The following is a 57,671-nucleotide window of genomic DNA, read 5'->3' on the forward strand; positions in this document are numbered from 1 at the left end:
TAAATTGAAATATTAATTGCTTGGGGTCGGTCTTGTGAGTGTCGTGTCGGTATAACTAAATAAAAGCTATCCGATCTAAAGCATATCTCAGTAATGGTTAGCCATTAATTTAAAGACGTAATTAAAACTATGAAAAATTCCAAACATAATCATCATGAAAATAATCATACGAGGTCTAATCCTACCATGAGTAAAAAAATCACCTTAATTGCAATAATTACTTTATTTGCACTGACGATTTTATATTTTACCGGCGCTTTTAACAGCGATGCGGTTACTGCGCAGCGTTTTGTTAATTTACAACAAGGTGAGCAAGCCCATGCGGGTTTTCGTCGAGCCCATGCAAAAGGTATTTGTTTAGCGGGGTCGTTTGAGTCTACCGGTGAGCTTGCTAAATATTCGCAAGCCAAGGTATTTGATTTAGGCGCCACTCCTTTTGTTGGCCGTTTTTCTATTGCGGGCAATAACCCAACCGCGCCTGATTTAAAAGCACCGGTGCGCAGTTTAGCGTTTTCTATAACAACCGATGATAACCAAGAATGGCGCGTAGCAATGAACACGCCTCCAGTTATGGCTGTAGCGACGCCAGAAGCGTTTTTTAAACAGTTACAAGCGCTATCCCCTGATCCGGTAACTAAAAAACGCAGTCCTGAAAAAATTAAAGCCTTTTTTGCCGCACACCCTGAAAGTGCCGCATTTAATAACTGGAAAGCAAGTTATAAACCAACTAACAGTTTTGCCACTGAGCAATACCACAGCATTAATGCTTTTTATTTGGTTGATGAACACGGTAAAAAGCACGCCGTACGTTGGATAGCTAAACCACAATTAAGCGATGAAAACATTCAACCACTTAATAATGATTCAGCCGATGCATTGCAGCTACAACTTAAAGATCAAGTTGCTCAAGCCCCTGTTAAATTCGACATGCTGTTTAGCTTTGCAACCGCTGAAGATGATGAAAACAACCCAACTGTTTTATGGCCACAATCACGCAAAACAATTAACGCAGGCACATTAGTAATCTCAAGCCTTCAGGCGCAAGAAGGAGGCGTGTGTGCTGATATGAACTTTGATCCCTTGGTACTTCCTACAGGGATAGAGCCAAGCGCCGATCCTATATTACGTGCCCGTGGCGCGGCTTATGCTGAGTCATTTCGTCGTCGTGCTAAAGAAGTACTTTTAAATAATTAATAACAGGAAATATCGAATGAAAACAATTAATAAATACTCGGCGTCGAGTATGCTTATTCACTGGGCGATGGCGTTAATCATACTTTCTATGTTATTTCTTGGTTTGTCGATGGTGCAAAGTTTAGCGGTTTGGCAAGTAGAGGCCATTGCGCTGCATAAGTCATTTGGTATTTTAGCGTTGGTGTTAGTTGCTATTAGATTAATCAATAAAGTCGTCACCACTAGTCCTGCATTACCACCGAGTGTGCCTAAGGCTCAAGCACTAGCCGCGCATTTAACCCAAGTGGGTTTATATGCATCTATGATTTTAATGCCGATTTCTGGTTGGTTAATGCAAAACGCTGATGGCCGTCATGTGAGCTTTTTTGATTTATTTACTTTGCCTAGCTTAGTTAGTAAAGATATTGAAACGTATGCTTTTTTCCGTGAAGCACATGGTTTAATTGCTTATGCATTTTTATTGTTTATCTTTATGCATGTAAGCGCTGCGCTTTATCATGGTTTAATAAAGCAAGATGGCGTATTAGGCTCTATGTTACCTGGTAAGCATAAATAAACTAGTAGTTTTATACAAAAAAGGCACAGATGCGCTCGCACCTGTGCCTTTTTTAGAGCTATATTTTTAGCTTAATTTAAGCGCGTCTTCTACGCTAAAAGCACCGTCTAATAAAGACTTGCCTAAAATTACGCCGCCAACACCAAGTTCATTTAGCTTTTTAATATCATCTAATGAACTTACCCCACCTGAGGCTTGTACTTTAATATCTGCATTATGATTAATTAAATCTTCATAAAGCGCAAAAGAGGGGCCGGTCATGGTGCCGTCCTTACTGATGTCCGTACATAAAAAATCAATAATGCCCAGCTCTACATAAAAATCAATAAGTTCAAATAGCCCAAACTCAGATTCATTTAACCAACCATGGGTTGCTGGCGCCCAGCCGGACTCTGTTTTATTAACATCAAGGGCAATCACAAAGTGCTCAGCGCCAAATTGTTCAATCCAAGCTTTAACCTGTTCACGCTTTTCAACTGCCATAGAACCAATAACCACTTGGTTTGCACCGGCTTTTAACCAATCGCTCACATCTTGCTCTGAACGAATACCGCCACCCACTTGGTAGGGCACATCCAGTGCTTTTGTGGCTGCTTGAATATGTTGCCACTGCTTTTTACTTGGATCGCGTGCGCCTTCTAAATCAACTAGGTGCAGTTTACCCGCGCCGCTGTCAGCGTATTCTTTTAGGCGAGCGCCAAGTTCAAAGGGGTAAAACTGTGCGGTATCATATTTACCTTGATACAAACGTACAATTTGATTTTGTAATACGTCTAATGCTGGAATAATCACTGTGTATCTCTTTTATTATTTATGAACAGTCGCTTATAACTGCCAATCTAGAAAGTTTTGTAATAAACGGGTGCCTACTTTAGCACTTCGCTCTGGGTGAAATTGCATACCGGCATAATTATCTTTAGCAACAATGGCTGAAAAAGTTTGCCCGTATTCACTACTGACTAAAGTGGCATCGTTAACGGTGTGCGCAAAGCTGTGCACATAATAAACCTGATCGTCTTTATGCAGCCCTTTAGTTAGTGGGTGTGCTTGTTGGATAGATAAGTTATTCCACCCCATATGCGGTGACGTTAAACTACCTACATCCAGTGCTTTTACTTGGCCTGGTATTTTACCTAAGCATTGCACGTTACCTTCTTCGGTGCTTTCGCACAGCAGTTGCATCCCCAAGCAAATTCCCATTAGCGGGCGCTGATATTCGTTAATGGCTTGCTGCCAACCATTATCGACTAGGCGCTTCATAGCCACAGATGCATGGCCAACACCAGGTAAAATAGCGCGCTCATAGCCCACTAATTGTTCTGGCGAGGTAATAACGGTAGGGGTTTTACCTAAACGCTCAAATGCAAAGCGTACCGAGTTAATATTGGCACAACCGGTATTAATTATCGCTATCATAAACACCCCTTAGAGCTGGCTGTTTGTTGACTTGTATCTTGTGCAATTGCCATACGCAGTGCCCGTGAAAACGCTTTAAATAAGCCCTCTACTTGGTGATGACAGTTACCGTCACTTACCGACAAAATAAGGCTAATTGCAGCGTTATCACTTAAGCTTTTGAAAAAATGCTCTACCATTTGTACGTCTAAATCACCGGCTTTTTCGCGGCTAAAGTTTGCGTTTAACACAAACGAAGCACGTCCAGATAAATCTATTTGCGCTTCGGCTTTACATTCATCCATAGGCAATGCAAAACCATAACGCGCTATTTGTGATTTTGTGCCAAGTGCTTGTTTAAGAGCAACCCCTAAGGCAATACCAATGTCTTCAACAAGGTGATGCTCGTCTATGTGTAAATCGCCTTTGGCTTTAATGTTTAAGCCAATGTTTGCGTGGGTGCGTATTTGATCAAGCATGTGATCAAAAAAGCCAAGGCCGGTGTCTATGCTACCGTTTTTAGTTTGATCAAGATTAACCGCTACATCAATTTGTGTTTCTTTGGTATTGCGTGTAACACGGCCTTCACGGTTGGCTGTGGTCAGCTTAGTAACAATAGCAGGCCAGCTACCATCATATAAAATACCTTCACAACATAAGTTTTGCGCAAGGCCAATATCTGTTTGGCGGTCGCCAATTACAAAAGAGCGCGCTAAATCTACGTTTCCAGAGCGCATAAGCTCGGTCAGTAAGCCTGTTTTTGGCTTACGGCAATCGCAGTTTTGTTCATCAAAGTGTGGGCAAATGAGTACATCTTCAAAGTTAATCCCTTGGCTGTTGAGTATGTCCATCATTTTGTCTTGGGCTATGTCAAAATCCGCAGTAGGGAAACTGTCAGTGCCTAAACCATCTTGATTAGATACCATAACTAGGCGATAACCAGCGGCTTGTAGTTGTAATAATGCCGGAATAACACCAGGTAAAAAAGCCAACTTTTCAAGGCTATCTACCTGTTTGTCGGTGATTGGCTCTTCAATAATAGTGCCGTCACGGTCTATAAATAAATAGGGGTTACTCATGATACTTCCTGTTGTGATAGGGCTGTTGGGGTGGTTAAACCATCGAGCCAAATTTTTACTTGTTCTAATTCTTGTTCGCTACCAATTGAAATGCGTAGCCAGTCGTCTTCACCGTATAAGGTAAATGCCCGCATGACTAAGCCTTGTTCAAGGGCAACTTTAAAGCTGTTTTTATCGGCCAATTTTAAGGTAACAAAGTTGCCTTCACCAGTGAGAATTTTTAATACAGCAGGGGAGGCGTTTAACCACTCTATTAGCTTTAATTTTAAGCTGTTTAAAATGCTCACCTGGCGACGCATAGAGGTAATGGCATCAGGGGCAATGGCTTGCGCTGCAATACTCGCTACCACGCTCGATACCGGATACGGTGCAATGACTTTACGAATGGGCGCAAGTACACTGGCTTGAGCGAGGGTAAACCCGGTTCGCAGGCCTGCCAACGCAAATGCTTTTGACAGTGTACGTAGCACTACAATATTACTAAACTCGTTTATAAGTTGTGTTGCACTTTGCTCTGGGCAAAACTCAATATAGGCTTCATCAACAATCACCAATGCTTTACCAGTAAGTGCGGTGGCAATGGCTTTTACTTTATCTAGCGGCGTTAAACTACCTGTTGGGTTATTTGGATTACAAATAAACACCAGTTTTGAGCTACCGACCGCAGTGACAATATCATCAACATTGGCTGTTAATAATAACTCTTGAGTAAGCGCGTTAATAGCCACATTGTGCGTATCAGCAGTGACTTTATACATACCGTAGGTAGGCAAAAACAGCGCAATACTATCTTTAGCTGGCTGGCAATACGTGCGTATTAAAAGCTCAATGCCTTCATCTGCACCTCGCGTCATAAGGACACTGTCGCTTTGAAGCTCGGTATAAGCTGCATAGCGATCAATAACCAATTGTGGCTGAGGGTCGGGGTAGCGATTTAAATCTTCAATACTCAGCTCAAGGTTTTTAGCATATGGGCTTTCGTTGGCATTGAGCCACGTTGTGCCTGTTAACTTTTCACTTTTAGCCGAGCTGTAAGCAGCAAGCGCTTTAATATTATCGGGTAATAAGCTGGTTGCCTGGGCGCTCTCATTGCTCATTGTTTATTGCCTCTAAACGAATTGAAACCGCATTAGCGTGGGCATCAAGGCCTTCTGCGTCTGCCAGTGGTAAAATAGCTTTTGAAAGCTCAGTTAAGCCACTTTTACTAATAGTTTGTACTGTGTATGTGCGGAAAAAATCAAGTAAATTCAAGCTAGAATAAGTTGCACTGTAGCCATAAGTGGGTAATACGTGGTTAGTACCCGATGCATAATCGCCAGCCGATTCTGGTGTGTAGTCGCCAACAAATACTGAACCTGCATTTTTAACCGCATCAAGGTACGGGCTTGCATCTGCCAGCTGTAAAATTAAGTGCTCTGGCCCATATTGCGCTGATACATCAAATGCTTGCGCTATTGAATCCACTAAAATAAGTGACGAATTGGCCAACGCTTGTTCAGCGGTGTCTTTTCGGCTTAAGTTAGCTAATTGACGAGTAAGCGCGTCTTGTGTTTGTTTAATAATAGTTTCGCTGTTACACAATAAAATAACTTGCGAGTCGGCGCCATGCTCTGCTTGTGAGAGTAAATCGGCCGCAATAAACTCTGGATTTGCTCGTTCATCTGCTATCACTAATACTTCAGATGGACCTGCTGGCATATCAATCGCCATTCCTGGAATTGTTTGTGCAACTAACTGCTTTGCCATAGTCACAAAGCTATTACCTGGGCCAAAAATTTTATTCACTTTAGGTACTGATTCAGTGCCGTAGGCCATTGCAGCAATCGCGCCTGCACCACCGCTTTCAATAATAGTGGTGATACCACATAATTTAGCAGCATATAAAATAGCAGGATTTATTGCTTTATCGCCTTGTACGGGGGTAGTGAGTACCACGGTTTTTGCACCGCTTAACTGCGCCAATACGCCTTGCATTATAACTGACGATGGCAATGGCGCACTGCCACCAGGTACATAAATACCGACCGCTTCGATGGCTTGATATTTCAGTTCACATTCAACGCCCGGTTGAGTCGATAACTTAATATCTTTAGGCAGTTGCGCTTGGTGAAAACATTTTACATTTGCATAAGCGGTATCAATTGCATACTTAAGCTCAGGGCTTAGCATTTTCTCAGCGGCATTAATTTCATCAAGTGGAACACGTAAACGCGGCTCAGCTCGGTTATCAAACTCTTTTGCTAATGCTAGTAATGCTGCATCGCCTTGCGCATTTACTTTTGCCAAAATAGTTTGGCAAATACTTTCTACTTTTTCACTCGCTGATACAGCAGGGCGCATCAGCGCCGCTGCTTGAACCTGTGATGATTCTTCATTCCAACGAAGCATGGCTGTTACTCCATCATTTTTTCAATTGGCATAACTAAAATAGAATTCGCGCCGAGGGCTTTAAGTTGCTCCATGGTTTCCCAAAATAACGTTTCGCTACTTACCATGTGCAATGCTACATATTCGTCAGATCCTGCTAGTGCAAGTAATGTAGGTTGACCAGAACCAGGCAGGATTTCACAAATTTCATCCAGCTTGTCTTTTGGTGCGTGTAGCATGATGTATTTGCTTTCTTTGGCTTGCTTAACACCACGCAAACGCGGCATCAATTTATTGATAAGCGCGAGTTTGTCAACATCTTGCAGTTGGGTGTTTTGAATTAAACAAGCGTTTGACTCTAAAATGGTATCACCCTGCATCAAGCCATTGGCTTCAAGGGTTGCACCTGTTGAGACCAAATCACAAATGGCATCAGCAAGACCAGCACGCGGCGCCACTTCAACAGAGCCTGTGAGCATAACAGTGCTGGCGTTGATGCCTTCGCGTTTTAAATATTGGCTTAAAATTTCAGGGTAGGTGGTTGCAATACGTTTGCCTTCAAACCAGCTTTTGTCTTGCTTACCTAGTTCTTGTGGCCATGCAAGTGCAAGACGACAGTAACCAAAATCTAATTTTGATAATTTAGTTACTTCGCTTGGAACGCCTTGGCGCTCTCTTTCTGCTTGTACTTCAACTAAAACGTTTTCGCCAACAATACCTAAGTCACATACACCGTCCATAACTAAACCTGGGATATCGTCATCGCGTACACGTAAAACGTCAATTGGCATGTTGGTTGAGTGTGCTATAAGGCGCTGCTCGCGAAGGTTGAGTTTTACACCCAGTTGCTTAAGCAGATCTTGACAATCTTTAGATAGGCGGCCGCCTTTTTGGATGGCGATACGAAGACGATTACTATTATTCATTACTCATTTTCCTTTAATTTAAAAACTAAAAACCCCGAGGGAAACCTCAGGGCGAAAATGAATCTTGGTATGTTGATTCGCCAGAGGTTTCCTTTTAGGAACAACCTCTCAGCGAAAGACCTGACAGGTTATTCCGATGAATGATGGTGGTGATGTACTGCTGTCAGAGTGTTGCGCATTTTTTATCCTGTTTAGCTATTCGTTATTATGTTAACGCTTAGCTGCTGTTTGTTTAATAAATTTCGCATTTATAAAAACACATAAACCAATAGCATGGCAAGAAAAATTTTCTTAAATTAAAGAATACCTTATAACTGTCGATAATAACTAAAGGTTTGCTTTATTTATCAACAGTTTTATAGTGATTAAATTACATTCAATTCAATGGAGGCACGCATGGATATAATGATCCCTTATTTAGGGCCTATTACGCGTTTAACGCTTGAATCTAAAGGGGCTTTTCATATTGCTGGGGTTCAACAAAGTGCCAGTGCCAAAAAAGTCGAGTTAGAAGAGCGTAAAAAAAGAGAAGTAGAAAAGCAACATAAGCTGGCGTTTGACGAAAATAAATCGCGCAATAAAACCGCTGAAGAAGATGACGACAAACCCCATTTAGATACATGGGCTTAGTACAAGTGATTGGCGATACCGTTATTGCCTCAAGTTAAAATCGCCCTCAATAAAAGCAAATTTGTTTAAACATAGCAAATAGTGGTGCATGGCTATGAACTGCGTGTTTTTAAAACTATTCCCTACCCATTTAAAATAGATTACCCCTCTTTTAAAGCTCAACAGGTAAAGTATTTTCCTTTGCAACTACATGCTCATTGAGCAGTCGATTAGTGATTAACAATAAAGCGTGTGATTTTAAAATCTAATGCTTTTTGCTGGCTGTTTTATGTAAATATATGTATACGAAATGTTGTTTCTGGCCTTCATTAGTTAAAACAGTAGTTTTTAAATCATTGTAAAATAATAGATTAATTTTCGAGCTAATACTTTAATTGTAAATTAAATGTTTAATTTTCGTTATTTAAGTTTGTAACCTACTCTGATCCTCAATCGGGTACAAGGTGTGCCGGTTAATACAAATATATTAAAAACTTAAACTTTAACGGAGCGTAAACGTGAATTTATCTAAAATCACAATAGCAACTTTTGCTGCTTTAACTTTGGTTCAAGCAACAAATGCAGTAGCTGCGAATAAGAAATACCTAAATCAACAACCGACAATTAATAATATGGTGCAATCAAACTCTGCTTCCTTGTTATCAGTAAGTCCAAATCAGTTGATTGGGTTGAGTGTAGGGAACGAATTAGTTGTATTAAAAGAATTTACTAGCAATAACGGAGAAGTAACCCGCCGCTATCAACAAACGTATCAGGGCATTCCTGTCATTGGTGATACGGTCAGCTTAACATTTAATAATGGGATGCTTAAAAAAGCCCATGGTGCAGCTGTTTATAATATTGATGAAGATTTATCTGATGTATCGGCTAAATTGACAAAAAAAGATGCGATTTTAAAAGGGTCTAAAACGGGTATAGCTGCAAAATCAGTAGGCTTAAAAAAACATAATGAGCAATCCAGACTTGCTATCTGGGTTGACGATCAAAATAAGGCGCATTTAGTTTATGAAGTGTCTTATATTACTTATGGCAAGTCACCATCAAGGCCATACCTGATCATTGATGCTAATACCGGTGAGGTCTTGCTTAGTTACGATAACCTGCAACATGCCAATGCAACAGGCCCTGGCGGTAATCTAAAAACAGGCAAGTATTTATATGGAACTGATTTTGACAGCCTAGATATTAGTCAATCAGGTAATACTTGTAGCATGAATAACGCAAATGTTCGCACTATTAATTTAAATGGCGGAACAAGTGGCTCTTCTGCGTATTCATTTACATGTCCTGAAAATACATTCAAAGAAATAAACGGTGCTTATTCACCGCTAAACGATGCTCATTTTTTTGGTAACGTTATTTTTAATATGTATAACGATTGGTTAGGGACTGCGCCTTTGAGTTTTCAGTTACAAATGCGGGTTCATTACTCAAGTAACTATGAAAATGCGTTTTGGGATGGCAGCGCAATGACCTTTGGTGATGGGCAAAATACATTCTACCCGTTGGTCAGTTTAGATGTTTCTGCGCATGAAGTCAGCCATGGCTTTACTGAGCAAAATTCAGGCTTGATTTACAATGGTAAACCAGGCGGATTAAACGAAGCATTTTCGGATATGGCTGGTGAAGCCGCTGAATTTTATATGAAAGGTAGCAACGATTGGCTAGTCGGAAAGGATATTTTTAAAGGTAATGGTGCACTGCGTTACATGAATAACCCTACCCAAGATGGCCGCTCCATAGATAACCAAAGTAACTATTATTCAGGTATGGACGTGCATTATAGTTCAGGTGTTTATAACAAGGCATTTTATAATTTAGCAACCACGCCGGGTTGGGATACGCAAAAAGCCTTTATCGTAATGGCACGTGCTAACCAACTATATTGGAGTGCGGGTGTAGGCTGGGATTTAGCCGGTAACGGTGTGATGGATGCAGCCTGTGATTTAAATTATGACCCTAATGATGTAAAAGCCGCTTTGGCTGCGGTAGGTGTTAATTCAAATCTTAGTTCAGGTAGTGATTGTGCTACACCACCACCACCGACTGACGATGAAGCGTTAACCAATGGGGTAACCCGTACGGGTATTAGCGGCGCAGAAAAAGAGCAACTATTCTTTACTTTGGAAGTCCCTGACGGCGCAACAAATCTTCAATTTAATACAATGGGTGGCTCAGGTGATGCAGACCTATATGTTAAATTTGCTAGTAGACCAAGCTTAAATAACTATGATTGCAATAGCACAACATCTACCAGTACAGAAAGCTGCAACATAAGTAATGCACAAGCAGGAACTTACTATGTAATGGTTGAAGCATGGAGTGCTATAGCTGGCGTATCGCTAACGGGTAGCTACTCTGATGGGAATGGTGGTGTGACGCCAATTAATAGAACTGAGTCTAATATTAATGTGACTACTAATAACTGGAGCCGTTTTACTCAAGATTTATCAGAAGGGTATAGCACTTTAAATATTAGTATTGCCGGTGGTAATGGTGATGCTGATCTTTATGTAAACTTTGGCTCGCCTTCAAGTACGTCTTCATACTTATGTAGACCCTACAAAAATGGTAATAATGAAGAATGTACATTTGATAACCCACAAGCAGGTACTTGGTACATTGATTTAAGAGGTTACAGCTTAGCAAGCGGGGTAACACTCAACGTAACGGCTAATTAGGCATACATATCAAAAGGGGCTTTGCCCCTTTTTTAATGCTTAAAATAAAAGTGACAAGATAAGGAATATTTATGAACTACTTTAAACAGTTAGCAGTTATTACTACTTTAACCTTAAGTTTTAATTGCTTAGCAAATGAAAATCCAGACAATATTTGGGTCACCATTGACTCAACTGCAGCCCAGCATTATCAACATGAACAAGGTACATTTTTGCAAAAAATGCAATTTGCGCATAGAAAATCAAGTATTTTACCTGACGTTGATTTACTCAGTGTACCGCGTGACGCAGTAAACAATTTAAGTGAGTTTATGCACCAGAACTATAACCGTTGTGGTGGGTTTGTTGCGCATAGTTCGTTCGAAGAAGCGAATGATTACGCAAAACAATTAGCTGTTGTTCAAAATAGCCAAGCTACATCAGCCTTTAATTATTCAATTGATAATGCGCAAACAGTACAAAGTTTAATTAGTGCACAAAGCCCAATTAATTTACAAAGCACTGTAAATTCACTCACTAGTTTTAATAATCGTTATTATACTTCGCAAACCGGCGTTGATGCCTCACAGTGGCTGCAAAGTTATTGGCAACAAATTGCCAGCGTTCGAAGTGATATAACCATTGAGAGTTATCAGCATAGCTGGGCGCAATCATCAGTGATTGTAACCATTGCAGGTGCTGAAAATGCAGATGAAATTGTTATTATTGGGGGGCATTTAGACTCGATTAACCAAGCAAATCCAGCACAAGGGCGCTCTCCTGGCGCGGATGATAATGCATCGGGTATTGCAGTGTTAACGGAAGCGTTAAGAGCAATTGTTGATACAAATTATAAACCGCAAAAAACTATTCAAATAATGGCGTTTGCAGCAGAGGAGGTGGGGTTAAAAGGGTCTAAAGCTATAGCCAGTAGCTATCGTTCGCTGGGTAAGAATGTAGTTGGCATGGTGCAATTTGATATGACTGGTAATAACGGCAGTATCGAAGATATTATTATGATGACGGATTACACCACCAATGCTCAAAACCAGTTTTTAGCCCAGCTGATAGACACCTACTTACCACAAATTAGTTATGGCTTTGATCAATGTGGGTATGGTTGCTCCGATCATGCTTCGTGGTATCAACAAGGGTTTGCGGCCTCTATGCCTTTCGAATCAAAAATGAATGACATTAACCCACTGATACATACACAAAACGACAGTAATTTTGACGCTGATCATGCAATTAAATTTGCTAACTTAGCCGTTAGCTTTGTTGCAGAATTGGCAAAAAATGCCGGTGATGTCACTCCGCCAAATAATAATGAGTTAGTCAATGGTGAACCAATTTCTGGTATCAATGCCACTGCTAAAGAGCAGCTTATCTATACATTGAATGTACCAAAAGGAGCGCAAAACTTAAGCTTTGAAACCTCGGGTGATAATGGCGATGCCGATTTATACATTAAATATAATCAGGCGCCCACGTTAACTGATTACGACTGTAAAAGTACCTCTGCCACAAGTAATGAGCGTTGCGACATTCCAACCAGCAATGAAGGCACTTACTATGTCATGGTTGAGGCATACAGCGCAATTAATAATGTTTCTTTGACGGGCAGTTTTGAGCCAGCAGGCGCTTTAGAGCCCATTAATCGCGTAGAAGATAATGTTAGCGTAAATACAGGTGATTGGCAGCGTTATGAGCAACGTTTAGCCACGGGTTATGCCTCCCTGAACGTTGCTATTTCAGGCGGAAGCGGCGATGCTGATTTGTATTTAAATTTCGGTGCGCCATCTTCAAATACACAATTTGTGTGTAGGCCATATAAAAACGGCAACACAGAAAGTTGCACTATTTCTGCACCCCAGGCAGGCGTATGGCACATAGATGTTAAAGGCTATCGTAATGCAAGTGGCATTAAGTTAACTATAAATGCACAATAATTAATAGGGGCACAAGCCCCTTTAAAGGCCAAATTCTCACGCTATTTGGCTTGCCCTTCATCAATAGCTTACGTAGAATCCCGCTATTATTTTTTATAAAGTGATTGGTATTATCAAACAGCTGTTTAGTGCAACCGGGCCTTTGGCTTTATCAATAGATGGATACTCACCACGCCAACCTCAAATTGATATGGCCGTGGCTGTTGAGGATGCATTAAAAACAAGTTCCCAGCTTGTTGTTGAGGCCGGTACTGGCACAGGTAAAACCTTTGCTTATTTAGCGCCAGCCCTTAAATCTAAAGGCAAAACAATAATTTCAACCGGTTCTAAAGCACTGCAAGAACAGCTGTATCATCGTGATTTACCGGTGTTAGTAAAAGCCTTAGGCGCGGCTAAAAAAACGGCACTGTTAAAAGGGCGTGCCAATTATTTATGCACTTATCGGCTTACCCAACATGTTGCACACGTACCCACAGACGACCCTGATGTAATGCACCAACTTGCTATGGTTGCTAAATTTGCCAGTGAAACGCATACCGGTGATTTAGCCGACTGTATTGGTATTGAAGAAGATGCCAAAGTGTTGCCGTATGTCAGCTCTACTGCAGATAACTGTTTAGGTAAAGAGTGCCCTGACTTTCAAGAGTGCTACATTCGTAAAGCGCGTTTAAAAGCAGGGGATGCCGACGTTGTCGTAATTAACCATCATCTATTTTTTGCCGATATGGCGGTTAAAGAGTCTGGCTTTGCAGAGCTAATGCCCAACGCAGATGCCTATATATTTGATGAAGCCCACCAGTTAAGTGAAATTGCCAGCGACTATTTTGGCGAAACCATGAGTACTAAAAAGCTGGTGGATTTAATTAATGATTTACGCGCTATTTACCGCGCTGAAATTCCAGACATGCTGCAATTAGGAAAAAGTTTGAATAAACTGGAAACCAGTGTCGCCGATTTAAGATTGCAGTTTGGTGTGGACGGTAGCCGCGGGGATTGGCGTGAAAAGCTCAGTAATAAGCTTATTTGCTCTGCATTACACCGCGTTATTAGTGATTTAGAATTTGTGTATCAGGTTTTAAAACATTGCTTAGAACGAAGTGATAAAATTGAACACCCATTTGAGCGGGTGTTGGCATTTAAAGGCCAGTTAGAGCGCGTATTTGATACCGCCCAAACAGGCTTTAGTTATTGGTACGAAACCACGCGGCGCTATTTAACCATTAATATAACGCCACTGAATGTATCGGCTAAATTTGCTTTGATGATGAAAGAGTCTGGCGCAGGGTTTGTGTTTACCTCGGCCACGTTATCGGTCGACAACGAACTCACTCACTTTAATGCCAGCCTTGGGTTAAAACCAAAGCAAAGTATGATGGTAGACAGTCCGTTTGATTATGAAAATCAGGCGCTATTGTGCTTACCGCGCTATTTACCTGAAACCCACGCAGATAATATGCCGCATGCGATTGTAAAGTTAACTCTCGAACTCATAAAATCAGCAAAAGGGCGTTGTTTTGTGCTATTTACTAGTTACCGAATGATGCATTTGGTGGCTGAGGGCTTAACCACACAAATGGACTATCCGGTTTACATGCAAGGGCAAATGTCTAAACGCATTATATTAGAAAAATTTACCCGTCATGGTAATGCCGTGTTGCTCGGTACAGCCTCCTTTTGGGAAGGGGTTGATGTAAGAGGCAGTACTTTAAGCTGTGTTATTATCGACAAACTGCCGTTTGCAGCGCCCGATGATCCGCTTTTGCAGGCTAGAATGCAAGATTGCCAAATGCAAGGAAAAGACCCGTTTGCGCATATTCAGTTACCACAAGCGGTTATTGCCTTAAAGCAGGGCGTAGGTCGCTTAATTCGTGATAACAAAGATAAAGGTGTGTTAGTAATTTGCGATAATCGTTTAGTTACACGCCAATATGGACAAGTATTTTTAAAGAGTTTACCGCCAATGCGCCGTACACGTAGCTTAGAAGATGCAAATACATTTTTAAAACATATTAATTGAGTACAAAAATGATCAAAAGTAACATTCTCGCCCTAGACGCTTCTACTGAGGCTTTATCGCTTGTTTTGCATTATCAGGGTAAAACATTTCATCATTTTGAAGAGTGTCCGCAGCAGCATAGCCAAAAAATTCTGCCACTTATTGATGAGCTGCTTAATAAAGCCAATTGTAAATTAAAAGATTTAGATGTTATTGGCTTTGGCCAAGGTCCAGGCAGCTTTACGGGTGTGCGTATTAGTGTGGCCATAGCACAAGGGCTTGGGTATTCAACGAATTTACCGCTAGTGGGGGTTTCTACCTTAGCGGTTATGGCGCAACAAGCGTTTGAACAATTTGGCGATGAAGTGGTTTATTCAAGCATTGATGCGCGTATGGGGGAAATATACTTTGCTCAATACCAAGTTAATAATAATTTGATGACACTTCAAGGTGAAGAACGTGTTTTTAAGCCAGAACTGCTTGATGCTTCATTGATAGACACAAACAAAACAGCAACCGGCGTGGGGACTGGATTTAAAAGCTACCCCGATGCATTAACTACATTTACAAATGTGAGTGTACACCCTGAAATTACGCTACCCGATGCACAATACATGTTAGCGTTAGTGGATGCACAGTACCTTGCAGGTAATGGCGTAAAAGCAAGTGATGCTCAGCCTAAGTATGTGCGTGACACAGTGACATGGAAAAAATTACCAGGCCGCGAGTAACGCTAAGTTGTATTGTTTGCATATTGAGCTATTTTAAATCATAATTTAAGCATGTTGTTGGTTGGAGAAGCGTAATGTCGCTGCCTATAAGCTCTGGTTTTTTTACTGGTGATATCCCTGCTAAGGTGCGTTCTACTGCTGTTGTCACGGCAAAGCCTGAACGACTATCAGAGCAGCCAATATCACAGAAAACCAATACAGATTATGTTAAGAGCAGTCCTGAAGGGCTTGAACTCGCAAAAGAGTTTGTAAAAGCGAACACCAAAGAGGCCCAATATAGCCAAACTATTTACGATCAACCGAGTGCGCAAGTCAGTAAGGCAATTTCTACTTACACTGAGTTTGCTAATTTAGAGCGAAGAGCTGAAGTTCAAAGCTTAATTGGTGTTGATATATACGCTTAGCTAAGATTAAAAAAGCAAAAAAAGCCCGAATACTTTATTCGGGCTTTTTATTTTCATACTAGCGATTACTGTTCTATGTAACTAATCAGTTTTTTAGCTATGTCAGTATTGTTTTGCGAACCAATAAAGTCATCGCTATTTTTACCATAGGCAAATACTTGCACATCGGAAGCGGTATGTCCGCCCGTTGTCCAACCAGTGAAACTTAAATCATTGATAATGCTTTTAACCGCTAAATTAAGGGTTTTTTCACCCATGGCTTTAGCTTGCTTAAGTTTAATTTCGTTTTCAGTTGTAAACTCAATACGGGTATTAGCCTGCCATACCGTTTTAAGGTTATCTGATCCCATTAATAATTTGGTTAATGTACCCGCAGTGGCTTTAACACCTTTGATAATGTCGGTTTCCCATTTATATTGGCCATGCGCGCCAATGGTTAAACCGCCTGTAGAGTGATCAGCCGTGATCACTAAAATAGTGTCTGGGTTGTTATCTACATAGGCTTTTGCCGTCTCGATTGATCTTGCAAAGTCATCCATTTCAGCCATTGCACAAGCAATGTCATTTGCGTGGCCACACCAGTCAATTTGGCTGCCTTCAATCATTACAAAAAAGCCTTTATCGTTTTGCCCATCAAGCAAATCAAACGCTTTAGAGGTTAACTGTTTTAATCTCGTAGGGTTTTCATCTAGCGCAAAAGGTAATCCCTTAGGTGCGTATAGACCAATGGCAGGGATTTGTGTGATTTGACCTAAGTTTTTAATATCGTCGCCGTATTGATAACCTGCTTTTTTAAATTCGTCGACTAAGTTTCTGTCATCACGAATAAAATATTGAGTTCCACCGCCTAACATTAAATCAACCGGTAATTTACCAGCAATTTTATTGTCAATGTAGTCGTTTGCGATGTCATCATAATTTCTTCTTGATTCATTATGCGCGGCAAAACTTGCAGGTGTTGCATGGTTAATTTGTGAAGTAGCCACTAACGCTGTTGTCATTCCTTGCTCTTTTGCAATTTCTAGCATGGTTTTAACCGGTTTTTTGGCCGTATCGACAGCGATTGCGCCATTATAACTTTTATGGCCGCTGCTAAGTGCAGTTGCACCTGCTGCGCTGTCTGTTACATAAGTATGGTCATCAGGATAAGTGTGCGCCATGCCTTTTAACATAGTGTCGAAAACGGTTGTTTCTATTTCTTTTGTTGTAGGGTCATCTTTGTAATAACGATAAGCGGTAGTGAAAGCGGGACCCATGCCATCACCAATCATATAAATAACATTTTTAGGCGCTGTTTGAGCGAATGCTCCTGTTGTACATAAAAGCGCTAATAAGCCGAACTGTTTTTTCATTGTGTGTACCCTTTAAGTGTACTTATTTTAATAGCGACTATTATTGTATACCGATAGCAAGATAAATAAATGAATATGTTATGAAATCTTGAAATTTAAGTGTGTGTTCTATTAGTTCAGTTCTATTATTTGTGTATTAACTCTTGTATGTTATGGCCATAACCAAATAAAAAAGTTGAGGTTTGCGTTGCAACCATTTTCGGTAAAAGCTAATGACCTAGATATACACGGTATTAAATTTGGAGACGGTGAAGACGTCGTTATCGCTCTGCATGGCTGGCTAGATAATAGTGCTAGCTTTGTGCCTATGCTGAGTCGAGCTGCACCTTCGCAAACATGGTATTGCATTGATTTTCCAGGGCATGGACTGTCATCTTGGCGAAGCCCTCAGGCACATTACTACTTTATTGATTATGTGGATGATGTGTATGCATTAATCACAGCGCTTAAGTTAAAGAAGGTACACTTAGTTGGTCATTCTATGGGGGCTATGGTAGCAGGGCTGTTTGCTAGTTGTTTTAGTGAGTATGTAAAATCTGTTTCTTTTATTGAAGGTTTAGGTTGTGTTACTACCGATAGCGATGAAGTGTGTTCTCAGCTAAGAAATGCCATACTAAACCGAGCAAGGCTTAGTACAAAAAAATCACGGGTATACACTTCAAAACAACAAATTTATCAAGCACGTGCAAAAACAACTGATTTAAATAATGAACAAATTGCATTGTTGATGGACAGAAACATAAAACAAATGCACAGTGGTTTTGAGCTAACTTGCGATCCTAAGCTTAAAAATCACTCAGGTTTTCGATTTGATGAAGCGCAATGTATTGGTGCAATAAAAGAATTAATTGCACCATGCCAATTAATATTAGGTGATAAAGGTTATCCATTTGTAAAACAAAATCTAGACAAGTATAGTAAATATTACAATAACTTGAGTGTAATAGATGTGCCTGGTGGGCATCATTGCCATATGCAAAGTAGTGGACTATGTTTTGAACACATTCACGCATTTATGGTGCAAAGTAGTGCATGTTAATTGTATATTACCGATAAATGTGGGATTATCTCTAGATTAGAGTATTTGCTCAATTGTGAAAGTGCCTTACTTAGATTAAGGTTAATAAAAATATAATTATAAACAGGGGCTAAGAGTGGAAAAAATCTGGCTTAAGCGCTACCCAGAAGGTATGCCTGAAACAATCGATCCTGAGCACTACAACTCGTTACTCGAAGTGTTTGAAAAAAGTTTTAATGATTACAAAGATTTACCTGCATTTACTAATATGGGTAAAACATTGTCATACAACGAAATTGACGCAGCAACAAAACGTGTTGCGGCTTATATTCAAAACGATTTAGGATTAAAAAAAGGCGATAAAGTCGCTGTTATGATGCCTAACTTGTTGCAAACCCCAATTGCTATATTAGGTATTCTACGCGCAGGGTGTGTGGTGGTTAACGTTAACCCGCTTTATACCGTTCGTGAGCTAGAGCACCAATTAAAAGATTCTGAAACATCAGCAATATTTATTCTTGCTAACTTTGCTGTCACGCTTGAAAAAGCACTGCCAAATACTGACGTTAAACACATTGTGGTTACGCAGGTTGGTGACATGATGGGTGGTCTTAAAAAGCATTTAGTTAATTTTGTGGTTAAGCATTTCAAAAAGATGGTACCAAGCTATACGTTGCCTAACACGATTAACTTTTGTGATTTATTAAAAGCTGATCTGAATGGCTATAAGCGCCCAGAGGTTAACTTAAGCGATTTAGCATTTTTACAATACACAGGTGGTACAACCGGTGTGTCTAAAGGGGCAATGCTGAGCCACGGTAATATGGTGGGTAACCTTGAGCAAGTATCTGGTTGTCTAGATAACGTGCTTGAGCGTGGTAGAGAAGTGGTTATTACCGCGCTACCGCTTTATCATATATTTGCATTAACAGCGAACTGTTTAGCATTTATGAAATACGGCGGCTTAAACGTTTTAATTACTAATCCACGTGATATGCCTGGATTTGTAAAAGAGCTTAGTCAGCATAAATTTACTGCTATTACAGGTGTGAACACTTTATTTAATGGCTTATTAAATACCCCTGGTTTCTCTGAGCTTGATTTTAGTCACCTTAAAATGTCATTAGGCGGCGGCATGGCAGTACAACGCCCTGTTGCAGAAAAATGGCAAAAGGTCACTAACAGCAAACTAATGGAAGGCTATGGCCTGACAGAATGTTCTCCTTTAGTCACAATTAGCCCGTATGATTTAGAAGCTTATAATGGCTCTATCGGTCTACCTGCGCCAAGTACTGACATTAAATTAATGCTCGATAACGGTGAAGAAGCCGCTAAAGGTGAGCCGGGTGAACTGTGGGTAAAAGGTCCGCAAGTAATGCTTGGTTACTATAATCGCCCTGATGCAACGGCTGAATGTTTAAAAGATGGCTGGTTTGCAACTGGTGATATTGCCACTTACGATGACGAAGGTTTTTTCTACATTGTCGATCGTAAAAAAGACATGATTATTGTTTCAGGCTTTAATGTTTTCCCAAATGAAATAGAAGAAGTGGTTGCCATGCATGAAGGCGTGCTTGAAGTGGCCGCGGTTGGTATCCCTCATGACATTAGTGGTGAACAAGTTAAAGTTTTTGTTGTGAAAAAAGACCCTTCTTTAACTGAAAAAGATATAATAAAACATTGTCGTGATAATTTAACTAATTACAAGGTTCCTAAACTCGTTGAGTTTAAGGATGAGTTACCCAAAACTAACGTGGGTAAAATTCTCAGAAGAGCCTTAAAAGATTAGCAACTATAAAAAAGCCGACATCAGTCGGCTTTTTTATTGTAGGAGACTCAGTGCACTACCAATTGATCCAAACCCAAAATGAGCTTAATACGTTTGTAGAACAAATTAAAAACAAACCCATTCTTGCAATTGATACCGAGTTTATGCGCCGCCGTACTTTGTATCCAGAAGTTGCACTTATTCAAGTTTATGATGGCGAACATTTAGCGCTTATTGACCCGCTTGCCGAGCTTTCCTTGTTTGATTTTTGGCAAATACTTAAAGATCCTAAAGTGCTAAAAGTACTCCATTCACCCTCAGAAGATATTGAAGTTTTTCAAAAGTACGCAGGGTTTGTTCCTTATCCTTTATTCGATACCCAGTTTGCACTTCAGCTATTAGGTGAGGGAAACTGTATGGGCTTTGCCTTAATGGTGAAAACATTATTGAATATTGAGATTGATAAAAGCGAATCGCGCACTAATTGGTTACAACGCCCCCTTACCCAAAAGCAACTTGAATACGCTGCTGCTGATACGTATCACCTGCTGCCTTGTTTTGAGTTAATTATAGATAGCATTAAAGCTGCTGATTTATTTGATATTGTGATCAATGAAAGTGAATTAGTTGCCAATAAACGTGCTTTTCAAATTCCGGATGAGCTACTTTACAAAGAAATTAAAAATGCATGGCAACTTAAGCCGCATGAACTAGCGGTACTTAAAGAGTTAGCAGTATGGCGTCGAAATAAAGCTATTCGTAAAAATCTAGCGCTTAATTTTGTGCTTAAAGAGCACAATATGACCGAAATTGCCAAACGAGGCCCTTCAAGTTTAAATGCTCTGAGACAAATTCCTGGGGTAGAACCCATTGAAGTGAATCGTTCTGGGGTTGAAATTTTAAAGTGTATTGAGCAGGCCAAAGCCATTCCAGCTGAGCAACACCCACAAGTATTAAAGCGGTTAATTGATTTTCCTACCTATAAAAAAGTAGCGAAGGAGATCAAACAAAAAATTACTAAAGTTGCTAAAGAGCATAACATTCCAGAAGACGTTATGGCCTCTAAAAAGCAAATAAATCAGCTAATTAGTTGGAACTGGAAGTTAACTGCTCAGCAAAAAGAAAAACACATAAAACCAGATTTACTCAGCTCATGGCGATATGATTTTGTTAAAAATGCGCTAAAAGAGTGGGATAATTAGAGTATTAAATAGCTTGATGTAAAAAATAAAAAGGGCGCTTAGCGCCCTTTTTTATTATTTCTTTTCTTCGTCAGGTAATGTGACATTGAGCTCGAGTACCGCTAAATCGTCTTCATTTTGATCAAACTGAACTTGAACCGCATCGGCGCCTACATTAACGTACTTACGAATGACATCAAGAATATCTTGCTTTAATTGTGGCAAGTAATCTGGTGTTCCACGCTGAGAACGCTCGTGCGCGACAATGATCTGCAATCGCTCTTTTGCTAATGACGCACTGTTTTTCTTTTCTGAGCGGAAGTAGTCAAGTAAAGACACATTAACCTCCAAATATCCGTTTGAATAAACCCTTTTTCTCTACATCTAAAAATCTAAATTCAACCGTTTCGCCTAATAAACGACTGATCGCATCAGCATAAGCTTGACCTGCGTCTGATTCGCTATCAAGAATTACCGGTTGTCCAGAGTTTGATGCACTAAGCACTGCTTGAGATTCAGGAATGACACCTAGTAAGTCGATGGCTAGGATGTCCTGGATATCTTCAACAGATAACATTTCACCTTTTGATACACGATCTGGATTATAGCGTGTTATTAGCAAATGCTCTTTAATGTTTTCTAATCCTTCTTCGGCACGTTTCGATTTACTGTGTAAAATGCCTAGAATACGATCCGAATCTCGTACTGACGAGACTTCAGGGTTGGTTGTAACTATCGCTTCATCAGCGAAGTACATCGCCATCATAGCTCCGGCTTCAATACCTGCAGGAGAATCACAAACAATATAGTCAAAGTCTTCTTTCAACTCGTTCAATACGCGTTCAACACCATCACGGGTGAGTGCGTCTTTATCGCGAGTTTGTGAAGCAGGAAGTAAAAATAACTTTTCTACACGTTTGTCTTTTATGAGTGCTTGATTAAGGTTAGCTTCGCCATTGATCACATTAACAAAGTCATACACTACGCGACGTTCACAACCCATGATGAGGTCTAAATTACGTAAGCCGATATCAAAATCGATGATAACAGTTTTGTAGCCTTTTAATGCTAAGCCTGTACCAATTGCTGCGCTTGATGTTGTTTTACCAACACCCCCTTTACCCGAGGTAACGACAATTATTTTTGCCATGAGATTTATCCTTTAACCAAAGCTGAAATTTCTAAAGATTCATTTTTTTGTTGTATTTGAACTGCGTTACCCCAGTGTTCACCTTGCAGTGAGTCACTGATCCAGTAATTACCATTGATTGAAACGAGTTCTGCTTCTAATTTATTACAAAATATGTATGCGTTTTCGAGCCCTTTTGCGCCGGCAATTGCACGCCCTCGTAGGGTTCCGTAAATATGTACATTGCCATCGGCAATCACTTCTGCGCCATGGCTTACCGCGCCTAACACCACCAAGTCGCGGTCTTTGGCGTAAACTTGTTGGCCTGAGCGCACCGCACCATTAATAATTTGCGCTGGTAAATACACGGTTTTTTCTACAACCGAAGTATTTGACTCTACTCTTGCGGGTTCACTCTTAACGTCTTGTGAATAGTTTAAAACAGATAACCCTGCGGCTTTTGCCTGTTTATGCTGTTCATCCGAACCATTACATACACCTACAGCATTAAAGCTCATGCGTTCAATAAGCGATTTTAAGTGAACAAAGTCGATTGCGCTGTTTTTTACTTCAATTAAATTGACGACAATGGGGGCACCCTCAAAGAACTTTGGGGCTTGGGCAATTTTTACATACAGTTGTTCTGCTAAAAGGTTAATATCAGTACTATAAAGATGTAAAACTGATAACGTAAAAAGGTTGCCTTTTAGCTCAAAAATTTGGTCCGACATAGATGCTCAACTGGATTGTCTAGTTAGCATGTAACTTTATATAAACCTAGGCTGAACAAGGCTTTTATTACAGTTTCCACACTAATTTTTATAACTTATTATTATTGCCATGTTATAGTGTGTAGCACTGTTAAGCAAGATTTTATAGGGCCATAATGCTAACTGCGGTATATAAAAGTAAGAAAAAAGCAGATACTTTCTTATTTATTGAAAAAAGAGACGATTTTAGTAAAGTTCCGGAACCTTTAATGGCCATGTTTGGTCAACCTCAGTACGTGATGATCATTAACTTAGCGAAGCGGACTCAATTAGGCGTAGCGGATTTAGACACTTTAAAACAGTCGCTTAGCGACCAAGGCTATTATTTACAAATTCCGCCACCAGAGGAAAACTTGCTAAGTCAATTAAGAAAACAAAATGGAGCAGATAGTGATTAAAAAATTAGCGGTTGTATTGTGTGGTGTGTGTTTAAGCTCATCGGTGATGGCAAAAACACAAGCTGAGTTTCAGCAATATCTTACTAATTTAAAGCAAGAGGCAATAGCAAAAGGCTACGATACTCAGTTAATTGAGCAAGCATTTGCCACTGCATCTTATAAAGAAAAAGTCATTTCAGCAGACAAAAACCAGCCAGAAGTAAAAGAAACGCTGGAAACGTATTTACCAAAACGAGTACCGCAATGGAAAATAGATCGTGCGCGTAAATTGTATAAAGAAAACCAAGAAATCTTAGAAAAAGTAGCAAAAGATTTTGGTGTTCAAGCGCGTTTTATTGTGGCTATTTGGGGTTTAGAAAGCAATTTTGGCGCTATTCAAGGCGGCCACAATGTTATTTCATCCTTAGTAACTTTAGCATTTGATGGACGTCGTGAAGCGTTATACAAACGCCAATTGTGGGCAGCACTGGATATATTAAAGTCGGGACATATCACGCTTGATAAATTTAAAGGCTCGTGGGCGGGTGCAATGGGGCAAACCCAGTTTATGCCAACCTCATTTAATGCTTACGCCGTTGATTACAATAACGATGGCCGCAAAGATATTTGGACAACCAAAGAAGACGCGTTTGCTTCAATTGCAAATTACTTAAAGCAAGAGGGTTGGAATGATAATTTAACCTGGGGTCGCCAGGTACAATTGCCCGCTGATTTTGATAAGCAGTATATATTAAAGCGCGGTACTAAAACCCGAAAGCAATGGCTAGAGTACTGGGATAAATCAGAGCGCTCTTTAGCAGATTGGCAAGCATTAGGTGTTCGTCGTGTTGATGGCAGTGATTTACCTACGGTTGCTGTAGATGCAGCACTGGTGATGCCGGATGATATAAATGGACGCATGTATTTAGCATACGATAACTACAAAGTATTTATGCACTGGAATCGTTCATACTACTTTGCAACCAGCGTAGGTTATTTGTCAGATAGAATTGCTTACCCAAAAATTTAAGCTAAAGCGAATAACTAAAAAGCCGCTCATTGCGGCTTTTTTAATGGTTTACTGCTCTTTTTTGAATATTTTATCTTTAAGGTCAATGACTTTACCAATGCCTGATCCTAGCTTCATTAACTTGTTGAGCTGCTCAGGGGTTAAGCGTTGTAATTCTGACGACCATTTAGTCACTGTTTCAAGTAAGTTATGAATTTCGCCCATTTGTTTTTGTGCGTAGATTTCATCGTCGTTACTTGCTTCATCTAATAAATTATCTCTGAGTAAGCTAAGCGTAGGTTCTACTTCACGCTTTTTACGTTCTTCAAACACGCGATTAGCCATATCCCAAATATCGCCTGCAGGTGCATAGTATTCTTTTCTATCTCCTGGGATATGCATTACCTTGATCAGCTGCCAAGATTGTAATTCTTTAATTCCCATACTTACGTTACCGCGTGAAATACTCAGTGCATCTGCGATTTGGTTTGCCGTCATTGGATCTTTGGTAATAATAAGTAATCCGCACATTTGGCCGATTGTACGATTAAATCCCCAGCGGCTGCCCATCTCGCCACAATGCATTACAAAGGCAAAGTTTTTTTCTGATAATGTCATTGTTACAAGTTTCAAAAATAAATGAAATCTATGCTAGCACGCTGGTTAAGTATGGCAAGCGTTTAGCTTGGATAAAAAACCACGTTTTACGACTAATGATTGATATAGATTAATATTTAAGCATTTATAGTGGGTTATGTTGCGGGTATGCAACATGACATTGTTGTTTAACGCCTTTGTTAAATAGCATAAATTTTTTATAAACGATGGAATGACTATGAAAGCAGCAATAAATACAGAATATAAAGGCAAGTTAGAAATCACCGATTTACCAATCCCAGAGGTAGGTCCTAACGATGTGCTGGTTAAAATAGCCGCTTGTGGTGTATGTCACACCGATTTACATGCGTGTCATGGTGATTGGCCGGTAAAACCAAAAATGCCATTGGTACCAGGTCACGAAGGCGTGGGTGTAATAGAAAAACTAGGCAGTAATATTAAACATTTAGAAGTGGGCGACCGAGTGGGTGTACCTTGGTTGTATAGCGCCTGTGGCCATTGTGAATTTTGTTTAGATGGACGTGAAACCCTGTGTTTATCGCAACATAATACCGGTTACTCAATTGACGGTGGTTATGCAGAATATTGTTTAGCACATGGTGATTACATCATCAAAATACCGGAAGGATTAGGCTTTGCTGAAGCTGCCCCGTTATTCTGTGCCGGCGTAACAACGTATAAAGCATTAAAAGTATCAGATGCAAAACCGGGTCAATGGGTTGCTATTGTTGGTGTGGGCGGTTTAGGTCACTTAGCGGTGCAATATGCAAAAGCAATGGGCTTTAATGTTATTGCTGTAGATACAGGCAAAGAAAAAATGGCCCTAGCTAAAGAGTTAGGCGCTGATATTACGCTTGATTTTAAAGAAGTGGTGCCAAGTGAGGCTATTTTTGAGCAAGTAGGTGGGGCACACGCTGTTGTTTGTACCGCAGTATCAAAACCTGGGTTTGAACAAGCGTATAAAAGTGTTCGCCGTGGGGGCAAATGCGTATTAGTTGGCTTACCACCAGAAGATATGCCATTGCCAATTTTTGATACTGTGCTAAATGGTGTTTCAGTAGTAGGTTCTATTGTAGGTACACGTAAAGACCTTCAAGAATGCCTTGAATTTGCCGCACAAGGTAAAGTAAAAGCCATCATTGAAGAGAAAAAACTCGAAGATATTAATGAAATTTTCGATGACATGCTCAAAGGTGAAATTAACGGCCGTATAGTTGTTACAATCTAACTATACCAAAATATAGTGCGCACAAACCAACCTGGCTTGTGCGCATTGTATGCTATAGCGTATAACTAAAGCTTAACTTTGCATTTCTTTCCTCACCTGGCATACCGCCTAAAAACATGGCTTTAGAATAGTATTTTTTATTAAACAGGTTATTAATGTTTAATTGCATTTGCCAGTTGTCTGCTTTATAGCTAACTGCAGCATCATACACGGTATAAGCAGGGACGTAGCCGTTATCAATACCGAACGAGCTTGAGTTAGTACTGCGCTTATCAACAAACGTTAAGCCTGCGCTTAAATCTACTGCGTGAGGTAATTCAAATAACGCAGCAGAGTAAGTTACCCATGAGCTAGCAGTTACATAAGGCACGCCTTTTTGGCGAGTATCAAAGCTTGTGCTGTTTGGGTTAGTTTTATCTCTAGCATCTTGATAAACACCGTTGATGTTAACTTTCCATTGATCGTTCAAATACGCATTTAAGTCAATTTCTACGCCTTTGGTTTGTTCTTCACCATCAAAGAAACTTTCCACTACGTTTGGTGCAGACACGCCTGCTTCATAAAGTGGGTTGGCATATTCTAAATTAGTACGTGCACTTTCAAATACTACAATTGAAGCCAGTAATTGGTCATCAAACGCTTTAAAACGAAATCCTAAATCGTTACTAACAGATTCTGAGTCTTCTCTATCGGCTTCATTACCAGCAACAGAGCCAAGTACACTGTAGGCAGTACGACCTTTTGAGTGATTTAAAAATAAAGCCATGTCAGCGCTTAATTGATAAGTAGCCCCTAAATTGTACGTTAAACCGCTATCTGAGGTGTTTGCCTCTGGCGTTGGGTTTGCGCGGCTTTGACTATAACGTGGGTCAACACCAAAATGCTCGTAACTTTGTTTTATACGATTATGAGCAATCCCAATACGGGTTGTGATTTTATCGTTAATGTAGGCAACATGCTGAAGGCCTAAACCCCATGCCTGTACTTTTTTATTATAATCGCTGGTTTTAAGCGGATCGTAATCATTAAATTCACCCGTAGGCCAATTTGGCTGACGCATATCAAAAATATACGGCAGTGCGCCTTGGTAAATAACTTCACCGGCTTTGTTTTTAATGACCTTATCGGCATCGTAAATAGAATATTGTTTAAAACGAATATCACGATCTTCATAGTTGGCGTTAACCAGTAATTCGTTTTCTATGTTACCGAGCATAAAGTCATAACGTAAATCTAAAAAGTATTGCCATGATTTTTCATCCGCTTCTACTTGGCGGTACTCTTGGCGTCTGGCTGCAAAAGGGTATAACACGTCATCAACAACTAGCGGTGCGCGTGGGTCTTGATTGATCACGCCGTTACGTTTCCAGTAAACGTAGTTGTAAGCACCTGTTTGGCGGGCAAAACTTGAGGTGTAATTACGGTACTGTAGTTGTTGATTAACAAATAAATCATCACTAATGTAATAATTATGGGCTAATTTAAAACGCAGCTCTTCACCTTCGTTATCCTTTGCCATCGGTGATATTATGCCATTGGTGCCAAAGTTAAAGGGTGTTAAACCATCATTGCTTGCCAAAGAGTTAGCTAGTTCATTTCGTTGTGCTTCACTCAATTGTAAGCCACTTGCTGTAGGGTCATTCACTAAATCGGCGCCTGATACTTCACCTGCAGTTAAACCGTTGACCGATTCACTGTTAAAAATACGAATAGGGTGGCCGATAGAATCCACAGCAATGGCGTCCTTGATATAGGCTCCCGATAACACAAACGCATGTTGATCATTTAGTACATATTTTAAAGACGAATAAATTTCATCACGTTGTTCTTTTAAATCACGAAAGCCATCGCTAGAGGCGGTTTTTGCCATGACTCGATAAGCTAAGTCATCTGTTATTGCATTGGTGCTATCGAGTGCCAGTGAATAACTATCCCACTGACCAATATCCATTTCTAAGGTATGTTGTTCGTTAAACTGTGGCTTTTTTTCAATCAGGTTAATCACACCACCAGCACTGCCCATGCCGTATAAACCTGTTGCTGGGCCTTTTAATACTTCAATTGATTCAACATTGGTTAAAGAACGCGTTGGATTAAAGGTATTGCCTAATCCTGCACCACCGTACATGCCATCATAGGTATAATTAGCACCTAAACCACGAATTACTAAATTATCACCAATGCCATAGTTGTTACCGGCTTGCGTTAAACCACTTACATTTCGGATCACATCTTGTAAACTATCAATACCTTGCGATGCAATTAGCGCTTTATCAACAATGACCACGGGTGCAGGGGTTTCCATTAGTGACATATCAGATTTAGTGGCCAAACCTGAGCTCATTACCACTCGGTTTTGTTGCTCGTAAACACTAATACGTTCAATATCGGAATTAACTTGTGACCCGTTTGCCAATGCCAAGTGCGCGTTTAAGCACGCGAGTGTGAGTAGTGAGTAGTGAAACCTTTTCATAGAGTGATAACCATTCTCATTTGTTAATTTGCGTGAATGATAATGGTTATCATTTTAAAATAAAATAAAAAGTTCAAACTTTTTTACTTTAATGGGTGTGTTTGCTTGATAGTTATACAATGTGATTTAAAAACAATCACATTTAAAAATATTAACGTGGTATTGCAGTCGCTAGTTGGCTTTACCAAGAGAGAATTTAAAAAAAGTGTTGATGATTAAATGGGCAGTTTAGCTACATTAGCTAAAAAATTGTTAAGGTTGAGCTAAGCTCAACCTTATAAAGATGTATCGGGTTTACTGCTTGTAAACGACACCGGCTTTCATTACAAAAGGAATAAGCTCTAGTGTAGAAATATTTTTAAGTGGGTTAGCACTCACCGCTATAATATCAGCAGCAAAACCGGTTTTAATTTGCCCCAGTTGTGAATCTGCCTTTAATAATTTAGCACTATTAATGGTCGCGGCTTGAATAGCTTGTAATTCACTCATACCAAATTCAACCATTCGCGAGAACTGTTTCGCATTATCACCATGCGGATAAATAGCCGCATCTGTACCAAATACCATGTTAACCCCAGCTTCAACGGCGCGTTTAAAGCTGTCTCTTTGCTTTTTAGAAACAAGGCGTTCTTTATTTAGGTTCTCTTCATCTACCCCATTTTGCTCACCAAAGCTCAGTGTATACTCGGTATTATAAATATCCATAGAGAGCCAAGTACCGTGCTTTATAGCAAGCTCAATCGCTTCATCGTCTAAAAAGCTAGCATGCTCTACGCTGTCTACACCGGCTTTAATGGCTGTTTTAATACCGTTAGTGCCGTGTGCGTGAGCCGCAACAGGTAATTCTCGCATGTGCGCTTCATCCACAATGGCTTTCATTTCTTCAAATGCGTATTGTTGTATGCCCACCTTTGTGCCTTTAGAAAATACCCCACCAGTTGCACATAATTTAATTGCATTAGCGCCATATTTAATATTTTCACGTACTTTAATGCGAACAGCCCATGGGCCATCAGCAACCCCCGAGGCGGTATATTTCATTTCTGGAGGCAAACGATTATTGTCACAGTGTCCGCCAGTAATCCCCAAAGAAGGGCCTGCAGCCCAGATGCGAGGGCCAATAATATCACCTGCATTAATGCCGTCGCGAACCGCAATAACACTAAAGCCTTCTGCACCTAGGTTACGCACTGTGGTAAAGCCGGCTTCTAATGTTTTTTTAGCAAAGTAACTGGCTTTAATAGCCATACGCGGTACTGATTGGCCTATACGTTCACTGCGCGAAACGGTTGGATCGCTGGTTAAATGCACATGCATATCCATCAACCCCGGCATTACGGTGAGTTCAGGTAGGTTAATCAGTTCATCATTACTGGTAAGCGTAGGCTTTTTATTAAATTGAATTTGGCTTATTACACCCTCGTCAATCGCGATTAACGGATTAGCTTTTAGCTCTCCAGTTTTTACATCAAGCAAAGCTTTGGCCGATATATAGGTGGTTGCCAGTGTACTTGCGCTGGTTAAGCTCAGTAATGCGATTGATGTAGTTAGTAAATGTTTTTTTATTTTGATCATTTTTATTATTTAATTATTTAAATTTACCTGAATGTAGCAACCATTAGCTATTGAGTAAATTATTTAGCGACGAATCCCACTCACCGTAATTGCTTTATTTAAGCCATTTAAAACCGCATAATCAGCGGGTAAAAACTAACAAGGATCTTTATGAAAGTTATTAAAATAGCACTGGTTGCCAGTAGCGTTATGTTTGCCTTAAGTGGTTGTATGAGCACCAGCTCACAATTAAACACAAATCAGCCAGTCGCGCCTGTAATAAGCGAATTATCAGCACAGCAGCAATTAGATGTGCTCGTTGCCCAGTACTACGATGAGTCATTAACCTTTAATCCCTTAAGCGCCACTTATAACGGTCGCCATGAATTCGATGATCAATTCTTGCCGGTGATATCGCAGGCTAATCGTGATAAAAAAACTGCTTTTTATAAAAAATATCAACAACGTTTAACGCTAATCGATGAATCACAATTAACAGGGCAGGCGCTACTTAACTTTGAAGTATTATCGCGAGATTTAGCCCTGAAGCTTGAGGGCATGCAATATAAAGATTATTTGTTACCGATTAACCAAATGTCGGGAGCACATAATACCTTTGCTGGATTTGGTTCAGGGCAAAGTGCACAGCCCTTTAATACTGTTGCCGACTATGAGCAATTTATTAAACGTGCTGATGGTTTTGTGAAATGGTTAGCCAGTGTTGAACAATCAATGGCGCAAGGTGTTAAACAAGGCGTGGTATTGCCTATGCCATTGGCTAAAAAATTATTGCCTCAGTTTAAAGTGCACGTAGTAACTAACGCAGAAGATTCATTATTTTATTCACCAATAAAGGCCATGCCTGACTCATTTTCTAATGCACAAAAACAGCAACTCACTGAGCAGTATAAAACGCTTATTTTAGATAAATTAGTGCCCGCTTATCAGCGTATGAGTCAGTTTTTACTCAACGACTATATTCCTCATGCTCGCGATTCTGTTGGTTATGCTGATTTACCTAATGGTAAAGCGTGGTACGAATATCAAATCAAGAAAAACACCACGTTGAGTTTATCAGCAGATGAAATTCATGACATTGGCTTAAGTGAAGTGTCTCGAATTTTAAGTGAAATGAAAACGGTTAAAAATACCGTGGGATTTAAAGGTGATTTAGCATCGTTTTTTGATCATTTACGTGACTCAGATGAGTTTTATTATAAAACAGCCGATGAGTTAATTGCCGCCTATGAAGATATTAAACTAAAAATAGATGCGCGTTTACCGCGCTTGTTTAATATTGAGCCTAAAGCCCCTTACATTGTTAAAGCAGTAGAAGCGTATCGTGCGCAATCGGCAGCAGGGGCATCTTATGCAGGGCCTGCACCAGATGGTTCTCGTCCGGGTATCTTTTACATTAATGCTTACAACTTAAAAGCGCAGCCTAAATTTTTACTTGAAACGCTGTCTATTCATGAAGCAGCACCAGGTCATCACTTTCAAATTGCACTGCAACAAGAAGTGGAAAGCCTACCCGATTTTCGTAAATTTGGCGGCTACACTGTGTTTGCTGAGGGCTGGGCATTATACGCAGAGAGTCTTGGCAAAGAGCTTGGCTTATTTACCGACCCGTATATGTGGTATGGGCGTCTTAACGATGAGCAGCTAAGAGCTATGCGTTTAGTGCTTGATACAGGCTTTCATGTCAAAGGGTGGACACGTCAACAAGGCATTGACTACATGTTAGCAAACTCTTCAATGGCAAAAAGCGATGTTATTGCTGAGGTTGAGCGTTATATTGCATGGCCTGGGCAAGCATTATCGTACAAATTGGGTGAGTTTAAAATTAAAGAGCTCAGAGATTACGCCCACCAGCAGCTAGGTGAGCAATTTGATATTAAAGCCTTTCATACGCAAATATTAATAGATGGCGCATTGCCTATGCCTATCTTAGAGCAAAAAATTAAACGTTGGGTTAAATCTCAGCAGTAACATAATCGCGCAAAGTCATTATTTGAACAGGGATTGGCTTTGCGCGCTTTGCTGCAATACGTTAGAATGCGCGCTCTTAAAAGGCGCGAGAACACCATGTTTGATCAACAATTAGCAAAAACCCAATTTTGGCTTAGCAAAAGTCTCAATGAAATGAACCAGCAAGAATGGGAAGCCATTTGTGACGGATGCGGAAAGTGTTGTTTAAACACCTTTATTGACAGCGAAGACGAAGATGACTTTACCGCCACTGATCAGCTAAGAGAAGGTGAGCAACTTATATTTACCAATATTGTTTGCCAATACCTTGATAACACAACCTGTGGTTGTAGTGAATACGAAAACCGCCAAACCTTAGTGCCTTCTTGCGTTAAGCTTACCAAAGAAAACCTCAAAGACATTTTCTTTATGCCGCAAAGCTGCAGCTATCGCCGACTTCACGAAGGACGTGGATTAGCAACGTGGCATCCGTTACTTAATAACGGCGATAAAACTAAAATGCACGAGCTAAACATTTCTGTTAAAGATAAAACCGTAAAAGACTGTGACGTAAAGCTAGAAGATTTTGATTTGTATATAGCCGAGTGGCCAACCAAGGATTGCAATTAATGAGTAAATTACAAGCAAGTATTGGTTTAATTAATCCAAAAAGCCCGACCAACGTGGGGGGCGTATTACGCGCCGCAGGCTGTTATGACGCACAGCAGGTTTTTTTTACTGGTAACCGTTATCTAAACGCACAAAAATTTCATACCGATACTAAAAATGTAGTGCAACGTATTCCATTAACCGCCACTGATAATTTAGCATCAAGTAAACCTGAAGGTGCTAAAGTGGTGGTGATAGAGCTAATAGAAGGGGCGACTCCCTTGCCTGAGTTTACCCACCCTGAGAACGCATTTTATGTTTTCGGCCCAGAGGATGGTTCAGTGCCAAAAGACGTTTTAAAGTGGTGTGATGAAGTTGTTTATATTCCAACCATAGGCTGTATGAATTTAGCAGCAACCTGTAATGTTGTTCTTTATGACCGACTCGCCAAGCTTGGCGGTATTCAAAGTAGTGATGAAACCATTATCACTTCACGCGATACCAATAATAAAATGAAATGGCAAAAACAACCTTAAACATATTTTTTGTTTAAGGTTTATCCCTTGCTAAATGTAAATGAAAACATAATCTGTCGATGTCAGCTATTTAACTAATTTTAATCAGGTTAAATAGCGCTTTGTTACAATAAGAAAGCTTAATTTATCACCGCCCTAGACGTTACATATCTCAGTATTTATTATTATTTTTGTTCTTTAATTTCATTGAAATCATATTTGCTAAGACATTCAGTTAAAAATTTGTTAAAAAGACTCTGATAATAATGATTAATACTTAAGGTACTTATGTTTAGCTCGCTTAAATTCACCTCCAAAATCACCATTGCTGCATCATTAGTGTTAGTTTTAGTGCTAGGTGTTTTCACCATAAATAATTATTTTTCAATGCGGCATCAAACTCAAGAGCAGTTATCGCTAGTACTAGAGCAAAACTCTGAGTCTGTCTCTAAAAATATTGCAAGCTGGCTAAATAATAAATTAGCGATTGTGGTCTCTATCGCAAAAACATACCAAGATGACGATGCCAAGTCTTTAACGCTTTCGCAATTAAATACCGCTGAGCTTGCGGGGGATTTTAAAAATACCTACATAGGTAAATCATCAGGTACATTTATTTTAAATGATCAGAGTGTTGTACTCCCCAGCGATTTTGATGCGACAAGTCGCCCTTGGTATAAATTAGTAGAAAATAAAACAACAACGGCTTTTACAACGCCTTATATCGATGTAACGACCAACGAACTGACAATTTCAGCCGTTGCCCCTATTAATAGTAATGGTCAATTTAAAGGGGTAGCGGGGGCAGATATTGATATGCAAACCATCGCTGAAATTATTGGAGATATTGATTTTTTAGGACTCGGTTATGGTTTTTTACTTGATAATAAAGGGCAAATATTAAGTCACCCTGATAGTAAATTAAATTCAAAAACAGTCGCTGACTTAATTGGTAAAAGTGCATCGTTAGCAAGAGAATTCACCGAGTATCAAGTAGCAGGTGAAACCTCGCTGGTATCCTTTACTAAAATTCGTGGTATTGAAAACGTTGATTGGTATTTAGGTGTAGTAGTAAATAAAGATAAAGCGTATTCAAGTGTTTCTTCGTTTGGGCAAAAGGCAATTGTATTTTTAATTATTGGTATTTTAGTGATTGTTGCGTCACTGGAATTTTTACTGCGTTATTTGATGCGCCCTATGTATCGTCTCAATGATGCCATTAGAGATATAGCGCAGGGTGAGGGCGATTTAACCTGTCGGTTAAGCGTAGAAAACGATGACGAATTTGGTCAATTGAGCAATTCGTTTAATATTTTTATAGAAAAAATCCAAAATTCAATAATTCAGGTTAAATCTTCAACGCAGTTACTGGAAACGGCAGTTGCTAAATTGGTTACGCAGACAGACTCAACATTAACTATGTATGATGACCAAAGTGAGCGCACCAACAGTGTGGCGTCGGCAATTAATCAGTTTTCAGCTACCTCAACAGAAATTTCAACCAGCGCCAGTAATGCCTCGACGCTTGCCAAAGATGCAGATCAATACTGTGCTAAGAATCAACAGACCCTCACAAACAACGTTTCAAGTATTCATCAACTGTCACAAAATATAGAGCAAGCGCAAGAAACCATAAATAGTTTAGACTCGCATACCGCTAATATAGGAAATGTATTGGCAGTAATAAAAGGGGTGAGTGAGCAAACCAATCTGCTGGCTTTAAATGCGGCGATAGAAGCGGCACGTGCTGGTGAAGCGGGAAGAGGATTTGCGGTTGTCGCCGATGAAGTAAGGCAACTTGCACAGCGTACTCAGCAATCAACTCAAGAAATAGAAAACACCGTCATTGAATTACAAAAAGGTTCAAGCTCTGCCGTTGAGCTTATGAAAACCAGTTTAGAAGAAAGTGAAAAAAGTGTTCAGCAAGCGGATGCGGTTGGCGATGTAATGAAACAAATAATCAGCGCGATAAAGCAAATAACCGACGCCAATCATAGTGTCGCTAATGCTACGGATGAGCAAAATCAAGTGGTTAAGTCATTACATAGTGATATTCACGTTATCAGCGACTTATCGACTCAAGGCCAATCAAACCTAAATCTTACTTTGGAAGAGTGTACCAAACTTAAGCATCAATTTAGTGACTTAGAGCGCATGGTTAAAAAATTCAAAGTATGATCAGTAAAACAAAAATAAATAAGCCAAGCTGGCTCAATTTAATCAATATTGACAGCGTTTATAGCTTTGATAAACAACGCCAAGTATTTTCGTTATTTACCATGATAGCGATTGCCTTGGTGTTAATTACCTATTTAGTAATTGCCAATCATCAAGTGTATGCACCAATCCTTACTATTGCGTTAATTGTGGTTAACGTAACGATTGTAGGGTGTATTATTTATTTTATGAAAACAAAGCAGATTGATGCAATCGCCCTCATCACTTTAGTGATTGTATTTGTGATGTGCTTAGCTTTGGTATACACCGGCGGTAAAGAAAACACTGCTTTATATTGGCTAATGTTTTATCCCGTTGCTGTATTTGCCATACTGGGTGTGAAGTTTGGCGCCTGGTTAAGTAGTGCCATGTTATTGAGCTGTATTGTTATGTTGTATGGCCCTGATATGGGGCAAGTTATTTATGGTCAGGTAGAAAAGACCCGTTTTGTTGCTGCATTTTCGCTGGTGTTAGTGTTTTCGTTTATAGGTGAATATTTTCGTCACCGCAGTCATTTAGCAATTGCTGATATCACCTTAGAGCAAAAACAGCATGCTCATACCGATCAGCTTACCGGGGCGCCTAATCGTCGCTTTATTACCTCACATTTTTTAAAGCTCGCTGCTTCAAGGCCAGAACATTATTTGCCGCTGTCTATTTTACTCATTGATTTAGATAAGTTTAAACAATTAAACGACACCTACGGACATGATTTTGGTGATACGGTTTTAATTGAATTTACTAAGTTATTAGAGTCTCAGTTTCCTGCAACAGCGCTTAAAGCACGTTATGGCGGCGAAGAGTTTGTGGTTATTTTACCGCAACAAACAACCCTTGAAGCCAGCATTTTGGCCAACCGTTTTAGAGAATGTGTGCAAAACCATGTGATGCTAACCGACAAACATCAGCGAGTATCATTAACGTGTAGTATGGGTATTGCTCAGGCTAACAGTGTAGATGATTATAATAATGCGTTAAAGCAAGCGGATCAGTATTTATACAGCGCTAAGGCGCAAGGTAGAAATAAGGTGGTATCTGTACATGATCAACACGCCTCAGAGTAAATTAATATATGTACACGACCCTATGTGTAGCTGGTGCTGGGGTTATAAACCTACATGGTATGCGCTTGAGGCTGCCTTGGCAAACAAACTTCCCATTGAGTACAGAGTGGGTGGTTTAGCTGCAGATACTGACTTGCCAATGAGTCAGGATATGCAGTTGCAACTACAAGCCATATGGCAAAAAATTAGCAGCCAGTTAGGCACAGAGTTTAACTTTGATTTTTGGCGAGACTGCCAACCTCGCCGTTCTACCTATCCCTCTTGCAGGGCCGCTTTAATTGCCCGCAGCTTCAATAAAGAACCACAGATGATAGCGGCAATACAGCAGGCATATTATTTACAGGCACAAAACCCATCGGATGAAGCGGTTTTAATTAAACTGAGCGAAAAAATTGGTTTAGATCCCCGTTTATTTGCTCAACAGTTACACTCTAATGAGCTTAAGCGTCGCTTTTATGATGAGCTTAACTATGTTCGCAGTTTACCTATTCAAGGTTTTCCGTCGTTAGTATTAATACATAACAATCTCGCTTACCCTATTGCTATTAACTACACAGATTGGCGACAAACCCTGATTGAAATACAATCTTACTTGTAAACTTAATCCCACTATTTTCATCCCTGAATTGTAAAATAGGCCAATAAGGCTAATTTATTACCGTTGTCATAAAAGCGACTTTTTTACGCAACACGCTTGTCATTTTTAATCTATACACTTTCGCTCATTGAAACTATCTCGCTTTAAATTGTTTTTTTGTAAACAAGCTAAAGCGATTAATAAACACTAGCAAATCCGCTAATTAACGAGCAAAGGTGTATACGATGAAAGGCGTTAAACCATTAATTTTAGCTGGTATTGTAGCCGCAAGTGCAGCAGTCCACGCCAATGATTTAAACACGGTAATTGATAAAAGCAGCGAAATTAATAATTTAGCTGCGCAATCACAAACAAAAATAGACAAGATTGCAGATTCAATGCAAGGGCGTTTACAGCAATTTAAAACCCTAAATAAAGAAATAGATGGCCTAGCCGTTTATAACGCACAGCTTACCAAACAGTTAAATAATCAAATAGAAGAGATGGAGTCGATTAATTTATCGATGGATCAAGTATCGATAATTGAACGCCAAATAACCCCTTTAATGCTTCGTATGATCACCGGGCTTGAACAGTTTGTTGCCTTAGATGTGCCGTTTTTAAAGCAAGAGCGTAAGCAGCGCCTTGAATCATTAAATGCAATGATGGCGCGTGCTGATATTTCATCAAGTGAAAAATTTCGTCGTGTTTTAGAAGCTTACCAAGTTGAGGTTGACTACGGACGCACTATTGAGGCGTATACCGCATTGCTTGATATGGATAATAAAGAACGCGAAGTCGACTTCCTACGCATTGGTCGTTTAGAGCTAATTTACCTCACCCGCGATGGTAAACAAGCAGGTAGTTGGGATCAGCAGTCACAGTCGTTTGTTGCGCTACCAGATTCAACCATAAGCCAAATTAATAAAGGGCTTCGCATTGCTCGCAAACAACTTGCCCCCGATATGTTAACACTGCCAATTCACGCTGCAGAATAAGAGGTTTACCATGAAATTATTAACGAAAATGACAAAAATGGCCGTGTTTGCAGCCAGCTTAAGCTTTGTGGGCACCAGCATTGCCGCTGAGCCGATGAATTTAGATGCTTTATTAAAAACCTTAGAGCAGGGTAAATCAGCGCAATCAGAGCAAAATAAACAACGTGAACAAGAATTTGCAGCACGCCAAAATGAACAAGTGCAAATGCTTAAAAACACCCAAGCTAAACGTAACCAAATGCTTAGCGAGTCAGAGCGTTTAGAGACGCAATTTGAAGAAAATGAAATTAAATTGGCTAATCTAACTGATACCTTATCAAAGCGTATGGGTTCATTAAAAGAGCTATTTGGTGTGCTACAACAAGTTGCTGGTGATTCAAGCAATAAGTTTGCAACCTCTGTGGTATCGGCACAGTTACCTGGACGTAGTACTTTTATGGATGAATTGGCGCAAAAAATGGGTTCAACTTCAAAGCTTGCGTCTATTGAAGATATAGAAAAGGTTTGGTTTGAGCTACAACGCGAAATGACCGAACAAGGAAAAGTAAGCCGCTTCAGTACTGATGTAATTGTTGACGGTGGCAATAAAGTACAAAAAGAAGTGGTACGTGTGGGTGCATTTAACCTTATTAGTGACGGTCAGTACCTAGAGTATACACCGGCCACCAATACCATTAGCCAGCTTACTCGCCAACCAAGTAGCCGCTTTACTGCGACCGCGGCTGATTTGCAGCAAGCAAACACGGGTGTTGTACCGTTTGCGCTTGACCCAACAGGCGGCTCAATTTTAGGTTTGTTAGTACAAGCCCCTGATACCAGCGAGCAAGTTCATCAAGGTGGTGCGGTCGGTTACGTTATTTTAGGCGTTGGTTTATTAGCGTTATTAATTGCGCTAGAGCGTTTTGTATCGCTCATGCTGATGGGTGGAAAAATCCGTCGTCAATTAAAAGACGATACAGCCCGTGATGACAACCCGTTAGGGCGCGTCATGAAAGTGAAAGATCAATACCCAAATGTGGCCTACGACACGCTTGAACTTAAGTTAAGCGAAGCCATTTTACGCGAAATGCCAAAAATCACCCGTAATTTAACGCTTATTAAAATTATCTCTGTGGTAGCGCCATTACTTGGCTTGCTCGGTACGGTAACCGGGATGATTAATACCTTCCAAGCAATTACTTTATTTGGTACTGGCGACCCTAAACTAATGGCGGGCGGTATTTCACAAGCCCTGGTTACTACGGTATTAGGTCTTGTTGTTGCCATTCCAACGGTGTTTTTATACACCTTATTGAATACTCGCTCAAAAGGTTTACTGCTTATTTTACAAGAACAAAGTGCAGGTATTATTGCCGAGCGAAGCGAGAAAGGAGCCTAAACCATGGTGCTATTGATTGATTCAATCAATGCTATCCGTGATTTTCTCGACACGGGTGGCCAAGTGCTCTTGGTCATTGCCGTGTTAATTTTCGCGATGTGGTTATTGATACTCGAGCGATTTATGTACTTTTTTAATGGCTATCGGGACTACAAAAAAGACGTTAAAAACACCTGGAAAACGCGCAGTGAACGCAACAGCTGGAACGCAGAGCAAATACGCCAAGCCATGGTGTCACGTGCTAGTATGCGATTAAACGCAAACTTACCGCTGATTAATGTGATGGTAGCGCTGTGTCCACTATTAGGATTGCTTGGCACAGTTACAGGGATGATAGAAGTCTTTGATGTAATGGCCATTACAGGTACAGGCAGTGCACGCTCTATGGCATCGGGTGTGTCAAAAGCAACCATACCGACAATGGCAGGAATGGTCGGTGCGTTATCTGGGGTGTTTGCCTCAACCTATTTACAACGAAAAGCAAAGCGTGAAGTTGAATTGTTGCAAGACACTATGGTGTTAGACCACTAAATAATTATTGAAAAGCGGTGAACATAATCACCGCTTATTCTAGGAGAAATAACATGAGAGCCCCATTAGGTAATTTATTCCAAGAAGACGAAGCAGAAGAAATAAACATGACCCCTATGCTGGATGTTGTATTTATTATGCTTATTTTCTTTATCGTGACAGCCTCGTTTGTTAAAGAAGCGGGTATTGATGTAAACCGCCCAGAAGCGGCAACCGCAGTTAAAAAAGAGCGGGCTAACATATTAGTGGCCATTTCAGATCAAGGCGAAATTTGGATCAATAAACGTCAAATTGATGTACGCGCTGTACAAGCCAACATTGAGCGCTTAAAAGCTGAAAATCCACAAGGCAGTGTAGTTATTCAGGCCGATAAAAAAGCCACCACAGAAACCTTGATAAAAGTCATGGATGCCTCGCGTGCAGCGGGTGTATTTGATGTTTCAATAGCGGCTCAAGAAGGGTAACGAGTGATGCGTTATGTACTTGCGTTAATTATAGCGGGTGTGGTGACCTTTATGCTGTTTTTAGGTATGCAGGCATTGATCACCGGTGGTAAAGGCGCCATGACGGAGCCTGCCAAAGGGAATGTGTTAGATTTTGTCCGTTTGAAAAAAGAAGAAACGGTACAAAAAAAGGAGCGTAAACCACAAAAGCCACCAACACCTAAAGAGCCACCACCGCCAATGGAATCGCCACAAATGCAAAGTAGCGATAACAACGCAGCCAGCAACAACTTTGATTTTGCTGCCAATGTTGATGCGGATGTAAATCTAGCGGGTGGATTAGCGTTAGAAACCAGTGATGGTGAGTATTTACCCATAGTAAAAGTGGCACCAGTATACCCAAGGCGTGCGTTATCGCGTGGTATTGAAGGGTATGTCATTGTTGAATTTACAGTGACAAAGCAAGGCACAGTGAAAGACCCGCAAGTTATTATGGCCGAGCCAGAGTCATTGTTTGACAGAGCAGCGATGGATGCGGCCCTTAAGTTTAAATATAAACCGCGCGTGGTTAATGGTGAAGCCGTTGAAGTAGCCGGTGTGCAAAATAAAATTTCTTTTCAAATTAATGGTTAATTCTGTTGAGTGAGCAAAGAATGAAAGTGAGGCAATTATGAAATTAAAACTAACAACCAAGCTATTAAAGCTAAGTATGCTGTGCACTGTTGCAATCAGTGCCAGTATTGTTACACCAAGTGCATTAAGTGTACTTCCGGGTGTAAATTTGGCGACAGTACAGGCCGCTGAACAGCAAAAAACAACACGAGTACCCGCACTTCGTGAAAAAGTATACAGCCAATTGGCTCGCGCCCAAAAACTTGCGGATGATGGCGACAGTAAAGCGGGTTTGGCTGCGCTTGACAGCATAAAAGCGCGCTCATCAAGTATGAATTCTTATGAAATTGCGATGATGCATAACTTTTATGGGTTTATTTATTACAATGAAAATGACCTTGTAAAAGCGATTGCCTCATTTGAAAAAGTGATTGCCGAAGATGGCATTCCAGAAACGCTTCGCTTGAGCACGACATTTAGCCTAGCGCAGCTTGCTATGGCTAACAGTGACTATAAAAAGGTGATTGCATTTTTAGACAAATGGGGCGCCATAAACACTAAGCCTAAAACCGACGCCTATTATTTATTAAGGGCGCAAACCTACTATCAATTAAAAGACTATGAGCAAGGCCTGAGTTACATTACCCAAGCCATTAACTTAAGTGATAGCGAAGGCAAAATACCCAAAGAAAACTGGCTGGTACTGCAACGCGCTATGTATTACTCACTTAACCAAACCGATAAAGTAGTGAGCGTACTTGAGCGTATGGTAAAGCTTTACAATAAACCTGAGTATTGGGTCCAATTAGCCGGTATGTACGGTGAGACAGGTCAAGAAAAACAGCAGCTTAGTGTTTTAGAGGCGGCTTACCAACAAGGATTTTTAACCTCTAAATCTGACTTAAGGCAGCTTGCGCAGGTATATTTATATAATCAGCTTGCTTATAAAGCAGCCAGTGTAATGAGTAAAGCAATAGAGCAGGGGATTGCTGAACCAACTGCTAAAAATTATGCCTTTGTAGCCGAGGCCATGGTACAAGCTAAAGAAGATGCTAAGTCGATTAGTTACTTTACCAAAGCTGCAGAGCGTTCAGAGCATGGTAAATACGATCAGCGCTTGGCTGAAGTGTATGTAAACACAGAGCAGTATGACGAAGCTGCCGATGCAGCGCGAATGGCACTGGATAAAGGCGGCCTTGATTTTGAATCAAATGCGTTTGTTGCTTTAGGGATGGCGCAATACAATTTACAAAATTTTGATGCGTCTATCCTTGCGTTTGAACAAGCCGAAAAGCACAAAAAGTCGCAACGTTTAGCCCAGCAATGGATCAAATATGTAAAACGCGAAAAAATGCATGCGCAAACATTAAAAACAGCACTGCTTTAATTTTTATAGTGCGATTATTAGTTCTTAATTGACGCACTAAAAACCATTTCATAATTGCACTACTCAAACCACACTAACATTCGGTTAGTGTGGTTTTTTTGCTTGCATTTTTAAAATAACTAATTGATTTTTAATTAATTAACATTGTCATTTTATGTTTATTAAAGTGTAACTTCATTGTCATATCACTCCCGTATTGTACTTCGTATTCGATAACTCAAGTGACCTTAATGCATGAGTATCGTGCCTTAAAGTGACTTAAGTTATTACTTAATGCGCTAACACAATAATTAAATACTTTTACGGAGTGAACAATGAAATTATCTGGCTTATTCAAAATCAGCTTAGTGGCTACAGCAATGACACTTGCTGGTTGTGGTGGTGATATAGAAATTACACCAACCGTTAATGATAACAGCACCAGTACAGACAACAGTGTTAATAATTCTAATAACAACACCGGTTCAACAACTGATCATGAGGCTGTATGTGCAAGCTATGAATCAGATGCAGGCACGGTAACAGGTGTGGTCAGTGGTATAGATTGCTTATACAACGATTCATTTTCAAGTAAAACTATTTCAATTACTAACAACATTACATTTAAAGAGTTACCTGGCGGTGGTGTACATGTATTTGCTGATGCCCTGCAAATTGGTGAAGATGGCAACACAGTTGATGGCTTTTCTATTCCAACTAATGGCCCAACTATGACTGTAGAGCCTGGCGCAACGCTTGCGTTTCAATCAGGTGAAGCGATTTTACGTATTGCACGTGGTGCAAAAATTCAAGCCGTGGGTACAGCAGAAAAGCCAGTAGTATTTACCTCAGCTAATGCCTTTGACCGTTTTGATACAGCTGGTGAAGGTGCACGTTATGCTGACTGGGGTGGCATTATCATTAATGGTCAAGGTATTACTGACCAATGTACAGATGCAGAGCGTGATGGCGGTACATGTAACGTAGCCTCTGAAGGTATAACAAGCTACTTTGGTGGTAACGATAATAGCGATTCAAGCGGTAATATTAAATGGGCTAAAGTATGGTATGCAGGCTCTGGCCCTCGCGTAGGTGGTGAAGGCGATGATTTAAATTCATTAACACTTAATGCTGTTGGTTCAGGCTCTGAGTTTGATTACATTCATATTCACCAAGGCTTTGATGACGGTATTGAAATCTTTGGTGGTGCAACCACGCTTAAGCATATTGCAGTGACTGATACTCAAGATGATTCGTTTGACTTTGATGCCGGTTGGCAAGGTAAGGCGCAGTACTTATTTGTTCAACACGGTACGGTAACGCTTAACGATGGTTCTGTGGTTAATATGGGTAATAATGGTTTTGAGTCTGACGGCGTTAAAGGTTCATCTTCTGCTCAAGTGTCACCTTCAAACCCGATGGTTGCTAATGTGACTGTGATTACTACTGATGGCAATTCAGTTCGTGATGATGACCCTTCACAAGCCTACAAGTTTGATGATCAATTTAATTCAAGCATTTATAACGCGTTAATTGTTAAGAAAAACGCAGTTAATACACAATGTATCGAATTCTCGGGTGATGGTGAAAAGCAAGCCGATAACATTTCTTTTACTAGCTCAGTAATGGCATGTTCAAATAATTTCGCTAATACAGATACCTTTGCTGGTGGTCCGCTTGCAGGACAAACTAAAACAGCATGGTTTGAAAATGGCGGTGCGAGTGAAATTTTAACAGATGATGTCTCTGTACTTGCTGCTAATGGTTTTGCTACTAATACGGCTTCTACAGATGTGAGCGTTACAGCCACTGATTTAAGTACAAAAGATTCGTTCTTTGAATCGGTAAATTACATCGGTGCCGTATCGGACCAGGATACAACGTCAAATTGGTATAAATGGGTTGAAGCAGCAGTAGCCGCGGCTAACGCAGACTAATTTAGCACTATTTATAAACTTCTGAAGGCGCCTTGGAGCTTGCATAATAAGCGTTTGGCGCCTCTTTTGTATAATCTGATCAGGATGTATCTTATGTCTAAAAAGCATAGACTTAATCAAATTACATGGGCGATTGGTTTAGGGCTGTGTGCCCAATCTGTAAGCCTATTTGCTGCGCAAAATGATGTTGATGTAGCCCAAGAAATAGAAGAAGTAGTGGCAGTAGGTACGCGCTTACAAGGCAGTGCTGCTGCTGTGGTTGAAGAGCGAAAAAATCAAGCCTTTGTAGCCGATATTTTAGGCTCAGAGCAATTAGCACGTACTGGCGATAGCGATGCCGCTTCTGCCCTTAGGCGTGTAACCGGTTTGACCCTCGTTGATGGCAAGTTCATTTATGTGCGTGGTTTAGGTGAACGTTATTCGAGCGCACGTTTAAATGGCGCGTACATACCCAGCCCCGATCTAACTCGCAATGTGATCCCGCTTGATATTTTTCCCGCTAGTATAATTTCAAGCATGGCAGTACAAAAAGCTTACTCACCAAATATGCCCGCCGCGTTTGGTGGCGGTAATATTGACATTAGAACCAAAACTGCACCGAGCGAGTTTACAGCGGGTGTAGAGGTGGGTGTTGGTTATAACACTGCTGCAAGTGACGGCTTTACTTACAACCGTAAAGAAAGCGGACTACCTGATGCGTTATCATCTGCAATAACACAATACCGAGGTGATTTTGGTATTGGCAACATAGTAAAACGCGATGGCTTAGTCGATGGTGATACAACGCGTGCAGAGCAAGCGACTGCGATTAATAACGAATTGCTTAAGTCGTTACCGCGTGGTTATGAGTTAAAAGAAGACTCTCTCGATCCACAATACAATATTAAAGCCCATTACGGTGATAGCTTTAGCGAATCTTACTTTGGCGGCAAGTTAGGCTTTATGCTTTCTGGCGCTTATAAAAATGAGTGGGATTTTGAAGACCGATTTAGCTCAGTGATAAGCCAAGATTTAAAAAATGAAGACGGTAAAATTGACTGTACGACAGCGCTAAATACTGCAGATGATGTCGCAAATTCATGTTTTAATACTGTAAAAAATTCCCAAGTGACCACAGAAAACGAGCGCTATAATGCGTCATTTAGTTTAGGCTATACCTTAGGTACTCACAGTATATCAGCGCAGCAGCTATACATTATTGATAATGAAGATGAGTCTGAAATTGCTATTTCGCAAAGTCCAGCGGGTAGTTCAACATTTAGTATTGCAGGGGATGGCGTTGCTAATCGTAACCATACTTTTAACTACGAAGAGCGACAACTCAATATTACCCAGTTTATTGGTCAGCACACCTTTTTAGATTACATGGGGATTGGCGCTGATTGGCAGTATACCGAAGCGAAGGCAACAACGGATATTCCGACGAATGCTGATTTTGAATTTCGCGATGAGTACAACACAGACGGGTCGTATGTAGGTTCTCAAATCACGGGTGATGATAACCGTGTGATTATGTCATACACCAACATGGAAGAACGAGTTAAGTCTTACAGTGGTAATTTAAACTTACCGCTTAGCTTTGACAGCATGGATGTTGAATTTAAAGTAGGGTATGACTTTTCAGATAGAGCGCGTATTTTTAATACCTCAAGTTTTGCTATTAATAACAGTGGTGGTGCTGGTATCACTATAAATGATGGCAGTGATAATGCGCTAAATAATAGCGGGTATCTAAGCGATGAATTTATTAATAATAACGCGATACTGGTTGATTTTAACGAACCAACAGCTCCTGATGCGGATGATTACCTAGCAGGACAAAAAGTAGATGCGGGTTACGCCTCGTTTGATGTGTTTTATGATCAATGGCTACGCATTAGCGGTGGTGTACGCTATGAACAATTTAAACAAACGTCTATTGGTACATCTAGCCTAATATTTGATCAAGATGACTTAAATACTTTCTACGACCCTGAAAAAATTCAAGCAGGCTCTATTGTTTCCGACGATTGGTACCCTGCGCTTTCTGTCACCTATGTAGGCGCTGATAACTACCAAATACGTGCAGGCTATGGTGAAACGGTAGTTCGTCCGGATTTTCGTGAAGTGGTACCGGTTACTTACTTTGACCCACTTACCGATATTAGAACATTTGGCCGTACAGGGCTTAAAAGTAGCCCAATTAAAAACTATGACCTACGTTATGAATATTACGGTGAAGCCGGTAATTCGTTTAGTGTGGCTGCCTTTTACAAAGATATTACTTCACCCATTGAAACGGTTCTAAATATTGGCGATGAAGACTATTCAGCCTCATTTATCAATGGTGAAACCGCTGAGGTCTACGGTATAGAAGCTGAATGGTTGCAAGATCTTACGTTTTTATCTGAAGGGTTATTTACCAGTGGTAATATAACTTTGAGTGATTCAGAAGCGTCTATCGATCCTGCGCTTGCGGGCACCTTAACTAACCCTAAAAAACGTATGACGGGTCACTCAGAGTACGTAGTTAATTTACAACTTAACTACGATTCACTCGACGGAATGCACAGTAGTTCTTTGGTTTATAACGTATTTGGTGAACGTATTTTAGCAGCCGGTGTTGCGAGTCGAGATGATGCTTATGAGCAGCCATTTCATTCACTTGATTTAGTTTATACCTTTTACCCTGACTTTAACTCTAAGGTGAAGTTTAAAGTTAAAAACCTACTTAATGAAGATCAGGAAGTATCGCAATCAGATATTATTGTTCGCTCTAAAGAAGTCGGTATGAACTTTGATATTAGTTATAGTTACGAGTTTTAAGTAAAAGCCCAAGGATAGGATTTATAACAACGCCTAACTACTCATTAGCCCTGTATTTTATACAGGGCTTTTTTATGTGTATGAAAAATATTTAAGTTACAGTTTATTGACTAGTTTTAGCGTGCTGGTGGTGTTAGCTTAGGGCTGTAAAAATTAAATCTCACGCAATGAATTTTTAATTTTTAATGTATAGGCTCCTTTTATGAATCAAACAGTGGAACAAACAATGAAAAAAGTAGGATTAGTCGGATGGCGCGGCATGGTAGGCTCAGTGTTACTAGAGCGAATGGAACAACAACATGATTTTGCACATATCGACACCACCTTTTTCACCACCTCACAAGCAGGTCAGCTTGGCCCTGAGTTAGCGGGTGCAGCTAAACCGCTTTTAGATGCCAGCGATATTTCTGAGCTTGCAAAAATGGACATTATTGTTACCTGTCAGGGTGGCGATTATACCAATGCGGTGTATCCAAAATTACGTGAATCAGGTTGGGATGGCTATTGGATAGATGCAGCCTCTGCACTGCGTATGAGTGACGACAGTATTATCGTACTTGACCCTGTTAACAAAGATGTCATTGAACAAGGGCTAGAGCAAGGCGTTAAAACCTTTGTAGGTGGTAACTGCACGGTTTCACTTATGCTACTAGCGCTGGGTGGTTTATTTGAGCACGACCTAATTGAATGGGTAAGCCCAATGACTTACCAAGCTGCGTCGGGCGCCGGTGCGCGAAATATGAAAGAACTCATAGCTCAAATGGGGGCTATTCATGCAAGTGTTTCACAGCAACTAGATAACCCAAGTTCAGCTATTTTAGAAATTGATAAAATAGTCAGCGAAAAAATGGCATCAAGCGATTTGCCACAAGACCAGTTTGGTGTGCCACTGGCGGGTAGCTTAATCCCATGGATTGATGTGCCTATGCCAAGCGGTCAATCAAAAGAAGAGTGGAAAGCGCAAGTTGAAGCCAACAAAATCTTAGGCTCATCTAAACAACCTGTGCCTATTGATGGTTTATGTGTACGCATTGGTGCAATGCGTTGTCATAGCCAAGCGATGACCATTAAATTACGTGAAGACATTAGCGTAGAAAAAATAGAAGAAATTTTAGCCTCGCACAATGAGTGGGTTAAAGTAATTCCTAATGAGCGTGACATTACCAGTACCGACTTAACCCCAGTTAAAGTAACCGGTACGTTAAGTATACCTGTTGGCCGTATTCGCAAACTCGCCATGGGGCCAAAATATATTAGCGCTTTTACCGTAGGCGATCAGCTTTTATGGGGTGCAGCAGAGCCACTGCGTCGTATGTTACGTATTATTGTTGATAATAAATAATATTAACTTTGAGGGTTAGCATTGGCTAGCCCTTTTTATTTAATAATTAAATCGCTAATATCTTCATAGCCTTTACCAACGTTTATATTATTGCTTCCGGTCATTTTTATTAATTCAAGTGATGAGTTCAGACTTATTGGAGAATATTATGCACAGTAAATTTCATGTTCACGCATTTCTTGATGACGATAGCGAAACCTTTAGTTATGTTGTTTCTGATAGTAACTCTCAGCAAGCAATCTTGATTGATCCCGTTTTAAATTTTGATTATAAATCAGGTAACAGCTGTGAATCAGGTGCCAAAAAAATCGGTGAGTACCTTCAAAGCCATTCTCTTTCATTAGAGTGGGTTCTCGAAACACATGCTCATGCCGATCATATCTCTGCAGCTCCTTATTTTAAAAAACACTTTGGTGCTAAAATCGCCATAGGTGAACATATCAAAACGGTACAACAAAGCTTTAAGGCGCTATTTCATCTTGAAAAAGAATTTTTACCCAATGGGGCTGATTTTGACCGACTATTAAAAGATGGAGATAGTTTTAATGTTGGCCAGTTATCAATACGAGTAATGCACACACCGGGGCATACACCCGCCGACTTAGTTTACATTATAAATGAAGAGGCCATTTTTGTTGGTGATACGATTTTTATGCCTGACGTAGGCACTGCAAGGTGCGACTTTCCTGGTGGTAGCTCTGAAACATTATACGATTCAATCCAGAAACTACTCTTGATGCCCGATGAGGCAACAATTTATGTATGCCATGATTATCCGACTGAAAAACGAAATCACCGTTTTGCGGTCACAGTAAAAGAACAAAAAGAAACAAATATTCATGTAAAGACTAAAATAAGCAAAGAGCAGTTTGTTCAAATGCGCGATAGCCGTGACGAAGAATTACCTATGCCTCGCTTAATTTTACCTGCTATTCAAATGAATATTAGAGCTGGCAACCCACCTCCCGCTGAAGATAACGGCATAAGCTACCTTAAAATTCCCTTAAACCAATTATAGTTCAATATCATAATGATTATTCGGATAGAGTAATAAGCACAAGTAAATTTATTGTATTTAGATGAGCGCTTAACCATCTCTCATACCTGAATATAGCATGGTTATTTTTATAAAATAGGCGTGATAATTTTACGTTGCAACATCGTATAACTACCTAATAATTATGATAAGTTGCTTAAATCCGTTTTAATGCCTACTATCAATGCTCAACTAAACACTCGTTTGACTCTGTATAATAATTTCATCGCAAAATGCTATTTAAATGTTGCATTTATTCGCCAGTTTTACGCATAAACCTGACTACAGGTTTTTTATGATATTTATATTCTTGGGAAGCATAAATGAATAGCATTGAGCAACTTCAGTCTGAATTAGCTATCGCACATTCTCGAATATCTGAGCTAGAAACAAGCTCAGCACAAAGCCATATCTTTTTAAATATTTTTAATTCCTCGCCTTTGCCTTTTGCATTAAATGACGTATATGGAAATATTATTAATGTAAACCCCATGTTTACAAGGCTTTATGGTTATAAACTTAGCGATATTCCCACACTAAATGATTGGTGGCCCAAAGCCTACCCAAACCCTAAATACCGTGAATGGGTGATTAGTTCATGGGAAAAAAACACTGAGCGAGCAAAAAAAACAAATACCGACTTTGAACCTATAAAGTTAGATGTACATTGCAAAAATGGTGCACAACGAACCGTGCTTGCCAGCTGTGCGCCCTTAACCGATTTTGAGCAAATGTATTTGGTGATTTTTTACGATATTACTGATTTAACGCAGGCAAATAGTAAAATAAATATATTATCTGACTCATTGACGCAAATGACTCTTTCATTAGAGCAGCAACATAAAGAACTTATTCTCGAAAAAGAAAAAGCGCTAGCCAATGAAGAGCGTTTGAGTTTAGCTATGCAAGGCGCAAATGATGGCTTATGGGATTGGGATATAGCCAATGATAAAATGTATTACTCACCCCGCTGGAAATCAATGTTAGGTTATACAGAGGACGAGCTGGTTGATCATTTCTCAACCTGGGAAGGCTTATTACACCCTGACGACCTAGAACAAACGCTTGCGCAGATCCAATCTTTTATAGATGCGAAAATAAAAAAATATGAAGTCGAATTTAGAATGCGCCATAAAGACGGCCATTATATCAATATTTTATCTCGTTCTTTCATGGTTGAAAGTGAAGAAGGGGAGATCACCCGTTTAGTCGGTACTCATATTGATATTACAGCACGAAAAAAATCAGAGGAAAAACTCAGTTATCAGTCTACTCATGACTCACTAACGGGGTTGCTAAATCGCAGAGAGTTTAAACGTCGAACAGAGCTACTACTTGCTGTTCCTGCTCATAACCGGCCTGTTCATGCTTTATGTTATATGGATCTCGATCAATTTAAAGTTGTAAACGATACTTGCGGTCACTCAGCGGGTGATGAATTACTTCGCCAACTTAGTTTTATTCTGGAAAAAGCTGTTCGGCAATCAGACATAGTGGCGCGCCTTGGCGGAGATGAATTTGCTATTTTAATGGAGGATTGCTCGTTTAGTGATGCGCACCGCATAACACTCTCTATTCAAAGCGCTATTGAGGACTTTCAATTTATATGGGAAGGGCGAAGTTTTCGTATTGGTGCCAGTATAGGGCTAATGCAAATTACAGAAAAAGCACTCGACTTTATCGAAGTGTTAAAAGTAGCCGATGTTGCCTGCTATATTGCAAAGGATAAAGGGCGAAATCGTATTCACGTACATTATGAAAACGACAAAGAATTGGTACAAAGGCAAAGTGAAATGCTGTGGGTAAACCGCATTCAATACGCGATTGATGAAGACAGCTTTCGCCTGTATGCGCAAGCAATTGAACCGCTGACTAGTGATTCAAATAAACATTACGAACTGTTACTAAGAATGATTGATGAGCATGATAATGTTATATCGCCTGGTGCATTTTTACCCGCAGCCGAGCGTTATCATTTAATTGTAAAAGTGGACAGATGGGTTGTTAAAAACGCCTTTAGTTTAATTGTTCGTAACGCTGCTTTTCTTAAAAATATTAATTTTGTTTCTATTAATCTTTCAGGGCAATCGCTGACTGATGAGAGTTTTCTTGATTTTATTATTGAGCAACTACAAACGCTAGGGGTAAACAGTCATAAAATTTGTTTTGAAATTACAGAGACGGCAGCTATTTCAAATTTAGAGCTTGCAGGAAAGTTTATTAATAAGCTGAAAAAGTTTGGATGTCGTTTCGCACTTGATGATTTTGGTAGTGGGTTATCATCGTTTGGGTACCTTAAAAATCTTAAAGTTGATTACCTAAAAATTGATGGCATTTTCGTTAAAGATATCGCAAGTGACCCAATAGATCATGCTATGGTTAAAGCTATTAATGAAATAGGTCAAATTATGGGGATGAAGACAATTGCTGAATTTGTTGAAACCGAGCAAATTAAGTCTATTTTAAAACAAATGGGAGTCGATTACGTTCAAGGTTATGCTATCCATAAACCACAGTCCTTGAGTGAACTATTTGAAAAGTAACCTCTCATCTTTATTAAATGATATTCATGATTTATGAAGACCGTACAAACAGTAAACAGGCGCTTAGCTGACATTGGTTGAAGACTAAATGAGTGATGTTTAAATAATTGCTAATTTCTTGCTCAATACATATTCCAAGACTATATTTTATCTAGCTTCTTGGGATGTAACTACATGAATATATCAAAAAAATTAAAGCTGTCTTTTGCATCAGCTATCGCACTGCCTTTGTTTGTAATTGCTGCTATTGTTATATCACAAACGAGGGATCAAGCACTCGATAATTTTTCTCAATTGAGTGAGCGAGAAGCGCGCCAAGTAGACAACGCTATTACGATGTTTTTTGCCGAAATTGCCAAAAATGTTGATTATTTAGCATCCCACACCACCATTAAAAACGCACGCACCAATGTTAAAACCCATATGGATGCTCCCAACTCAGTGATGCTTAACCATCCTAATCAAAGCCCAACAGAGCAAGCTGCATATAGCTTGTTTGACCATTTTGGCCAAACACACCCTGGACTTGCTTATATCTACATGGGAAACGAACAAGGGGGGTATATTCAATGGCCCATGGGGAAAGTAAACGCCAATTATGATCCGCGCGAGCGCCCCTGGTATATGGCAGCAAAAGCGGCTAATGGTAAAACAACGCGAACTAATGCCTATTATTGGGCCGCTGATGATTTAGTTATTGTATCTACGGTTAAAGCGATTATTGATAACGGGCAATTAATTGGCGCCCAAGGAATGGATGTATCATTAGGCGGGCTTACCGATATTATTGCCGATATTAAATTAGGCGAAACCGGTTATTTAATGTTGATTGAAGATAGTGGCAGTGTGCTGGTGGATGTTAAACACCCAGATTACCGATTTAAAAACTTAGCAGATCTTGAGGGGGGAAAATACGCCGACTTAGCTAAAAATACCCAAGGGCTGTTTGATGTAGAGATAGATGGTAAACAATATATGGCTAATATTCATACCTCTGCTACCTTAGGTTGGAAGTTTATTGGGGTAGTAGAAAAAGCCGAAGTGATGAGCACGGCGAATACTATGGCCTATACCATATTGGTTATTAGTGCGATATTAATTGCCGTATTTGTTGCTATAGCGAGTTATATTTCTAAATTAATATCAGCCCCTATTGTTGAAGTGAGTGATGGCTTAACTGAAATATCGCAAGGTGGCGGTGATTTAACCCAACGCTTAACAATAAAAACCAAAGATGAAACCGCTAAACTGGCTAATAGCTTTAATTTATTTTTAAACTTGATCAGCGAGCTGGTAACTCAAATTAATGAGTGCGCGCAAAATGTAAGTAAAACCTCATCACAAACCTCATCGCAAGCGGCACAATTAACAAGCTCCACCAGCCAACAGCAACAAGCTTTAGAGATGGCAGCTACGGCTATTAATGAAATGGCTGCCACCGCAAACGAAGTGTCTAGCAGTTGTGCAAATGCAGCGGATTTGGCTGTTCAAACACAGCAAGCATCAGACTTGGGGCAATCGGTTATTACACAAACTGTGGAAAGTGTGGTTCAGCTATGTGAGGTAATAAACAATGCCTCAGCAGATATTACTCAGCTAGATACTGAAAGCGAAAACATTATGTCGATACTCAGTGTTATTCGCGGTATTTCAGAACAAACTAACTTATTGGCCTTAAATGCTGCAATAGAAGCTGCACGTGCCGGTGAGCACGGACGCGGCTTTGCTGTGGTGGCCGACGAAGTGCGCGCGTTATCGCAACGAACCGCTGAGTCAACCGAAGAAGTGGCTTCACAGCTTGATAAATTGCGCACTATGTCATCTAAGGTTTCTAAAGATATGCAACGCAGTATAGAAACCACTAATAAAACTGTCGAGCTTGCGCATTCGGCGCAGCAACAATTTAGTGAGATCACGGCATCTATCGTTCATATTAGCGATTTAAATACCCAAATAGCCACCGCTGCTGAAGAGCAACAACATGTAGCTGAAGATATAAACCGCAATGTTACTGAAATTAAAAATGCGGCTGATGAGGTGAGTGATATTGCCGTGACCACCAGTGAAAACGGCAACGAAATGAATCGCCTTTCGTCAATATTAACGGGATTAGTAGGTAAATTTAAAGTGTAAGGGCAAGCAAATGCATGCCCTTTTTATCCCTGCTACTTATTTTTAAGTAGTTCTTTTAATTCTGCTAGTTGTGCTTTTAATTCGTTTACTTGGCCTTGGGTGGCAGGGAGTGAGTCTATATCGGCTTGCTCTTCTCGTGCATTGCGATGCTCTTCACTCATCACTTCTAAAATAGCGCCAACCATCATATTTAAAAACACAAATGCAGTTAAAAAGATAAAGGTTAGGTAAAAAATCCAACTTAATTTGTACACGGCCATGGTTTCGTACATGACGTCAGTCCAATCTTCAAAGGTGGCTATTCTAAATAGGGTGAGCATAGAAATAGACACATCGCCCCAAAGTACCGGATTTATATCAGCAAACAACATACTGCCAGTGGCGGCATAAATATAAAATATAACGAACATGAGTAGTGCGATGTAGCCCATTTGCGGTATTGCTTTAATTAGCGAATTTACTAATAAGCGCAGTTCTGGGATCATTGAGACTAATCGTAACACGCGGAAAATACGCAGCAGTCGAGCAATAAAAATAGTAGAGCCTGCCGCGGGGTATAAACTTCCGATCACGATAATGAAGTCAAAAATGTTCCAACCTTTGGAGAAAAAGTCCTTGATACCTTTGCTGGCAATATAGCGAATAATCAGTTCAATTAAGAAAAACACCGTTATGCCTATATCCATCCAATGTAGAACGAGTTCGGCGGTTGGGTGCAATGAATAAGTATGTGCGCCCACGGTCAATGCAGAAACAACAATAACTGCAATAACAAATGATTGAAATAGTTTACTTTTATCGATACGCTGGAACAGCTCTTGTAACTGCGACAACATCATAACGTGCCCTTAACGGTTATAAATACAAAACCAGTGCAATATACAGCAAAAATAACGAAGATCAGTAGTTTTCCCGTTAAAATAGTAGGAATTTTGAATGTTAAATAATAAGTTAAAATATCTATTTTCGTTATCCGCATTATTGGTGTTAGCGGGATGTAGCAGCGATAGCCGCTACCATGAAATTCAATCAGCGCGGTTGGGTGAATGCAGCTACATGGCAGATAAGGAATACCATGAGTGTGTTAAACAACAGCAAGACAGTTACAAAGAATTTAAAGAACAACAAGCTCGCGAGCAGCAATAAACGATGACCAAAACCCAAAAGCAGCTAGATAAGCGTATTCGTCAGCAGTTAACGCTCGCTTGTGAGCAAATAAAAGATACTGTGGAGGACTTTAGCTTTCTTACCCATTCAGCAGACTTAAACAATTTACCTTCTAAGTTTAAAGTAAGTTGTTATTTTATTGATGATATTGCACTAGAGCAGGCTAAACAAAAAAATCAGTTTGATTACATTGAGCAGCTTATTTGTAATGCGTTAGCCAGCTTGAACATACATATTAAAGCCAATGCCATTTCATTTTCTAAGCAGCCATAATGTGTACGATGGGTTTTGTTTATTCTTCACATTAGCTTGAATTAGGCATTTATAGGGCCTTTAAAAGCTTTAATATGGAGTGATTTTATTAAGCAGGCTATAATCCCCAAAAATAGCAAAAGAGATTATATATGGCTGTTCCAACACGTTCACAAATAACACCCGGCACTGAGGTTAATATTGTGCTTAAACAAGATCAACGCAGTGGTACTTTAACCAATGGTATAGTGTCGCGTTTATTAACTAAGTCACCTAATCATCCGCACGGTATTAAAGTACAGTTAGAAGATGGTCAAGTAGGTCGGGTAAAAGAGATCATTGCATGAGCGATTTAACCTTAACTGATTTTTGGCGATTGGTAACTGTAAACGACAGAACCGCAGAGCCTAAGTCTGTATGCCAATCCCTTAAGGCTGCATTGAGTGATTTATCCGACGAGCAGCTTATTGAATTTGATAAACAGTTTAGTATTTGTATGCGCCAAAGTTATACTTGGGATTTATTTGGTGCGGCGTTTGTAATGGCTGGTTGTAATGATGAATATGGTTTTTCTGAATTTCGTTGTTGGCTCATTTCTCGGGGGGAAGCGGTATTTAAAGCAGCGTTAGAAAACCCCGATAGCCTTGCACAGTGCACACCACTTTATTTTTTAAACGAGCAACCGTATCCGTATTTAGATGAGTATGACCTAATTGCAGGTTTGTTATATGAAGAACGTAATGACGATGAGTTACCCTTTATCTCCTCAGGGCTTGAACAACCTAAAGGTAAGCGCTTTAAAGACAAACCTAAGTTTTTAAAACAAAATTACCCGCAATTATTTGCTAAGTATTGGCAGTAATCGCTCACTTTTGACTATTAATGCATTACTTTGGGTTAGGGGTAATGCATTTTATGTTGCTTAGGTTTTGATACAGCTTGCGCTATCCTTCACATCCTCTTATTTCACTAACTGAACTGTTTTAAAATGTAATCGTATTTGTTGTGAGCTACGTATTTTTAAATACAGTTTAAAGACGTGTTTATGGTATAACGACTTCACATCTTTTATAGTAAATCTCTGTTATAGTTAGAAATAGCTAAGCATAGTCACAGTGCTTGATCATATTTGATACACGAGGATAGAGCCTATAATGAAATTTTTCACACTGGTTTTACTTACCATAAGCCTTTTTAGCTGTTATGCAGTAGCAGGCCCAAGTAATAAAACTCGCTTTATTCCGCTGTTACAAACTAAGCTGGGTAATTACGAAGTGACCTCCAGTAATTCTGGGTTATGTACTAATAGCCGATTACAATTTAATAACCCTGAAGATCCTGAGCAAGGTTTTAGCTTAGGCAAAGAGATTTTGTTTAACTCCTTACACAATGGTACTCGTACCATTGAAAAACCAAATTATTGTTTTATTACCAGCTCGCTAAAATATAAAACAGATGGCCTAGAAAATAGCTTACGCATGAGCCGCTGTGATAATCCTATCCATGAAGGAACGATTAAACAAAGCATTACTTTTTTAACCAGCAACACGCTTAAATACACATTGGACAATCCAAGTGTAGAATGTGAATTTATTAAAGTTGCCGACTAACACTGTATTTTTGGAATATCACGCCAACGAGTCGTGTATTGCGGCGATAAAAAAGCCCTGTTCATATGCCAATGATCATTTAATTGGCTGCTCGCCACGCTAAGCATTCCTTTACCGTATCTATGATTAATAGCATCTAAGCAGCCCATTAACTGCGGGTTATCGGTTTGCTTATCAAATAAATGATGTTGTTGAAACTGCTGC

Annotated in this window: 52 protein-coding genes (1 of these 52 running past the window's edge); 37 read left to right on the forward strand and 15 right to left on the reverse strand. The window is 40.0% G+C overall.

The window, feature by feature from the left end; all coding sequences use genetic code 11:
* Nucleotides 1-186 precede the first annotated feature (186 nt).
* Together A9479_RS08490 and A9479_RS08495 are read left to right on the forward strand one after the other, a co-directional pair.
* A complete protein-coding gene (locus tag A9479_RS08490) occupies nucleotides 187-1,194 on the forward strand; it encodes a catalase family peroxidase (protein WP_064663191.1) in 1,008 nt (335 codons plus the stop codon).
* 16 nt (nucleotides 1,195-1,210) lie between these two features.
* Nucleotides 1,211-1,750: a cytochrome b gene (locus tag A9479_RS08495; protein WP_064663192.1), complete on the forward strand. Its 540-nt coding sequence runs from the start codon at nucleotides 1,211-1,213 to the stop codon at nucleotides 1,748-1,750.
* 66 nt (nucleotides 1,751-1,816) lie between these two features.
* Here A9479_RS08495 and A9479_RS08500 read toward each other — a convergent pair whose 3' ends face one another.
* From A9479_RS08500 to hisG, 6 genes are read right to left on the reverse strand one after another with little or no spacing between them, the layout of a single operon-like run.
* Nucleotides 1,817-2,542: a 1-(5-phosphoribosyl)-5-[(5-phosphoribosylamino)methylideneamino] imidazole-4-carboxamide isomerase gene (locus A9479_RS08500; protein WP_028834570.1), complete on the reverse strand. Its 726-nt coding sequence runs from the start codon at nucleotides 2,540-2,542 to the stop codon at nucleotides 1,817-1,819.
* A 33-nt stretch (nucleotides 2,543-2,575) separates the two neighbouring features.
* Nucleotides 2,576-3,166, reverse strand: coding sequence for an imidazole glycerol phosphate synthase subunit HisH (gene hisH / locus A9479_RS08505; RefSeq protein WP_064663193.1), 591 nt, complete (start codon nucleotides 3,164-3,166; stop codon nucleotides 2,576-2,578).
* Nucleotides 3,163-4,224, reverse strand: coding sequence for a bifunctional histidinol-phosphatase/imidazoleglycerol-phosphate dehydratase HisB (gene hisB / locus A9479_RS08510; RefSeq protein ID WP_013463294.1), 1,062 nt, complete (start codon nucleotides 4,222-4,224; stop codon nucleotides 3,163-3,165). The genes hisH and hisB overlap by 4 nt, the downstream gene beginning before the upstream one ends.
* Nucleotides 4,221-5,321 (reverse strand): histidinol-phosphate transaminase, encoded by a 1,101-nt coding sequence (gene hisC / locus A9479_RS08515; RefSeq protein WP_064663194.1) that lies wholly within the window; start codon nucleotides 5,319-5,321, stop codon nucleotides 4,221-4,223. The genes hisB and hisC overlap by 4 nt, the downstream gene beginning before the upstream one ends.
* On the reverse strand, nucleotides 5,311-6,612 hold the full coding sequence (gene hisD / locus A9479_RS08520; RefSeq protein WP_013463296.1) for a histidinol dehydrogenase: 1,302 nt from the start codon (nucleotides 6,610-6,612) through the stop codon (nucleotides 5,311-5,313). The genes hisC and hisD overlap by 11 nt, the downstream gene beginning before the upstream one ends.
* Nucleotides 6,613-6,617: 5 nt before the next feature.
* Nucleotides 6,618-7,517: an ATP phosphoribosyltransferase gene (gene hisG / locus A9479_RS08525; protein ID WP_064663195.1), complete on the reverse strand. Its 900-nt coding sequence runs from the start codon at nucleotides 7,515-7,517 to the stop codon at nucleotides 6,618-6,620.
* A gap of 396 nt (nucleotides 7,518-7,913) precedes the next feature.
* Here hisG and A9479_RS08530 point away from each other — a divergent pair, with 396 nt between their 5' ends.
* The 6 genes from A9479_RS08530 to A9479_RS08555 all read left to right on the forward strand — a co-directional run bounded on the left by A9479_RS08530 (nucleotide 7,914) and on the right by A9479_RS08555 (nucleotide 15,887).
* A complete protein-coding gene (locus A9479_RS08530; RefSeq protein WP_013463298.1) occupies nucleotides 7,914-8,147 on the forward strand; it encodes a hypothetical protein in 234 nt (77 codons plus the stop codon).
* Nucleotides 8,148-8,644: 497 nt separating this feature from the next.
* Entirely contained in the window at nucleotides 8,645-10,828 is a 2,184-nt protein-coding gene (locus A9479_RS08535; RefSeq protein WP_064663196.1) for a M4 family metallopeptidase, read from the forward strand.
* 71 nt (nucleotides 10,829-10,899) lie between these two features.
* Nucleotides 10,900-12,756 (forward strand): M28 family metallopeptidase, encoded by a 1,857-nt coding sequence (locus tag A9479_RS08540; protein WP_064663197.1) that lies wholly within the window; start codon nucleotides 10,900-10,902, stop codon nucleotides 12,754-12,756.
* A 100-nt stretch (nucleotides 12,757-12,856) separates the two neighbouring features.
* Complete coding sequence (locus tag A9479_RS08545; protein ID WP_013463302.1) at nucleotides 12,857-14,773, forward strand: ATP-dependent DNA helicase; 1,917 nt, start codon at nucleotides 12,857-12,859, stop codon at nucleotides 14,771-14,773.
* 8 nt (nucleotides 14,774-14,781) lie between these two features.
* A complete protein-coding gene (gene tsaB, locus A9479_RS08550) occupies nucleotides 14,782-15,483 on the forward strand; it encodes a tRNA (adenosine(37)-N6)-threonylcarbamoyltransferase complex dimerization subunit type 1 TsaB (RefSeq protein ID WP_016900163.1) in 702 nt (233 codons plus the stop codon).
* A 74-nt stretch (nucleotides 15,484-15,557) separates the two neighbouring features.
* Nucleotides 15,558-15,887, forward strand: coding sequence for a hypothetical protein (locus tag A9479_RS08555; RefSeq protein ID WP_016900164.1), 330 nt, complete (start codon nucleotides 15,558-15,560; stop codon nucleotides 15,885-15,887).
* Nucleotides 15,888-15,952: 65 nt separating this feature from the next.
* On the opposite strand, the gene A9479_RS08560 is transcribed toward A9479_RS08555, so the two are convergent.
* Nucleotides 15,953-17,239: an alkaline phosphatase gene (locus A9479_RS08560; RefSeq protein ID WP_064663198.1), complete on the reverse strand. Its 1,287-nt coding sequence runs from the start codon at nucleotides 17,237-17,239 to the stop codon at nucleotides 15,953-15,955.
* 187 nt (nucleotides 17,240-17,426) lie between these two features.
* Between A9479_RS08560 and A9479_RS08565 the strand changes: the two genes are divergently transcribed.
* The 3 genes from A9479_RS08565 to rnd all read left to right on the forward strand — a co-directional run bounded on the left by A9479_RS08565 (nucleotide 17,427) and on the right by rnd (nucleotide 21,227).
* The gene (locus A9479_RS08565) at nucleotides 17,427-18,278 is read left to right on the forward strand and encodes an alpha/beta fold hydrolase (protein WP_064663199.1); all 852 of its coding nucleotides are present in this window, start codon (nucleotides 17,427-17,429) and stop codon (nucleotides 18,276-18,278) included.
* Nucleotides 18,279-18,393: 115 nt separating this feature from the next.
* Complete coding sequence (gene fadD, locus A9479_RS08570; protein ID WP_064663200.1) at nucleotides 18,394-20,046, forward strand: long-chain-fatty-acid--CoA ligase FadD; 1,653 nt, start codon at nucleotides 18,394-18,396, stop codon at nucleotides 20,044-20,046.
* Between the two features lie 50 nt (nucleotides 20,047-20,096).
* On the forward strand, nucleotides 20,097-21,227 hold the full coding sequence (rnd, locus tag A9479_RS08575) for a ribonuclease D (protein ID WP_064663201.1): 1,131 nt from the start codon (nucleotides 20,097-20,099) through the stop codon (nucleotides 21,225-21,227).
* A gap of 54 nt (nucleotides 21,228-21,281) precedes the next feature.
* Here the strand turns inward: rnd and minE are convergent, their stop codons facing one another.
* Genes minE through minC form a run of 3 tightly spaced genes read right to left on the reverse strand, consistent with a single transcriptional unit; the run spans nucleotide 21,282 to nucleotide 23,066 of the window.
* Nucleotides 21,282-21,545 (reverse strand): cell division topological specificity factor MinE, encoded by a 264-nt coding sequence (gene minE, locus A9479_RS08580; protein WP_008111532.1) that lies wholly within the window; start codon nucleotides 21,543-21,545, stop codon nucleotides 21,282-21,284.
* Between the two features lies 1 nt (nucleotide 21,546).
* Nucleotides 21,547-22,356 (reverse strand): septum site-determining protein MinD, encoded by an 810-nt coding sequence (gene minD / locus A9479_RS08585; protein WP_013463309.1) that lies wholly within the window; start codon nucleotides 22,354-22,356, stop codon nucleotides 21,547-21,549.
* Between the two features lie 5 nt (nucleotides 22,357-22,361).
* On the reverse strand, nucleotides 22,362-23,066 hold the full coding sequence (gene minC, locus A9479_RS08590) for a septum site-determining protein MinC (RefSeq protein ID WP_013463310.1): 705 nt from the start codon (nucleotides 23,064-23,066) through the stop codon (nucleotides 22,362-22,364).
* 155 nt (nucleotides 23,067-23,221) lie between these two features.
* Between minC and A9479_RS08595 the strand changes: the two genes are divergently transcribed.
* Together A9479_RS08595 and A9479_RS08600 are read left to right on the forward strand one after the other, a co-directional pair.
* The gene (locus A9479_RS08595; protein WP_013463311.1) at nucleotides 23,222-23,503 is read left to right on the forward strand and encodes a YcgL domain-containing protein; all 282 of its coding nucleotides are present in this window, start codon (nucleotides 23,222-23,224) and stop codon (nucleotides 23,501-23,503) included.
* Nucleotides 23,496-24,512, forward strand: coding sequence for a lytic transglycosylase domain-containing protein (locus A9479_RS08600; protein WP_064663225.1), 1,017 nt, complete (start codon nucleotides 23,496-23,498; stop codon nucleotides 24,510-24,512). Before A9479_RS08595 ends, A9479_RS08600 begins: the two co-directional genes overlap by 8 nt.
* Nucleotides 24,513-24,560: 48 nt before the next feature.
* Here the strand turns inward: A9479_RS08600 and A9479_RS08605 are convergent, their stop codons facing one another.
* Nucleotides 24,561-25,109 (reverse strand): GbsR/MarR family transcriptional regulator, encoded by a 549-nt coding sequence (locus tag A9479_RS08605; protein WP_013463314.1) that lies wholly within the window; start codon nucleotides 25,107-25,109, stop codon nucleotides 24,561-24,563.
* A 217-nt stretch (nucleotides 25,110-25,326) separates the two neighbouring features.
* Between A9479_RS08605 and adhP the strand changes: the two genes are divergently transcribed.
* The gene (gene adhP, locus A9479_RS08610; RefSeq protein ID WP_013463315.1) at nucleotides 25,327-26,337 is read left to right on the forward strand and encodes an alcohol dehydrogenase AdhP; all 1,011 of its coding nucleotides are present in this window, start codon (nucleotides 25,327-25,329) and stop codon (nucleotides 26,335-26,337) included.
* A 52-nt stretch (nucleotides 26,338-26,389) separates the two neighbouring features.
* Here the strand turns inward: adhP and A9479_RS08615 are convergent, their stop codons facing one another.
* Both A9479_RS08615 and A9479_RS08620 read right to left on the reverse strand, forming a co-directional pair.
* Nucleotides 26,390-28,810, reverse strand: a complete 2,421-nt coding sequence (locus A9479_RS08615; protein ID WP_064663202.1) for a TonB-dependent siderophore receptor — start codon at nucleotides 28,808-28,810, stop codon at nucleotides 26,390-26,392.
* A gap of 294 nt (nucleotides 28,811-29,104) precedes the next feature.
* Nucleotides 29,105-30,376 (reverse strand): amidohydrolase family protein, encoded by a 1,272-nt coding sequence (locus A9479_RS08620; protein ID WP_197487247.1) that lies wholly within the window; start codon nucleotides 30,374-30,376, stop codon nucleotides 29,105-29,107.
* Nucleotides 30,377-30,535: 159 nt separating this feature from the next.
* On the opposite strand from A9479_RS08620, the gene A9479_RS08625 reads away from it, so the two are divergent.
* The 18 genes from A9479_RS08625 (at nucleotide 30,536) to A9479_RS08710 (ending at nucleotide 54,438) form a co-directional block, all read left to right on the forward strand.
* Complete coding sequence (locus A9479_RS08625) at nucleotides 30,536-32,353, forward strand: DUF885 family protein (RefSeq protein ID WP_064663204.1); 1,818 nt, start codon at nucleotides 30,536-30,538, stop codon at nucleotides 32,351-32,353.
* Nucleotides 32,354-32,449: 96 nt separating this feature from the next.
* Nucleotides 32,450-32,962 carry a YcgN family cysteine cluster protein gene (locus A9479_RS08630; protein WP_033103149.1) on the forward strand — a complete coding sequence of 171 codons (513 nt, stop codon included), beginning with the start codon at nucleotides 32,450-32,452 and terminating at the stop codon, nucleotides 32,960-32,962.
* A complete protein-coding gene (locus tag A9479_RS08635; RefSeq protein WP_064663205.1) occupies nucleotides 32,962-33,477 on the forward strand; it encodes an RNA methyltransferase in 516 nt (171 codons plus the stop codon). Before A9479_RS08630 ends, A9479_RS08635 begins: the two co-directional genes overlap by 1 nt.
* A gap of 267 nt (nucleotides 33,478-33,744) precedes the next feature.
* A complete protein-coding gene (locus A9479_RS08640; RefSeq protein ID WP_064663206.1) occupies nucleotides 33,745-35,634 on the forward strand; it encodes a methyl-accepting chemotaxis protein in 1,890 nt (629 codons plus the stop codon).
* The gene (locus tag A9479_RS08645; protein ID WP_064663207.1) at nucleotides 35,631-36,737 is read left to right on the forward strand and encodes a GGDEF domain-containing protein; all 1,107 of its coding nucleotides are present in this window, start codon (nucleotides 35,631-35,633) and stop codon (nucleotides 36,735-36,737) included. The genes A9479_RS08640 and A9479_RS08645 overlap by 4 nt, the downstream gene beginning before the upstream one ends.
* Complete coding sequence (locus A9479_RS08650; RefSeq protein ID WP_064663208.1) at nucleotides 36,715-37,335, forward strand: DsbA family protein; 621 nt, start codon at nucleotides 36,715-36,717, stop codon at nucleotides 37,333-37,335. The genes A9479_RS08645 and A9479_RS08650 overlap by 23 nt, the downstream gene beginning before the upstream one ends.
* Before the next feature lie 224 nt (nucleotides 37,336-37,559).
* Nucleotides 37,560-38,312 (forward strand): DUF3450 domain-containing protein, encoded by a 753-nt coding sequence (locus tag A9479_RS08655; protein ID WP_064663209.1) that lies wholly within the window; start codon nucleotides 37,560-37,562, stop codon nucleotides 38,310-38,312.
* 10 nt (nucleotides 38,313-38,322) lie between these two features.
* Nucleotides 38,323-39,690, forward strand: coding sequence for a MotA/TolQ/ExbB proton channel family protein (locus A9479_RS08660; protein WP_064663210.1), 1,368 nt, complete (start codon nucleotides 38,323-38,325; stop codon nucleotides 39,688-39,690).
* Between the two features lie 3 nt (nucleotides 39,691-39,693).
* On the forward strand, nucleotides 39,694-40,221 hold the full coding sequence (locus A9479_RS08665; protein WP_064663211.1) for a MotA/TolQ/ExbB proton channel family protein: 528 nt from the start codon (nucleotides 39,694-39,696) through the stop codon (nucleotides 40,219-40,221).
* Nucleotides 40,222-40,274: 53 nt separating this feature from the next.
* Nucleotides 40,275-40,685 carry a biopolymer transporter ExbD gene (locus A9479_RS08670; protein WP_008111500.1) on the forward strand — a complete coding sequence of 137 codons (411 nt, stop codon included), beginning with the start codon at nucleotides 40,275-40,277 and terminating at the stop codon, nucleotides 40,683-40,685.
* 6 nt (nucleotides 40,686-40,691) lie between these two features.
* Nucleotides 40,692-41,297, forward strand: coding sequence for an energy transducer TonB (locus A9479_RS08675; protein WP_064663212.1), 606 nt, complete (start codon nucleotides 40,692-40,694; stop codon nucleotides 41,295-41,297).
* Between the two features lie 37 nt (nucleotides 41,298-41,334).
* On the forward strand, nucleotides 41,335-42,663 hold the full coding sequence (locus A9479_RS08680; RefSeq protein ID WP_064663213.1) for a lipopolysaccharide assembly protein LapB: 1,329 nt from the start codon (nucleotides 41,335-41,337) through the stop codon (nucleotides 42,661-42,663).
* A 314-nt stretch (nucleotides 42,664-42,977) separates the two neighbouring features.
* Complete coding sequence (locus tag A9479_RS08685) at nucleotides 42,978-44,579, forward strand: hypothetical protein (RefSeq protein ID WP_064663214.1); 1,602 nt, start codon at nucleotides 42,978-42,980, stop codon at nucleotides 44,577-44,579.
* 93 nt (nucleotides 44,580-44,672) lie between these two features.
* Nucleotides 44,673-47,384, forward strand: coding sequence for a TonB-dependent receptor (locus A9479_RS08690; RefSeq protein ID WP_028834591.1), 2,712 nt, complete (start codon nucleotides 44,673-44,675; stop codon nucleotides 47,382-47,384).
* A gap of 202 nt (nucleotides 47,385-47,586) precedes the next feature.
* Nucleotides 47,587-48,726: an aspartate-semialdehyde dehydrogenase gene (asd, locus tag A9479_RS08695; protein ID WP_064663215.1), complete on the forward strand. Its 1,140-nt coding sequence runs from the start codon at nucleotides 47,587-47,589 to the stop codon at nucleotides 48,724-48,726.
* Between the two features lie 148 nt (nucleotides 48,727-48,874).
* The gene (locus tag A9479_RS08700) at nucleotides 48,875-49,744 is read left to right on the forward strand and encodes an MBL fold metallo-hydrolase (RefSeq protein ID WP_064663216.1); all 870 of its coding nucleotides are present in this window, start codon (nucleotides 48,875-48,877) and stop codon (nucleotides 49,742-49,744) included.
* Nucleotides 49,745-50,085: 341 nt separating this feature from the next.
* Complete coding sequence (locus A9479_RS08705; RefSeq protein ID WP_064663217.1) at nucleotides 50,086-52,305, forward strand: bifunctional diguanylate cyclase/phosphodiesterase; 2,220 nt, start codon at nucleotides 50,086-50,088, stop codon at nucleotides 52,303-52,305.
* 174 nt (nucleotides 52,306-52,479) lie between these two features.
* Nucleotides 52,480-54,438, forward strand: a complete 1,959-nt coding sequence (locus A9479_RS08710; RefSeq protein ID WP_064663218.1) for a methyl-accepting chemotaxis protein — start codon at nucleotides 52,480-52,482, stop codon at nucleotides 54,436-54,438.
* A gap of 32 nt (nucleotides 54,439-54,470) precedes the next feature.
* Here the strand turns inward: A9479_RS08710 and A9479_RS08715 are convergent, their stop codons facing one another.
* A complete protein-coding gene (locus A9479_RS08715) occupies nucleotides 54,471-55,274 on the reverse strand; it encodes an ion transporter (protein ID WP_024601010.1) in 804 nt (267 codons plus the stop codon).
* A gap of 100 nt (nucleotides 55,275-55,374) precedes the next feature.
* On the opposite strand from A9479_RS08715, the gene A9479_RS08720 reads away from it, so the two are divergent.
* The 5 genes from A9479_RS08720 to A9479_RS08740 all read left to right on the forward strand — a co-directional run bounded on the left by A9479_RS08720 (nucleotide 55,375) and on the right by A9479_RS08740 (nucleotide 57,467).
* Nucleotides 55,375-55,584, forward strand: a complete 210-nt coding sequence (locus A9479_RS08720; RefSeq protein WP_013463335.1) for a hypothetical protein — start codon at nucleotides 55,375-55,377, stop codon at nucleotides 55,582-55,584.
* A gap of 3 nt (nucleotides 55,585-55,587) precedes the next feature.
* Nucleotides 55,588-55,878 carry a hypothetical protein gene (locus tag A9479_RS08725; RefSeq protein ID WP_024601009.1) on the forward strand — a complete coding sequence of 97 codons (291 nt, stop codon included), beginning with the start codon at nucleotides 55,588-55,590 and terminating at the stop codon, nucleotides 55,876-55,878.
* 131 nt (nucleotides 55,879-56,009) lie between these two features.
* Nucleotides 56,010-56,204 (forward strand): YwbE family protein, encoded by a 195-nt coding sequence (locus A9479_RS08730; RefSeq protein ID WP_008468098.1) that lies wholly within the window; start codon nucleotides 56,010-56,012, stop codon nucleotides 56,202-56,204.
* Nucleotides 56,201-56,719: a DUF4240 domain-containing protein gene (locus tag A9479_RS08735; RefSeq protein WP_064663219.1), complete on the forward strand. Its 519-nt coding sequence runs from the start codon at nucleotides 56,201-56,203 to the stop codon at nucleotides 56,717-56,719. Before A9479_RS08730 ends, A9479_RS08735 begins: the two co-directional genes overlap by 4 nt.
* 292 nt (nucleotides 56,720-57,011) lie before the next feature.
* Nucleotides 57,012-57,467, forward strand: coding sequence for a hypothetical protein (locus A9479_RS08740; RefSeq protein WP_008468096.1), 456 nt, complete (start codon nucleotides 57,012-57,014; stop codon nucleotides 57,465-57,467).
* Here A9479_RS08740 and A9479_RS08745 read toward each other — a convergent pair.
* On the reverse strand, nucleotides 57,464-57,671 hold the final stretch of the coding sequence (locus tag A9479_RS08745) for a Y-family DNA polymerase (RefSeq protein WP_064663220.1). It continues 1,049 nt past the right edge of the window; the window shows 208 of its 1,257 coding nt (coding positions 1,050-1,257); its start codon lies off the right edge, out of view — the gene reads right to left on this strand; the stop codon is at nucleotides 57,464-57,466. The genes A9479_RS08740 and A9479_RS08745 overlap by 4 nt on opposite strands.

It is taken from the genome of Pseudoalteromonas sp. MQS005, from assembly GCF_001661605.1.
Classification (GTDB): Bacteria; Pseudomonadota; Gammaproteobacteria; order Enterobacterales; family Alteromonadaceae; genus Pseudoalteromonas; species Pseudoalteromonas tetraodonis.

Excerpts from the sequence above, each read along its gene's own strand:
- A9479_RS08490 (WP_064663191.1), top strand. The coding sequence starts at position 187 with ATGAGTAAAAAAATCACCTTAATTGCAATAATTACTTTATTTGCACTG.
- A9479_RS08495 (WP_064663192.1), top strand. The coding sequence starts at position 1,211 with ATGAAAACAATTAATAAATACTCGGCGTCGAGTATGCTTATTCACTGG.
- hisH (WP_064663193.1), bottom strand. The coding sequence starts at position 3,166 with ATGATAGCGATAATTAATACCGGTTGTGCCAATATTAACTCGGTACGC.
- hisB (WP_013463294.1), bottom strand. The coding sequence starts at position 4,224 with ATGAGTAACCCCTATTTATTTATAGACCGTGACGGCACTATTATTGAA.
- hisC (WP_064663194.1), bottom strand. The coding sequence starts at position 5,321 with ATGAGCAATGAGAGCGCCCAGGCAACCAGCTTATTACCCGATAATATT.
- hisD (WP_013463296.1), bottom strand. The coding sequence starts at position 6,612 with ATGCTTCGTTGGAATGAAGAATCATCACAGGTTCAAGCAGCGGCGCTG.
- hisG (WP_064663195.1), bottom strand. The coding sequence starts at position 7,517 with ATGAATAATAGTAATCGTCTTCGTATCGCCATCCAAAAAGGCGGCCGC.
- A9479_RS08530 (WP_013463298.1), top strand. The coding sequence starts at position 7,914 with ATGGATATAATGATCCCTTATTTAGGGCCTATTACGCGTTTAACGCTT.
- A9479_RS08540 (WP_064663197.1), top strand. The coding sequence starts at position 10,900 with ATGAACTACTTTAAACAGTTAGCAGTTATTACTACTTTAACCTTAAGT.
- tsaB (WP_016900163.1), top strand. The coding sequence starts at position 14,782 with ATGATCAAAAGTAACATTCTCGCCCTAGACGCTTCTACTGAGGCTTTA.
- A9479_RS08555 (WP_016900164.1), top strand. The coding sequence starts at position 15,558 with ATGTCGCTGCCTATAAGCTCTGGTTTTTTTACTGGTGATATCCCTGCT.
- A9479_RS08560 (WP_064663198.1), bottom strand. The coding sequence starts at position 17,239 with ATGAAAAAACAGTTCGGCTTATTAGCGCTTTTATGTACAACAGGAGCA.
- minD (WP_013463309.1), bottom strand. The coding sequence starts at position 22,356 with ATGGCAAAAATAATTGTCGTTACCTCGGGTAAAGGGGGTGTTGGTAAA.
- minC (WP_013463310.1), bottom strand. The coding sequence starts at position 23,066 with ATGTCGGACCAAATTTTTGAGCTAAAAGGCAACCTTTTTACGTTATCA.
- A9479_RS08595 (WP_013463311.1), top strand. The coding sequence starts at position 23,222 with ATGCTAACTGCGGTATATAAAAGTAAGAAAAAAGCAGATACTTTCTTA.
- A9479_RS08605 (WP_013463314.1), bottom strand. The coding sequence starts at position 25,109 with ATGACATTATCAGAAAAAAACTTTGCCTTTGTAATGCATTGTGGCGAG.
- adhP (WP_013463315.1), top strand. The coding sequence starts at position 25,327 with ATGAAAGCAGCAATAAATACAGAATATAAAGGCAAGTTAGAAATCACC.
- A9479_RS08615 (WP_064663202.1), bottom strand. The coding sequence starts at position 28,810 with ATGAAAAGGTTTCACTACTCACTACTCACACTCGCGTGCTTAAACGCG.
- A9479_RS08625 (WP_064663204.1), top strand. The coding sequence starts at position 30,536 with ATGAAAGTTATTAAAATAGCACTGGTTGCCAGTAGCGTTATGTTTGCC.
- A9479_RS08630 (WP_033103149.1), top strand. The coding sequence starts at position 32,450 with ATGTTTGATCAACAATTAGCAAAAACCCAATTTTGGCTTAGCAAAAGT.
- A9479_RS08635 (WP_064663205.1), top strand. The coding sequence starts at position 32,962 with ATGAGTAAATTACAAGCAAGTATTGGTTTAATTAATCCAAAAAGCCCG.
- A9479_RS08640 (WP_064663206.1), top strand. The coding sequence starts at position 33,745 with ATGTTTAGCTCGCTTAAATTCACCTCCAAAATCACCATTGCTGCATCA.
- A9479_RS08645 (WP_064663207.1), top strand. The coding sequence starts at position 35,631 with ATGATCAGTAAAACAAAAATAAATAAGCCAAGCTGGCTCAATTTAATC.
- A9479_RS08650 (WP_064663208.1), top strand. The coding sequence starts at position 36,715 with ATGATCAACACGCCTCAGAGTAAATTAATATATGTACACGACCCTATG.
- A9479_RS08655 (WP_064663209.1), top strand. The coding sequence starts at position 37,560 with ATGAAAGGCGTTAAACCATTAATTTTAGCTGGTATTGTAGCCGCAAGT.
- A9479_RS08660 (WP_064663210.1), top strand. The coding sequence starts at position 38,323 with ATGAAATTATTAACGAAAATGACAAAAATGGCCGTGTTTGCAGCCAGC.
- A9479_RS08665 (WP_064663211.1), top strand. The coding sequence starts at position 39,694 with ATGGTGCTATTGATTGATTCAATCAATGCTATCCGTGATTTTCTCGAC.
- A9479_RS08670 (WP_008111500.1), top strand. The coding sequence starts at position 40,275 with ATGAGAGCCCCATTAGGTAATTTATTCCAAGAAGACGAAGCAGAAGAA.
- A9479_RS08675 (WP_064663212.1), top strand. The coding sequence starts at position 40,692 with ATGCGTTATGTACTTGCGTTAATTATAGCGGGTGTGGTGACCTTTATG.
- A9479_RS08680 (WP_064663213.1), top strand. The coding sequence starts at position 41,335 with ATGAAATTAAAACTAACAACCAAGCTATTAAAGCTAAGTATGCTGTGC.
- A9479_RS08685 (WP_064663214.1), top strand. The coding sequence starts at position 42,978 with ATGAAATTATCTGGCTTATTCAAAATCAGCTTAGTGGCTACAGCAATG.
- A9479_RS08690 (WP_028834591.1), top strand. The coding sequence starts at position 44,673 with ATGTCTAAAAAGCATAGACTTAATCAAATTACATGGGCGATTGGTTTA.
- asd (WP_064663215.1), top strand. The coding sequence starts at position 47,587 with ATGAATCAAACAGTGGAACAAACAATGAAAAAAGTAGGATTAGTCGGA.
- A9479_RS08700 (WP_064663216.1), top strand. The coding sequence starts at position 48,875 with ATGCACAGTAAATTTCATGTTCACGCATTTCTTGATGACGATAGCGAA.
- A9479_RS08705 (WP_064663217.1), top strand. The coding sequence starts at position 50,086 with ATGAATAGCATTGAGCAACTTCAGTCTGAATTAGCTATCGCACATTCT.
- A9479_RS08710 (WP_064663218.1), top strand. The coding sequence starts at position 52,480 with ATGAATATATCAAAAAAATTAAAGCTGTCTTTTGCATCAGCTATCGCA.
- A9479_RS08715 (WP_024601010.1), bottom strand. The coding sequence starts at position 55,274 with ATGTTGTCGCAGTTACAAGAGCTGTTCCAGCGTATCGATAAAAGTAAA.
- A9479_RS08720 (WP_013463335.1), top strand. The coding sequence starts at position 55,375 with ATGTTAAATAATAAGTTAAAATATCTATTTTCGTTATCCGCATTATTG.
- A9479_RS08725 (WP_024601009.1), top strand. The coding sequence starts at position 55,588 with ATGACCAAAACCCAAAAGCAGCTAGATAAGCGTATTCGTCAGCAGTTA.
- A9479_RS08730 (WP_008468098.1), top strand. The coding sequence starts at position 56,010 with ATGGCTGTTCCAACACGTTCACAAATAACACCCGGCACTGAGGTTAAT.
- A9479_RS08735 (WP_064663219.1), top strand. The coding sequence starts at position 56,201 with ATGAGCGATTTAACCTTAACTGATTTTTGGCGATTGGTAACTGTAAAC.
- A9479_RS08740 (WP_008468096.1), top strand. The coding sequence starts at position 57,012 with ATGAAATTTTTCACACTGGTTTTACTTACCATAAGCCTTTTTAGCTGT.